Here is a 57,671-nt window from a genome sequence, read left to right on the forward strand (position 1 = left end):
AAAACCAATACCTCCATTAGTTAATAACGATAATTTCCCCCGCACAAAAACCTTGATATTTCCTTTTCATCCTTTCTGAATTGAAATTGGATTATATATTTAATTGATTTAAATATAGTTCTTAATACATATTTAAACAAGGATTATAAACGAATAATTGTATATTTAAGCAAATTATTATTTCAATATTTTTAATGTAAAAGGGAAGAGGTGAAGCCCTTGGCTTCACCTCTTCCCTATCTGGCATTTATTTTATCAGCTGCTGGCTTTCAAATGTTTTTTCTACAATAAGCTGGACAAGGTCCTGCTCTCGGTTATGAAAAAAGAAATGGCCGCCATCCATGTCCGTATAAGTACAGCTACCGCTCACATGGATAGTCCAATCTTGAATGCCGCCTTGTACGCTATGATCATCTACCCCATTAAATATATGGGTAGGGCATGCAATTAGACGTGACTTGTCCTTATGCTCATGTTCATCCACAATCTTGAAGTCATTGCGCAAAATAGGGATATAGATTTCTCTTATCGTCTCGCTCCGCAGCAATTCCTCAGAGATCGCACCGTAGGAGACGACCTTGTCAATGAATGCATCATCATTCAACGAATGAATCGGCAATCCCTGACGTCTAATCTGCGGCGCTGAACGTCCCGATAGGAATAAACTTATAGGAAGAGGCGCTCCCCTTTCTTGCAACAAATGATAGAGCTCATAAGCAAGCAGGCAGCCCATGCTGTGACCGAATATAGCATAAGGCCCCTCATCTAGCTGCTCCAAAAGCATCTGGCAGAGATCCTCTACTCCTTCGGTGATAGATGAATATTGCGGAACCGCCATCCGCTTGCCTCGACCGGCGAGCTCAAGCGGATGGCATTGAATCGTATCAGGCAGCAAGCTTTTCCATTTATAATAATAGTAGGCCGATGCTCCTGCATAAGGAATACAGAACAGCTTGAGCGGTGTTATAAGACAACCTCCTTTTTGAGTGCCAGCATTTCTGATACCGTCACCATCCTATACCCTTGTTCAATCAGCTTTGGCAGAAAGATCGACAAGGCATCCACCGTCTGCTGCCGACCCTCCTTCATGCCTTCAATGCTGTCATGCATTAATACAATGCGTCCGGGTGCTGCATGATCAAGGACACAGCGTACAATTTGATCTACGCCCGGCAGGCTCCAATCCTTCGTATCCAAGGTCCAACCCTTGCCCCATGACCATAGAATCGGTTGATATCCGCACTCCTCGATGATGTTAAGGGCGTTATTGCTCAAATAACCATAGGGTGGCCGGAAAGAGGTCGAGTGAATGCCTAATGTCTGATCAATTGCCCATCTTGCTTGCATAATTTCGGACCTGACCTCTTCATCACTAAGAATGGATAAGTCCGCATGAGAATACGTATGATTGCCAATCTCATGTCCTTCGGCAACCATTTGCTGCGCTAGCTCGCAACAAGAAACCTCCAGATTAGATACAAAAAAAGTAGCCTTTGCTTCATGCTCACGCAGAACGGTTAAAATTTTCGGCGTAAATACGGGATGAGGTCCATCATCAAAGGTTAGCGCAATGACCCTCTCTTCGGTATCTACATCGCAAATAACATCAAAATAATAGAAATGTCTTTTATCATCATTCAGCAAATCTATCACCTCTTCAGGCTTTTTTGCGAATGTATTCTGCTAATTCTTTTACGGTAGAATATTTGAATACATCCATCAATGAAATCTCAATATTGCTGCTTGTATGAATTCGTTTCACTAAGGTGATCGCATTAAGAGAATGTCCGCCTAAGTCTACAAAATCATCGTTGATCTTAATTTCAGTTAGTCCCAGCACTTCTCCCCAAATGATTGCCAAGCTCCGCTCCAGCTCATTCTCCGCATCGGTCTGAATACCGCAGACGCTCTCCTCATCTGCTTTCGTTGCAGCGGCTTGCTTGATGCCAGTCGCCTTCATCGTCATTAATTGCAGCTCCTCCAGCACGGCAGGAGCGAATTGAATAGGTAATTGGTCAATAGCGTCTACCCAACCATGCTCATAGTTCAGCTGACCAATGATCACTCGATGTAGAGGGGTTTGAATGAACAAATCCAGAGCCTGAAGGGCATCACGGGTAGCAATCGTTTTGAAGAAGCCATCCTCATTAACGCCATATTGCGCTGCCATCCCCGTTTCTTTCCATCCGGCCCAATTAATCGTTATAGATTCCTTCCCTCTTCTAGCTCTTACAGCAGTGAGCGCATCCAAATAACTGTTCGCCGCCGTATAGTCGCCTTGTCCGGCTGACCCAGCTAGCGTAATAATCGAAGAGAACAGGACAAAAAATTGCAGCGGGTCATTAGAAGTATATTGGTCCAAGTAATAGCTTCCAACAATCTTGGGACGAATAACGGAATGAAAGGTTGCCTTATCCTTCTTTGCAATAAAGCCATCGCCTGCTACGCCAGCAGCATGGATAACACCATAGATAGAACCATGCTGCTCTCTTAATTCCTCCAGAGCGGATGCTAGCTGACTCTTATTAGACACGTCAGCAGCTTTAGTCACAACCGTAGAGCCGGCAGCTTCAATCTCTTGGATCTGCTTAATCTTATCCGTCCATTTCGAATCATTGGCTTCTACGAGCCCTTGCCACTGCGAGCGGTCAGGGAATGCCGACCGATTCAATAAAGCTATTGTCACTGTTCCTTTACTGGACAACCACTTTGCCAGCTCCAGACCAAGTCCGCCCGTTCCCCCTGTTATCAGGTATAAGCCGTTTGATTGCAACGTGACCGTTTCCGCCTTAGATGGGAGGACCAGCTTATCCATCGTTTCTACATAGCGTCTTCCTTGACGATAGGCAGATAAGTACCCGTGGTTGCTTGGCGTAACAATATGATTGAGCAATTGCTCTGCACTTACCGAATCATCTATATCAATGCCGCTTGTTCTGAGATAGGGCCACTCCTCCGACAGCACCCTGCCGAGGCCTAATAAAGAGGCATTATGCGCATATAGCTCAAGCTCGCTGCCATCCACTTCGTAAGACCTGTTAGCAATTATGACGATATTCAAAGAGTTGTTCTGCAAATAATAATCCCACGCCTGCAAAAAGGCAAAGCATGAGTTGATACTATAAGTCAGTTCCTTCTCTGCATCACTTGCGTCATCAGGAGTAATCATGCTGGCGATATCCAATACGATATGCTCGATTTTAATGTTCTCCAATTGCTGGAGAAGCCATCTGGCAGCCTCTGCCTGATCATTAATGTAATAAACCCCGTTACTATTTTGCTCAGATTGCTCACCCATAACAGCTAGGACAACCTGCACGCCCCTCTGCTTCCAAGCGTTAATTCTTGCACTAGCAGTCGCCTCATGCCGGGTAATTACTAATATGGCTCCCGTGCTCACTTGCCCTTCTGCTTCCAAAGGCAGATCAGCCTGCTGCCACACGATATGTTGATAGAAGCTTTGATGACCGGATAAAGCCTGCATAGCCGAGTAGGCATCCCGAATACGACGCACCATCAAATCCTCAATCTTGGCAATCATTTGCCCGGCTTCATCTATTAACGTGATATCGTAAAATAAGAAACTATTATTTTCATCCGCATCAGCCTTCTGAACCATGTGACTGTAACATACAGCCGGTATCGTTTGGAATACTTGTACTCTCTTGTAATAGAACGGGAGATAGAGAAACCCATCCTTCACTACAGACAGAGTAGCGAGATCCAGCAGTGCCGGATGAAGAGTATGGACATCCAGATCGGCTTGATACCTCTCATCCAATTCGATCCGAATCAGTGCCTCCTGCTCCCCTAGACCATATTCTCTTACACCTTGCCAGCGTGGACCGAACCCCGCCGTCGCAGGATACGGCTCACCCGGATGAAGCTTCAGCACATCTTTGGAGCAAGCTTCCCGCAACGCTCCCAGACTCAAAGGCTCGCTTGAGCTCTCGCCCTTCAACCGATCGAGAATCGCTGTAGCATGTACATCCCGCTCCGCCTGCCTGCTTCCGGCATCATAGCTCTCTACTGTAAGATGCACCTCACCCTGAACTCTCTGAACGGTTGTACGCACTGTTTTTCTCGCATTTGCCTGAACGATCAATGGCTTGAGAAACTCTATGTTTCTGAGCTCTATACGATCAGCTTGCAGGAACAGCTTGCCCACGAATGCCGCCAAATCAACGTATGCCGCAGTTGGTATGACGGCCTGCCCGGCAATCGGATGCTCATACAGCAGCCAATCTGTATCAAGCGATATGTCCGATTCAACAACCCATTTTTCCTCTGTTTGCTCCATATATCTGCGAAGAAGCGGATGGGTATGCCCTCCTACGGAATGGATCGCCAGTTCAAGCAAGGCCTGCTCATCTATATGACCGCTTGGATTGCATGGAATATTCTCGACGAACAGCAGCTGAATGGGCATCAGGGCGTGAAGAAGCGTCTGATCAAGCTGAGCGATGAGCTGCTGCTTGTCCGAAGCCTTGCCTTCACAGCAAATAATGGGTGCTACGCCCCCTTGCCCGTCTGGGACAGCAATCAAAGCCGCCTTCTCTATAGAGGAGTAAGAATGCAGCAGTTCTTCTACCTTAACTCTTGGAATCCGCTGGCCTCTATGAATATAGTAAGCTTCCTCAGATATGCTGCTCGTTGCTCCCAATCGCTCGAATCGCGGATCATCAAGCCTCAGCTCAGGATTGGAGAGCACCTCGGACAGAAAAGACACCAGTCGATCCACAAAGCTGGCTATCGTTGCCTCTTCATAAAAAGAACCTTTGTAAGAGACGGTCAATGCGATATGCTCCGCATTCAGATCAAAGCCAAAAACCTTTTCATACGGAATGTCCTTCAAAACATCTGCTTGATGAATCTGCTGCAAATACACATACGTATGCATATATGGAATTCCGGCTTCGTTCGATAATAGCTGCAGCTCTTTGGCAATTAAATCAATCGGATAATTCTGATGCAGGCTCGCCTCCGACACGATCTGCCGCATCTTGCCAAGCCATTCCTTGAACGTGATTGCAGGCTGTTCAGCCGCCCTGAGGGAGACAACCTGATTCAGTTGGAGCGTCCCTTCCTTCTGCATACGAAAAATAGGCATGCCGACTGCAAAATCTGTACCCTTCATCTCACGCTGCAGCAAATACGCAATCCCGCTTAATAAAATAATGTAAACCGCATGCGGAGAGCCATTCCCGATTGCTCCTATTCGTGTGCTCAGTAGCTCGGGTAATTGTACGGCATACTCCTTTGCCACCGCACTATCCTCTGATGGCAACAAACGATCCGGCTGAAGCATCGCATAAGCGAACTCGCCCTTCAATTGCTCTTGCCAATATTCCTTATCCTTATCGAGCTTGCCGCTGTTGATAATCATATTGCGGGTCATCTGATTGGTCATGGTCCAAGTTATCCTCCCTTATTTACGTTAAAAAGAAAAGTCGATCATTGCCGCTACTTCATCTAACTGATCTACACGCAAAGAGGGAGGTTCCACATCTCGTATGCAGCTGTGCGGGTTTTCTATCCACTCCATCAATAAAGACAAATAATCGTCTATGAACCTTTGAATCGTCGATTCTACAAATAAATCCGTGCTGAACAGCAAACGGAAGCGAATCTGCCCCTCTTGCTTGGACGCCTCAATAATAAGGTCACATTGTGCGATTGGCAGGTGCAGATCAAGCGGTGTTACAACGATTCCGGGCAGACGCAAATGCTGATCCTCAAAGCTTAAGAAATTAAACATCGTCTGAAATAGCGTAGACGTTCCCGCATCCGCTTTTCTCGTACGCAGCAGCTCGTCCATTCGATCCTCAGGAAAATCATCATGTGCAACAGCTCGCATAATACGATAGCCCGTGTCCTTCACAAATGAGGAAAACGACTTATTCCCATCAATGGCATTCAGAATCGGTACGGTCGTAGCGAACATCCCGATCATAGCTTGAACCTCTGCTGTATGCCGCCCACTGGATAATGTCCCGACAACGATTCGTTTATTTCCCGTGTAGTTCCAGAGCAGCACATTCCAGTTAGCGAGAAGAATCATATAGAGTGTAGCGCCAAGCTGTGCCGCCATCGCTTCCAGCTTTTGCGTATCCGCCTCATTCAGCTCGAATAGAATCTCCTGTCCCTTCCCGCTAAGCTTATCCGGCCTCGAATAATCGGCAGGAATAGTCAGAACGGGTACGCCCTCAGCAAAACAATCATCCCAGAACTGCTCCAGCTGTCTTATTCTAGCCTCGGAAAGTCTCGCAGCCTGCCATTCTGAATAATCTTTATAGTGAGCAGTCGGCAATGCCAAAGACGCGCCTTCATAGTGCTGGCGAAGCTCTTCCATAAAAATCTGAATCGAAGCGCCATCAAATACAAGGTGATGAATATCCATCATCAGTGCGTGTTTGAAAGCATGAATACGCACAATTTCCCCACGAATTAAAGGAGCTTCGCTTAGATCGAACGGACGTATAAACCGCTTGATTGCTTGAGACAGCTCGTCCTCGGCAATCTCGCTGTAGGTCAGATGGAAGTCCGCCGTATCGTGAACGCGCTGGACCCCTTCTCCCTTGCTCCATTCAAAGCTTGTTCGCATAATTTCGTGGCGAGCAATAAGAGCCCTAATCGCCTGCTCCAGCCGAGGAATATCAAGCTCTCCTTCCAGCAGGAATACAGCCGGCATATTCCAGTCCAGTCCGCTCGGATTCATGCTGCTGTAGATATGCACCCATTTCTGTGCTCTCGACAAGGGATAGGTATCCTGCTTGGCTACAGGGAGGATACCGCTCCCCTCTTCGGCTCGCTCGAACGAATCGATAAGAGCTGCCAGCTGGCAAAGCTCATCATTCTCGAAGATGTCGACAAGGGACAGCTCCTTTTGGAACTCCTTCTCGATATACGCCAGCAGCATATTGGCGCTTAACGAGTGCCCTCCAAGTTCAAAGAACCGGCTGCTCCTCTGGACGCTGCGAATGCCGAGAATCTCTTTCCATACTCTAGACAGGCTGATCTCTGTCGATGTGGCATTGGGATCATTCACCAGATCCTCACCTTCCGCAAGCTTCGGCAAGGGCAGCAGCTTGCGGTCAACCTTGCCGTTAGAGGTTAATGGGAATCTCTCCAGCGCAATGAAATGGGAAGGAATCATATAGCTAGGGAGCAATTGAGCAAGTTTTTGAAGGAGCACATTCGCATCTATCAAAGACTCGCTAACATAATAAGCGCATATCGCTTTGTCATTATCGGATTCACCCATACAGACAATCTCAGCTTCGATGATGGACTCGCACTGCAACAGCTTCGATTTGATCTCTCCGAGCTCAATACGGTAGCCGCGAAGCTTTACCTGATCATCATTGCGTCCCATATAATACAGATCTCCCGTAGGCAATCGTTTTACGATGTCTCCTGTTCGGTACAAAACCTGCCCATTCTCTGCGGAGATGAACCGCGCTGCCGTCAAATCCGGACGATTCAAATAACCACGCCCGACACAGCCTCCGCCAATCAGCAGCTCGCCAACACCCTCATCAACAATCCAATTATCGTTCTCATCTGCAATAAGAGCTTCTTGCTTGTATAGGGGTTTGCCGATTGGGACGATTCCGTTCAAGCCTGTCTCTAATGGATCTATAGGAAAAATCGTACTGTCCACACAGCATTCCGTAGGACCATATACATTAAATATTTTCGTCGATAATGGCTGAAGGGACTCGTAGAAATCAGTGACCGCTTTATACGCAAGCTCCTCGCCGCCAATTAGAAATTGTCTAGGAATGATTCCTTTGGCCCGGGAGGCGTATGCTAACATCCGAATATGAGCCGGTGTTCCATCACTCACATCAATTCGATGCAGCTCGAAGTAAGCCCAAAGCGCTTTGCCATCCTTCCTCACTTCTTCTGGAACGATATAAAGCGTATGCCCAAATAACAGGGCCCCAAATATTTGTTGTACGGAAGCATCAAAATAATAAGGGGCGACGAGCGCTATTCGCAGCGGCTCAGTCTCTTCGCTAGAGGCGGTCTCTTGAAGAAGCTCTTTGTAAAAATGCCGCTCAAGCCCTTCCATCAAATTCAGTACGTTGCGATGCTCGATCATGACCCCTTTCGGATCGCCCGTCGTTCCCGAGGTATATAGCACATAAGCCAGATGATGGGACTCACTCCTGCTTCCTAATGAAAGCGGCTGCTCTGCGCGCTGTTGCTTGCCTTGGAGGTAGGGTGTCAGGTTGATCACCTGCCGCCCTGGGAAACGACTCAAGAATCGTTCCTCGCATAAAATAACGACTGAAGCACAATCGTTAATGATATAGTCGACCCTCTCCAGAGGCATATCCGGATCCAAAGGAAGGTAAGCGGCAGAAGACTTCAGAATCGCCATAATACCTGCAATCATTGAAACTCCGCGTCCTGTCATTAAGACAACGACTTGATCAGGACCAGCCCCATGTGCAACGAGCGAATCCGCGATGTGATCAGATAAATAATCAAGATCCTCATAGGTTAAGGTTTGCCCATCGGCAATAACTGCTCTTGTTTTCGGGCTTTTGCGCGCTTGATGCTCAAACATATCCCGAATGGAGCCGTATTTGTCTGCCAAGCTCCTTGTCGAACCGTTCATGATATTCCCCCTCTAGGAATGGCGCTGCTGGCTTCTACCTAAAAAGTAAAATCAAAAGCATCCTGATCAACTGGCTCAAGCTGAGCGATATCGTGCTCAGCGAGCTTAATATCGGCAAGCAGGAGCTGCGGATTATCCATGACTTTCTCTGCTATTGCGAGCATATCCGTAAGCATTCGTTCAGCAATGCTCGGATTAATCGCGGTCGCATCTGCTTCCACAATAAGTTCAAGCTCGTTATCTATTTCATCAATAAACGCCACAAGCGGAATAAGGCTGGTGTGTTCAGACTCCTTGCTTATATTGGCATAGCGATTGAAGTGGATTTCAGCCTCGACTAAATAAGAATGGGCTGCGGAAGAAGCCTGCAGAGCATACGACTCTTCTATCTCGCTTTGTCTAAGCTGCTTCACGTAATAATCAAATGATTTGTAGCCTTCCAGATTGCCTGACAATAACAATGGAAGTGCCAAGCCTTTGTACCTTACACCTGTCAGTACCGACTCTACACCCGCATATTTGGACAGCATGACATGATAGATGGCAATCCATACCGAAGGCATTGACAGCTCTTGCCCTCGTGTATATTGCTTCAGCTGCTCCGTAACGGAATGGTCCAGCCGCTTGCTAAACGATAATGCCTGACGCAAAGAAACGGGAGACGCAGGATCCTGCACAGCTAATCCAAGCGGAGGAATCGACTGGTGCTCTAATCGACTGCTCTCTTTCTGGACCTTTTTCCCTTCCGCATCATGTTTAGCGCCATTAGTGATATATGACGCTAATTGTTCTACAGAAGGAGATAGCAGCACTTCTGCTGCGGTAATAGGAGCAGACAACTCCTTCATCTGTACATTAATACAGGAAGCAATTTCCACCGCATGCTCCATATGCCCGCCGATTGCATAAAGCTTATCTTGCTTGCCCAGCTTGCTCTCTCCAAGCACATTGCACCAGATTGCAAGCAGCTCGGCTTCCACAGCGGCAAGCTGATCATTCCCTTTATTCAGGGAAGGCGCGGGAGGCACTTGAAGCCAGCATCTAGTCTTCTCGAATGGGTATACAGGCAGATGGATTCGAGCAAGGCTTTCATTCCGATACAGCCGCTCAAAGTTCAGGTCTGCTCCATGTACATAAGCTGCTGCTGCATGTTCAAGAATAGCCGCGGGTTGCGAAGCGCCGCTCTCAGCATCCAAGCTTGCGCGCAGCTGCTCATTAGCTTCTCGGCTTAGCACTCTTATCTCACTTTCCAAGAAGTCATTCGCGGCCTGATCAGGACGCTTCTTAGGGATAATCCGATGCGCTCCGTACAGCACAGTTGAAGAAGCCGCTAGTCCATTTGGCTGCTCCAGCCACAGCGTTAAAGCCTGCTTAAGTTCACTAGCACTGCTTGTTATAACAGCCAACCGATGCGAATAATGTCCTCGGCCAATCGCCGCGGTGTAGCACAAATCTGCTGCGCTTACGTCGGCTTGCCCCAAATAAGAGCAATAGCGTTCCGCATAGTTTCGCAGAGCCGCTTCGTTTTTTGCTGATAGCACGAACAGACGCGGCTTCTCATTCGGTTCCCTAGTAGCATTAGCAGCAGGCGCCTCCTCAAGAACGACATGACAGTTCGTTCCGCTGAAGCCAAAGGAGCTTACCCCGCTTCGTCGAGCCCCCTCGCCAGTCTCCCACTCTGAAAGACGATCATTTACGTATACAGGCGATTGATCGAATCGAATCTGCCTGTTCGGAAATTGAAAATGCAGGGTAGGCGGGATTTGTTTATTTTTAAGCGCTAATACGGCTTTAATAATTCCCGCCAAGCCTGCTGCGCTGTCGATATGGCCGATGTTGGACTTCACCGAGCCAATTGCGCAGAATTGGCGCTTGGACGTGAACTGGCGGAATGCTTTTTGAATACCGTCAATCTCAATCGGATCGCCAAGCTTCGTTCCTGTGCCATGAGCTTCTATATAGCTGATCGTGGAAGGATCGATTCTAGCATCCTTCCAAGCTTGGACCAGCACCTCCTCCTGTGCCAGCGCATTCGGCGCAGTAATATTAATGGAGGTGCCGTCCTGATTCGTTGCGCTTCCCTTAATAACAGCATAAATAGGATCATTATCTTGCAACGCTTTGCTAAGCGGTTTAATTAAAATAGCGGCTACCCCTTCGCTCAACGCAGTACCGTCTGCGTGATCGTCAAATGCCTTGGAGCGCTGATCGCCGGATTCAATGCCATATTCAATGAACCCTTCGAGCGGCAGCAGATTAATTCGAATGCCCCCAACGAGCGCCTGCTCGCATTCCCCATTTGCTATCGCTTTGCAAGCCAGATGCAGAGCGACGAGAGAGGAGGAGCAAGCGGTATCAACCAGCAGGCTAGGTCCTTTCAAATTAAGCGCATGCGGCAAACGGCTGGCGATGATCGCGGATATGTTGCCTGCAACTGACATTTGGAAGGATTCAGGCTCAACATAAGATACGAACTGTCCATACATAGGCCAGCCGCTATAACCAATATACAAGCCTGTCTTCGTACCATGCAGCGCATTGCCGCCATAGCCGGCATCCTCTAGGGCATGCCATGCAATCTCAAGAAAAAGCCGCTGATTCGGGTCCATCAGGCTGGCTTCCTTCGGTGAAATTCCGAAAAATTTGCAATCAAACTCATCAATTCGATCCAAATAGCCAGCCTGGCTATAGCGGGCTTCCATATCCTTCATATAGGTGAATTGCCGCAATCCATCGACATCACGTTGCCTTTCGAGTGGAAAATCCGTTATCGAATCCACCCCGGCTGCAAGGTTATGCCAGAATTGATTCAGGTCATTCGCATCTGGAAGCCTCGCACTCATGCCGATAATGGCCATATCCTTCTCGCCATGCGTTCTTCCTTCCTTCTTGAGCAGCCGCAGCATCTCACTGCCCGCTTGCTTGTCCAGCGTACCGTTCAAGATGTTCTCCAAGATTGAACGCGACAGCTTGCTCATGCCGAATACTCCTCCATTCGTTCGTAACGTTCAACAGCCTCATCCAAATCCAGCTCGCCTGCAAGCAGAGCCTCCAGCAGCTCATCCAGATTCAGCTCAGAATGGCTTGCAGGTGTAGTTCCACCCGATTTTTGTTCCGCAGTCGGAACCAACGCCCCCAAGTATTCTGACAGGCTGGAAATCGTCGTATAGGTGAACAAATCTGCAACCGTAACCCGCCCCGGATATTGCTGCTCAAGCAAAGCATGGACCCTCGTAATTAGAATGGAATCTCCGCCGATATCGAAGAAGCTGTCGTATACATTGAATTCCTCAAAGCCCAGCACATCGCTCCACAGGGCGGCAATTTGCTGCTCTGTTGCGGTTACGTCATCTGCGGCCTTGCCGCTTAGCGAAGATGCAGAGAAGGATTTCAGCTTTCCTTGCCCTGAACCAGCAGCTTCCTTGCTCTTGCTGGATAGGCTGGTGAATAGTTCCCTGCGCAGTTCCTCGCTCCAGCGCAGCGGTACATCCCGAATAGTCCTGCCATGAAGCATGCCGCCTTTGTTCCACTCGGCAACAATGATCCGCTTGCGGTCCGCATAATCGGTTAGGCAAGTGGCGAGCATCGTGATCCCTGTGGTGGTATCAAGTACCTTGAGCAGGTTGTCGCGATTCGTTCCATGCTCATACGCCATGCCGGTTTCTTTCCAAGCTGGCCAATTAATGGTGAGCGTCCGCTTCCCTTGACGGCTGCGGCTAGTCGCGAATTCATCAAGATAGCTGTTCGCTGCGGTATAATCACTCTGCCCGGGAACTCCCAGCATCGTCGTATTGGAGGAATACAAGACAAAAAAGTCCAATGGCTCATCTTGTGTCCAATAATCCAGCAGCCATGTGCCTGTTACCTTCGCTGACAGTACCGCCTTGAACGAAGCCATATCTTTCTGAATAATGAAGCCATCTCCAGCTACTCCTGCGGAATGAACAAGGCCGTTCAGCTCGCCATAATGCTGCTTGGCCTGCTGCAATGCGCTTCTAACCTCCGCTTCCTTGCCGACATCACAAGCGATGCACAGCACATTAGAGCCCGTCTGCTCCATCTCACGAATCGTACGCAAGACATTCGTTAGCTTCTTATTGTCATTGCCAAGCAATAGCGTATCCCACTGCTCTTTCTCAGGTAGACTCGAACGGCTCAATAGCACCAAATTAACTTTTGCCTGAGTGGACAGCCATCTTGCTGTCTCCAGTCCGATTCCGCTTAATCCTCCTGTGATCAAATAAGTGCCGCCATCCTTCACAACAGTTGGGGCGTTAGGCGCTGATGCTGCTTCACTCTTCGTGAATTGTTCGACGAAGCGGCAGCCATTGCGATAGGCTATTCGTTGCACCTCGCGCTCCAGCTGCATCTCCTCTACCGCCTGTTCCAATGAAGCAACGCCATCTATATCTATGAGGCGGACCGCCAGGTTGGCATATTCTTCGCCAATCACTTTACCTAAGCCGATCATCGGAGCCTGCTCCGGCCGTAAAATCGGCTCTTCCTTCGTCACCTCTGCTGCATATTGCGTCATAATAACGATATCCATCGAACGGTCTGGCTGCTTATCGAGCAGAGCCTTCGTCAACAGGAATAAGCTGTCCACACCATGAAGCTGCGAGTTCTCGAAGGCAAGACTATCGGTTATAAAGGCTTGCTCCGTACAAGCTAGCATATGGACGATCTGCGTAATCGGAATAGCATGGCATTGCTCGATCAATTCATTCAGGCCCGCTTGCTCGAGGGGGACGATATAATGCTGCTGACTGATAACCTCAGAGAATTCAACTCCGGGAAGAGCCTTCACATAACTTCTGCCCAGCTTCTCGAGCTTGCCTGCCATTTGCTCCAATAGCTCCCCTTGAAGGCCAAGGATAAGAACAGCTCCCTCTTTCGGCAAAGGGCGCGATTGCGTCCGCTCTTCCTGTATCCAGTCGATCTGATACAATTGCGGTCCGGCTGTCGCAGCGGCTAGACGGCTTTTTCTCGCTCGCTTCAAGGCATATCGATCAATCTCGGCTAATAAGCCGCCGTCCTCGTCAATCAGCTTAATATCATAGTGAATCATCTCGGATTGTTCCCCAAGGGCATCATCCTTCAATTGCACATAGCTGTAGAATCGCTCCGGCAGAGCGCTATACAGCTGGAACCGCCCATAGCCATAAGGCAGAAAAATACTGTCATCCTTCTTAGAATCAACAGCCAGAAGCTTCTGCAATAAAGGCATCGTCGTCAATGCATTGTCCATTAGCGAAGGATAGAGAGGATACGCGGGCAGCTCCTTTTGATAAGCCAAAGGCATAACGAGATGAGAGATCAGCTCCGTCTCCCCTACGAACATTTCCCGAATGTTATCCCAGCGGGGACCAAATTCAAAGGCAGAGGCTTTGTTGTAGGCTTTAAGGTCTGGAATGAGATGACCGTCACTATAATCCGCCTTGAGCTGCCCAACGTTGACCTCTGATTGCTGCAAAGCTGCCTTTGGACGAATGCTCACTTTGCCTTCCACGTGCCGAATCGCATCTTCTTCCTGCGAGTAGCCAACTGGCAGACTGGCGATATGGAATTGGTAGCCGCCCGCTATAGCATTCATGATTAACTGTGCTTCGATGCGTTCTCCAACTGCCACCTTCAGAGGAGCAAGAAAGACGACATCATGGAATTCCGCCATGCATTCCGGGTCCTGTAAGCGACACGCCTCCCACACCATCTCCAGATAGGTGGTTCCTACCAGAATGCTGTCGCCCATAATTTTATGCTCATCCAGCACCCAATGCCGTTTAGTTTCGAAATAGGTTGCGTATACTTTGCGATCCGGTGTATCCGTTAGGCATATATCCAACAGGGCGCTTGGCTGCTCCTTAACCTCTTGCTTTTCCTTCCCCTGCTCCTGCTGCTGCTCTAATTGCCCTTCGAACCAGCAGCGCTGCCGCTTAAAGCTGTAGGCGGGCAGACTGACTCTGCGCCTTGATTCATGGCTATACAAATGCATGAAGCTGATCTCTGCTCCGCGCTTGTATTGCTCACACACATAGGACCATAACTCCGCCTCTCGGCCCTCCTGCATATAGCGGCGAATTGTCTCATCAGTCTGTTGGGACAATGTTCGAAGCTCCGCTTCCGTCCATTCCCCATCCTTCTTATGCTTCTGCTGATCCGGCACAATCCGATGAGCCCCGTAATAAGCTCCGGCAACGGAGGTATGCAGCAGAGGACCTGCTGCAAGAGACTTCAGCTGCTGATGCAATTCATCCAAATTGCTGAACTTCAGGGCTAAGCGGCATTCATAATGTCCACGTCCCGTATTCGCGGTATAACAGATGTCTGCGATGTCCAGCTGTGCAATAGAATTCCAGCCTGCCAAATAATCATTGATTAGGGCGATAAGGCTATCCTCATCCTTGGCAGACAAAGCGAGCAGATAGCTCTCGCTGATCTCCCATAGGCTCTTTACTTGTGAGGGTGGCGCTTCTTCCAGAATAAGGTGGCAGTTGGTTCCGCTAAGCCCGAAGGAGCTTACGCCGCTTCGCCGCGGTGTGTCCCCTCGTTCCCAGGAAGACAGTTGGTCATTGATATAGACCGGAGAATTAATGAAGTCCACCTTGCGATTCGGCTCACGAAAATGTAGCGTTGGCGGAATTTGCTTATGGTGCAAGACGAGGGCTGCTTTTACTAATCCGGCAATGCCGGCTGCATTATCCAAATGTCCAATATTGGTCTTCAAGGACCCAATTGCACAAAAATTGCGTTTGTCCGTATATTTCTGAAAAGCGCGCTTGAGCCCATCTATCTCAATAGGATCACCGAGCTTCGTGCCTGTTCCGTGCGCTTCAATATAGCCGATTGATTCGGGGCTGACTCCAGCGTCCTGCCAAGCTCTGACGATGACATCCTCTTGGGCAAGCGCGTTAGGTGCTGTAATGCCAATCGAGCTGCCATCATGGTTAACAGAGCTTCCTTTAATCACCGCATAGATGTGATCGCCATCCTGCTTCGCTTTACGCAATGACTTGAGCACAACCGTCGCCGCGCCTTCCCCCGTACCTGTCCCATCCGCTTGCTCACTGAACGTCTTGGCCCGATCATCTCCAGCCTCGACCCCAATCGATGTCTGCCGATAAGGCAGCAGATGGAGCTGGACTCCACCCGCAAGAGCCATATCACATTCCCCGCTGCGAATGGCTTGTACGGCCAAATGAACCGCTACGAGCGAGGAGGAGCAGGTCGTATCGACCAGCATGCTTGGCCCATGCAGATCAAGCAAATAAGATAAGCGGCTCGCAATCACAGGCCGGCTGTTGCCCGCAACAGAGAAGGATAGCTGCGAGGCATCCAGCTCTTGAATCAATCGCTTGTATTCTGTATCTGACCCATACCCAACATATACGCCGGTCCGGCTGCCCCGCAAAGCACCCCCGCCATAGCCTGCATCCTCCATAGCCCGCCAAGAGGTTTCCAAGAACACCCGCTGATTCGGGTCCATTAGCGCCGCTTCTTTGGGTGAAATCTTAAAAAAACGGTAATCAAATTTATCAATCTGATCCAAATAAGCTGCTTTTCCTAATTTCCCCCCTTTAATGCGAAATTTATCTTTCATGATCTCCGCGTCCTTCAGGCGGCTGCCGGGTAGCTCTCTTATGCAATCCCGTCCCTCCGCAAGCACACGCCAGAAATCATTCAAATTATTAGCCTGAGGCAGCTCGACCGCTATTCCAATAATAGCGATCTCTGTCTCCTTAACCTCCTCTATGACAGATACAGGCGCACTAGCAGCCAGATTCAATTTCATTTGATTGAAATTAACCAATCGTCAATTCCTCCGCCACTTGGAATAGTCTGCCAGATGTAGAGTAAAGCTTGTCGAATCCCGTCTCCAGCCTTAATTGCTCAATCCGCTCTAAGCGCTCAGCTTCAGGCGTTCCTTTCGTCCGGAATATGGAATCAAGCATGTCCGCCGCTGCGGTAATATCATCAGGAGAAGCTAAGTGACTGGCCTGCTCCAATTGCAAATACAGCTCCATTACCTGCTTATAGGGCTTCACTACACCTTCATCGTATTGCTCGGCGTTATCATTGCGATTGCGCGTGCATACTGCGATAGCCAAGCATCTTTGAATGAAGGTCAGCGCAGCTTGACGATCCACCCCATCTACTGTTGCGGGAGCAGGTACGGCAACGGCAAGGCCATTCGTCCAATTCGTTTTGCAGGACAAGCGATCCTCTGCCTGATCGAGAGCGTACACAGCAACCGAGCTGTCGATTTTGCTGATGACATTTTTCAAGACAAACTTAGGACCAATCTCGATAAAGCAATCACTGCCTTGAGCGGTCAAATAACGGATAGACTCTACCCATCTCACGGCTGCTGTCATTTGCTCCGTTAACAGCGGTTGAATTTGTCCTTCGTTGGTATAAGGCGCTGCCGTTACATTGGATATAACGGGAACGTTCAGCGGCGAATAGCTATACGCATTAAGCTCTTCAGCTAACTGCAAAGCGGCTGGCTTCATAAAAGGGCTATGAAAAGGTGCGCTCACCTGAAGAGGAATACAGATCGCGCCTTGTTTCCCAAGCTTATCGCAGAGCTCCATTACTGCCGTACGGTCACCCGATATAACCGTTTGATCAGGGGCGTTGAAATTCGAGATGACGACTGATCCAAGCTGCTGCTCGCATGCCAGTTGAATAGTCTCGGCTGTCATTCCGCTGATAGCTGCCATTGCTCCTGATCCCTGTGACATGGCCTCTTGCATGAATTGGCCGCGTTTGCGAACAATGCGAACGGCATCCTCGAAGCGAATAGCTCCTGCACAAGCCAGCGCCGTAATTTCTCCCAAGCTGTGGCCTGCCATAAAGGCTGGCTCCATCTGTACTTCCTTTTTCCATACTCGATAAGCAGCTACGCTAGCCGTAAGTATAGCTGGCTGTGCATTCGCAGTAAGGGTAAGCTCACTTGGCTTCCCTTCGAAGCAAAGCTTCGCCAAATCGAAACCAATAGACTCCGAAGCTTCTTCAAAGGCGCTTCGCGCCTCCGCATGCTCCTCATACAGCTGCTTGCCCATCCCGACGTATTGAGACCCTTGTCCTGGAAATACAAAGCTTATTTTATTCACGCGAATTATCCCTCTTTTCTTTTGAAGTTTCACTATTGTTGCGTGGCTGCCGTTTGCAGCAGATTGGCGGTTAACTGAACCAGCCCATTCAGCAAAGCCTGAATGCTCCCTTGGTTCAAGCGTTTGTCATCAAATGTACAGACCCAAGCAAGAGCATTCATCTCCAAGCCCTCAAGGCTCAGAATAATATCGAATGCCGTTTGCTGCGCTTGAGGAATAGACAGCTTGTACCGATCAAATAGAATCGTTACCCCATTCGTATTCGTTCGATCAGCCGAGAATAGTTCAATAGCTGCCTTCTCAGCCTGATTCTGCTGAATGAATTGGAACAGCTGGGTAAAATCATTCAGCTGCGCAAAGTCGGCTTGCAGCAAGGCTACTTTCTGTTCCTTCGTCAATTGATAGACGGGAACTTCGGATTGCTGGGACCATTCGCTCAAGACGAATAGGAATAAGCCTAGAAGCAAATCAGAGACCATAATCTTCTCATGCTCAGCAAAGCGCGTTAATTGCAAGGTCGTTGATTCATCTACAGGAAGCCGATAGGTTCTGCGGCTGCTAGATTCAATTCCTGTTATATAAGAGGCTGGAAGCAATAGCGTCTCCAGCACGGTCGCCTCAATGCTAGTGCCCGATAGTCGTTCTAAATATAGAGCCAGCTTCGCGATGGTCGGATAATTGAATAGATCTGTCATTTGAATAAGATTTGGAAACTGCCGATCAATCTGTCCATGTAATTGAATCAGCAATAAGGAATTGCCGCCAATATCGAAGAAGCTGTCCTCAAGACCGATATGAGCTCTTCCAAGAACCTTCCGCCAAATATCCAAGAGCGCCTGCTCCGTCTCATTTGTGACGACAGTCTCGGCAATCGGTGCTGTATCCAGCATGGCTTCAGGCTGGAGCAGCTGTTTTTTATTGATTTTCCCATTCGGTGATAGCGGGAAACGATCCAGCCTAACAAAAAAATCAGGCAGCATATACGAGGGTAACTGCTGAGCAAGTGCTGCTCTAATCTCCTGCTCGCCGGGCTCTCCTACGATATAAGCGCATAAATATTTCCGATCCGAATTCGTCGCCTTCCAATCTAGAACAACCGCTTCGCGTATACCTGGAACCATCAACAAATGATGCTCGATCTCAGACAGCTCCATCCGCATGCCGCGAATTTTCACTTGCGTATCGGTTCTTCCAACAAACTCCAAGCACCCGTCCGGCAGCCATTTTACCAAATCACCTGTACGATACAGTGTCTCTCGCCCTACTGCCAAGCAATCAACGAATCGCTGCTGCGTCTGTTCAGGGGAGCGATAGTAGCCTTGGGCTAATCCTACTCCGCCGATATACAGCTCGCCTGTCCTGCCATCTGGCAGCAATTGGCCTTGTCTGTTCAGCACATATAGCTTGGCATTAGGAATCGGCTTGCCTATAGGGACAGAGCCTCTCTCCTGTATTAATGCTTGATCCACAATATGATAGGCCGCAATATCCGTACATTCTGTAGGGCCATACGTATTGACAATACGGGCTTCGCACCGCTTGGAATCCAACCAGGAATACAGTTTATTCATATTGATAGGCTCCCCGCCGAGGAACACCCACCTTAATGATTCAAGCCGTTTATACTGATCCTTCTCGTTGAAATCCACAAGTGGATAAAAAGCGCTTGGCGCACAATTAATTACGGTGCAGCGCTGGGCTGCAATAACGTCGGCCATGCGGTTATAGTCGTAGATACCGGGCTCGAAGAGACAAAGCGTCCCTCCTTGAATTAAAGGGCAGAATAAATTTTTCTGAGCGAGATCGAAGCTGGAAGGTGCAATTAAGAGCACACAATCTTCAGGCCCTATCTGAAATTCATTCGCATACCAATGAAGCAGGTTCATGAAGGCATGTGATTTGATCATGACACCCTTCGGATTGCCAGTGGAGCCCGAGGTATATAAGACATACAATAATTGCTCCGGGTCGTATAGCTCCTCAGGATTATTAGTAGGAAGATTGGTATCTGCTTGCAGCTGAGCTATAGAGATAAGCTGAACATTGGGAGAGAGAGTCTTAGATGCGGATGCTACTAGATGTGAGAGTAGAAAAGGAGTATTGGAGTGTTCGACTAAATATTGGATTCGATCTGCTGGATAATCCGGATCAATGGGCAAATAGGCTGCCCCTGCCTTCAGTATTCCTAAGATGCCAGCCATCATTTCCAAAGAGCGCTCTGCCATAATTCCAACTACCGTATTCTGTCCAATCCCCTGCTGCTTCAGGTGCCAAGCTACCTTATTCGCACGTTCATTAAGCTGTTCATAGGTAAGCTGTTGATTCTGGTACACAATCGCTGTTTGATTGGGATGCCGCTGTACTCGTTCTTCGAACAAGGAAACAATCGAACGTTCTCTCGGATATTGCTGCCGAGCCGTATTCCGATCCACAAGAAGCGCTGTTTTTTCTGCTTCACTTAGCAGATCCATATGGAGCTGTGGCTCCAATGGATGCTTCACCATCCAATGGAGCGCATTGCTCAAATGCTCTGCTAATTGCTCAATCCTAGCCGCTTCGAATAAATCCTCTTTGTAATGAAACTCCAATTGAATGCCTCTGTCCTCTGTCACTGTTACAGTAAGCGGGTAATTGGTCGATTCCTGCATCGTATATTTATTTAATTTCACAGAGCTGCTGCGATCCTTCAACACTTGATCCAGCGGATAATTCTCCAGAACGACGATCGAATCGAATAATTCATCCGAGCCTTCGTAGCCGCTGTATTGCTTGATTTGAACCAAGGAGGTCACTTCTGCCTCACTGCGTTGCATTAACAGTTGTCCTACCCTCTTCAAGAAATCCACGACCGATTCCTTCGCTGCAAAGCCTACCCTGAGAGGGGGCGTATGAATGAATAGCCCCACCATTTGCTCTATGCCTCGGAGCTGTGGCGTTCGACCCGACACGGTCGTTCCGAACACGACATCCTCACCATCCTGATAGGCCTGTAGCACAGAAGCCCATGCTCCATAAATAAATGCTGCCATCGTAATTTGATAGTTTTTGCAAAAGTCTCTTATCTGCTCCACATGTGCTGACGGAAGCACGAGCCTGTACTGTAAAGTAGCCGCTACCGCCTCCTGCTTCTTCTTGCACATAGGAAGCTGGGTTTTGTCGGAGAATCCGTTGAAATGCTCGGTCCAGAACTGCTTCTGTTCCTCCTGGCTCTGAGTGTCCAGCCAGGTGACATATTGCTTGAAAGCTGGCTTGGACAGCTTGACAGGCTCATCTCCATTCTGCAGCCGATCATAACCCTCGAACCATTCTTTCAGTAAAATCCCCGTACTCCAGCCATCGAATAAAATATGATGGTAGCTAATCGTCATTTCATACTGCTCCGCCTTGCACTTGATCAGCGTCACCCGAATAGGCTCACTCTGAATATCAAGCTTCCGCTGCCGATCGCTCGCTTTGAATCGTTCCAGCTCGCGCTGCCGCTCCTCGTCCCCATAGCCTGAGAGATCCTCGTAAGCGATTGGGACAGCTTTGTCCTTCAATACAATTTGAATGGGACGATCCAGCTTCTCCCACCGAAAAACGGTACGAAGTATTTCATTCGTACCGGCTACATGCTTCCAGGCTGCTGTGCAGCGTTCCAATTGAATATCGCCTTCAAGTGTCAGCGATAAGCTTTCATTATATTGCTCGCTCTCCGGACTCGTTAAGTAATGGTATAAAAGCCCTTCTTGTACGGGAGTCAGCTTCACAATATCTTCTACATTTGCTTTCTCGATCTTGCCCGTCCCCACCGCTTTCAGCCTCCATTCCAAGTCCGTTCTCTAGTGGATTACACCGCTGCTTCATAAGTGCGCTGATAGGCGATTTTGCCAAGGTCCAGCTTAATCATTTGGTCAGCCAGATCAAAGTACTTGTCATCATGCGTAATTGCAATAATGCACATGCCTCTTTCCTTCATCTCAGGCAATAACACTTGATAGAAGAATTGGCGGAACTCTGGATCTTGATCTGCTGCCCATTCGTCGAATAGACAGATCGGGCGACGATCCAAGTAGCTCATCAACAAGGCCAAGCGTTTGCGTTGTCCTGTAGATAGCCTGTCTCCGTCCATACGGCCATCCTCAAGATTCACTTTGTGATCCAATTGAAGAACCTTTAGATAAGTCTTGATCTCTTCTGCTTGACCTTTGTAATCGACCCCATACATTTTGTCGAATAGATAGAAGTCACTGAATACCGTCGTGAACTGCTCCCCTAGCTCCTCTGCGGAAATCGGCTTGCCATTGAGCAGAACCTCCCCGGCAGAAGGACTATACAAGCCAGTAATCAGCTTGGCCAGCGTCGACTTGCCGCTGCCGTTACCACCCGTAATGAAGGTAATCTCACCGGAACGGAATTCACATTTAATCGGCCCTACCGCAAATTCACTGCTATCATTGGACTTATAGTGATATTCAACTTCATTTAATTGCAAACGAACCTGCTTGCGAACCTCGTGTGCATTGTCTTTGGTATCCGGCTCTGCACGCATTGCGGTCTTGGACAATATGTCACGCATTTCGTTAATTCGTTTCCAGCTGATCTGTACACGAATACCCTCTGGAATCGCACCCAGAATACTATTGATTGGTCCTGTCATGTAAATAAAGACAAACACATAGTTCTGGATAAACGATGGTGCCGAGCTTTCAAAGATAAGCGGGAAAATAAAGGCGATACAACCGATAACGAATACGAACATTAATTCCCCGACAATGAACGAGTTCGAGAACATCGTATCTCCAACCGTTCTCTTCTCCCGATACTGGTCGCCGCTCTCGGCAACATCCGCGTAGAACTCGCTGCGTTTTTTCTTCGTGAGTGCAAGCTCCTTGAAGCCATACATGAGATCATGAATGTATCTGAAAAAGATATTCTGAATATCACGCGACTGTTCCAGCAGGGCTTGCGCTTTTCTGCCGCCGATATAATACAAGCCTGCAGCAACAATGGTTACCCCTATCGACAATAGCAGTCCGTAGATATTGAGCAGTCCCAAGTACGTGAAGCAGAAGATTAGAGTAATCAAACTTGTTATACCTGTCACAATAATATTGATAATCCGGCTTATATTCTCTGTATCATTGTTCAGAACCGCTTGAATCTGTCCATTATCAATGTTCTGAATGTCTGAGTACTTGGAACGGAGCATATTACGGATAAGCTCCATACGCTTCGCATAAACGATCTCATTCGTCAGACGAATCAGATTCGTACGAATAATCCGCTGGCCGAACAAGTACAAGGTGATCCCCAGCACAAAGTATAGGGCAAGACCATCGGTCAAAGTCGTCATCGCGTTATAGCCAGAAGTAACTTGACGGACCGCATCATTAACCGTAAATATGATTAATGCATTACCAAATCCGCTCAGTATGCTCAAAATAATAAGCGTGAAATATTCTTGCTTGCCTTTGCTCGGGAACAAGAAGGACAGCACGTAATGGATGAAGAACAAGGACCCTGCAACAGCAATCGTGTAGACTGCCCATTTGATCGTAAAGGGACCGAACATCGTCACAAAGCTCCATGGGAATCCATTAAAGAAGATGGTCGGAACGGCCCGCAAGCAGAAGAAAGCTACTGCAAGGAGCGGCACAAGCATCGCTAGGCCTCCCCAGCCGCGCGCATTAGGCTTGCGGAACTTTCTCTTGCCGGTTAGAACCTGCCATATAGCAGTACCAGTGAAAAATAGATTCACAGCAATCAACGGCACACCAACAAGAATAAGGAAGGTACTGACTTTATCCAATCGTTGGTAGTTATCACTAGCCAGGATTGGTCTATCATCGTCCATAAGAAGATTCATTATTTCTCGCGTCGATTGCATCGGCCGGTAAGAGTTCATATTAGAGAGAATACCTACCGCCAGCTGTTCATCCGGTCTGATTACAATGGAAGAGAAGTAGCTCGGGTTATTGCCCTCATGGAAATATTGTCCGCCGCCATTTTGCGCCATGTTCCAGCCCATTGCGTAGGACGTACCATCTGTAAAAGGAGCTACCCTGCGGTTAGGGGTCTGTGTTTCTTTAATCTGCTCCTCGAATTGATTCGGCGTAACGCCCATTTGGATCTTCAGCCACTTGGCAAGCTGATTGCCGCTAATGACAAAGTTAGCTGCTGGATCATTACCTGCACTTGGTGGAGCCTGATATTCTCTTGCTCCTCCAAAGCCAAATTTATAACCGGTAGCGACACGATCCTTCGGTGCATCAGCTAAACCGACATAGGTATCATCCATGCCCAGGGGAGCCAATACACTCTCATGCATGTATGACGGATAAGACATGCCTGTCAATACTTCAATCAGGTAACCAAGCACACCATAATTCGTTGTTGAATAATGGAAGCGGTCATCCGGCTCATATTGCAGCTCAGCAGCCGCTACTGCCCTTGCAGTCTCCTCCAGAGCATTAGGAGCATCAGATTCCGGAATCAATCCGATCGTATTCTGTGATATTCCGCTCGTATGGTGAAGCATTTGACGAATCGTGATCACTTGCGCTTCACCTTGAAATTTCGGAGTGAACCACGGGATGTATTTCGTAATAGGATCATCCAACTGAAGGAGTCCCTTATCCCTCAGATTCAAGATGCCTAATGCCGTGAACATTTTACTAGTAGAACCCATCTCATAGAGTGTATCTTGCGAAGCCGCTATCTTCTTATCTTTGTCGGAATAGCCGAAGGCTTTGGAATAGACGACCTTGTCTGCTTCCAATATGACGACCGAGAAAGAAGGCGCATGGCCCTTCTCCATATTTTTCTCTATAATTTTATCAACCTTAGCTTCAAGCGAATCTCTCCAGCCAATCTCTTCAACTGCCGCAGAGGCAGATGCAGGAACTAGCAGGATCATAAGCATGACGAGTATAACTAGCTGTCTTAAGTGTTTCAAGCGATTTCCACCCTTCTCCTAATTGAATAACATTTCGAAATCATCCTGAGATAGTCCAACCTGAGTGAAATCAGAAGGTGTGAAATCATGGATGTCCCCAGATACGCAAGCAGGTATGATTTCTGTTAAATAGCTGTTCGTGTAATCGAGCACCTCTTTGATTTGAAGCTCGGTACACTCCTCCGGCAAATAACGAATGGACAATTGCAGCTGCCCCTCATATACCCAAGCGAGTACCTCTATCCAAGCGTCAAATGGATTCGCCGGAGCAACCTCAGGCCCTGTATCCTCAGAAAGATAGGCAAAGCGATCGTTGCGGAAGCCTTGCTCCAGTTCCCCCAAATAGTTGAAGCGTATTAGAGGCTTGCGCTGTGGCTGTTCCACCTGATTACTCGCAGACTTCCAAAGACCATAGCCTAAGCCTTTGCTCGGAACAGCGCGAAGTGCTTCTTTGACCGATTTAATATGTTCAGCCCATTGCTCCGCCTCTACAGCCAGTACAAGAGGATACATAGCTGTAAACCAGCCGACTGTACGAGTGGTATCTATATCCTCGAACAGCTCTTCTCTTCCGTGGGATTCCATCTCGAGAGCGACACGACTCGAGCCGAAGGCGCGATGAATGGCATAGGTAACGGCCGATAACAGCAAATCAAGCGGCTCCGTACGGAAGGCTTGATTAGCCTCATACAACCATTGCCGGGTCAGATTCTTCTCGCAGCTCACGGTTTGAATAGCACTGCGTGCATTCGTTCGATCTGCTGCCAAAGACGCGGCCTGCAACTGCTCCAAGCTCTGAATATCCTGCTCTACAGCTGTCCAATAGCTGTCCTCGCCCTGCAATAAGCTGTGGCCTTGCTCAACCAGCCTATTGGACCAATCCCCGTAAGCATTGGTTTTTCTCGGCAGCTTGATGGGCTTGTCCTGCTCGATCTGCTCCAACAGCAGCCTTAGATCCTCAAGAATAATTCGCCATGAAACACCGTCTACGACCAAATGATGCGCTGTTAAGAGCAATTGCTGCTCTCCGGCATCCCGCTCAATGAGACAAGCACGAATCAACAGCCCATCTTCTAGGTTCAGGCTGCCTTTAAACGATGAACCATAAGTAGAGAGCGCTCTGCTCTGCACGATCGGACTCATCCCTGTAAGATCCAAGTGTTCAATCACTGGAGTTTTATCCAAATGGCTATTGTTGTAGAACAACGTCCGGTCTGCGCGAACATTAAGCCTCAATGCATCATGATGGGTAATAAGGGCAAGAAGCGCTGCTTCCAGATCCGCAGGGCGAATCTTCTTATTCATCTTCATCAGCACCGACTGATTCCAATATTCAGGGTTCGCTGCCTTCTGGCCAAAGAACCAGTCCACAATCGGTAAAGGCAAAACGTCCCCTTCAATAAGCTTGTTATTCTGCTCCCCATCTGCATCCGGATCGGTCCATTCTATCGAAGCAGCAAGCTGCTCCAATACAGGCTGGCCTAATATATCTCTTACTTTCACCTTAAAGCCCGCATCATTTAGCCTTGCCGATATTTGAATCGCCTTGATCGAATCGCCACCAAGATGATAAAAGTTCTCATATCCGTACAGCGTTCCTACCCGCAGCACTTGCTCCATTACTTCATAAATAGCTGCTTCCTTGCTGGAACGTACAAGCTCATTGTCCCCCTGTGCTAGAAGAGCCTCTTCCGGCTCAGGCAATTGCTTGCGGTCTACCTTTCCATTCGGACTAAGCGGCAAGCTGTCCATGCATACGAAGCTGGACGGAACCATATAAGCTGGCAATTTCTCCAACAGGCTTCTTCTGACATCCGCTTCGTTCCAGTCTCCACTTACAGTGAAATAAGCAGCTAGATACTTAGATTCATCCATTCGACTGCGATCAATAACGATAACCTCAGTAATTGTGGGATACTCCAACAAGCAGCTCTCGATTTCGCCTAATTCAATGCGATAGCCTCTAATTTTCACTTGATGGTCCGTGCGGCCCAAATACTCTAACAGGTGATCCTCACGATAGCGGGCTAAGTCCCCGGTTTTGTACAGGGTACCCGGTCCATAAGGATTGTGTATGAATCGCTCTGCACTTAACAGCTCATTGCCATAATACCCCCGGCCAACGCCAGTGCCGGCGATATACATTTCTCCTGAAGTACCATCAGGCAGCGGTCTTAGCCTCTCATCCAAAACATAGATTTGCGTATTGGCAATCGGCAATCCAATCGGTACCGAGCCTTCACGGTCAACCGCAGCATCGAATTTATAGATCATACAGCCCACAACCGTTTCTGTAGGACCGTATTCATTATAAATAGATAGCTTTTCCCCGAATTGCATCTGAATCTGGGCAGCCAGACTGCATTTCAAATCATCTCCGCCAACAATAAAGGTGTGCACCACAGAACCTGCAGCCTGATGCTCTTTGAGCAAAGACAGATGGGCAGGCGTCAACTTCACAAGGGTGGCCCGATTATCATTCATAATTCTGAAAAGAACAAATTCGGTTGAATCATCGGGATAAATACGAATTTGAGCCCCGCATACAAGTGGAGTAAAGATAGAGGTGACTGTCAGATCAAAGGCAATAGATGAATACAGGGCAAATACGTCATTCTCATCTTGAATATACGTTTGCCTTGCCCATGCAATATAGTTAATTAATCCGCGATGCTCAATCATAGCCCCTTTGGGAGCACCCGTAGAGCCGGATGTAAAAATTAAATAAGCTAGATTGGAAGAAGCGGCAGCAAGCAGAGGGTTCGTATCCACGGCACTATATATCGCAGCCTCTCGCAGGTTCAGACAGCGTAGCCCATCCCATTCCTGCAAGCTTTCCTGCACCTCCAGCAGATCCGTCAGCAATACACTTACCTTGGCTTGCTCGACGATATAGCGTATACGCTCCTTCGGATAGCCCGGATCAATTGGCACATAAGCCGCTCCTGCTTTGAGCACGCCCATGATGGCTACCATCAGCTCATAGGAATGCGAGGTCATAATTCCTACGATCAGCTCTGGTCCCATTCCTTTTGATTGCAGATAATGAGCCAATTGATTCGCCCTTCGATTCAATTGATCGTAGGTGTAGCTGCGTTCGCCTAGTGTAATGGCAATTCGATCAGGTGTCCGCTCAACCTGCTTCTCGAATAAGGCAACGATCGTCTCTTCTTGGGGCAGTGGCTGCTCAGTCTGATTACGCTCATACAAAATAGCGTGCTTGTCCACTTCCGACAAATAATCCATTTCGCATAGCATTGCTGTCGGCTTGTCCAGCATCTCTTCTGCTAACTGAATAATCTGTTGGAATAAATATTGGATATCCTGTGCTGTATAATCATGGGTCTTATAATCAATTTCCAGGACGAGCTCTCCTGACCGCAGCCAATCCTTCACGATGATCTGGAGAGAATAGAGCTGATAACCGTTGTATAATTCATTGGTTACGATTTCGGCACCCTCATATTGGGTATATAATTGCGTGTTGTAATAATTAATGCAGGTTTGGAATAATCCATCAATCCCTTGCTTATTGAGTTCCAGCTCTTGAACAAGCAGATCATAAGGGAAGCGTTGATGGAAGTACGTTTGTTTCAATTCCTTCTGAACATTCTGTATCCACTGCTCCACTGTCGCAGAGTCATTAACGGTCATCCGAAAAGGCACCGTGCTTGTGAACATCCCGAACATCTCTCGCTGTTCCTTGCCAGAACGGTTCAAGACGGGATTGCCGATCACAATCTCATTGGTCTGCTCCTTATTGCGAAGATACAGCAAGTAGATGGCTACAAAAAAAGTATTCATCGACGTATGATGCTGATCGACAAATTGCTTGATACGATCAGACAATTCACCATTAATTGTAAATATTTCACGTTTTCCTTCTAGACGGTCCGAGCTGCGCGATAAAAAATGCTCAGGCAAGGCTGCAAATTTATTCAGCCAGTAATCACGATTTTTCTGAAAACGGGCTGTTTCTAAATAGTCCTTCTCCTCAGCAATATATTGCATATAGCTGGCTCGCTCTTGAATCTGTCTATTCGCAGAGTCTCCCGCTTGGAGCCTGTTGAAATACGTTGTCCAAATCTCATTGACCATAGCAGCAAGACACCAGCCGTCAGATACAATGTGATGAAATTTGAAGTAAAAGCCATGCTCTTGCTCGCTAAGCTTATACGTCGCAAAGTAGAACAACACATTATTATTGAGCTCCAGAGACCACTGGCGCTGCTCTTCGATCCATTGGCTATAAGCTTGCTCAGGCTCAGCCTCCTGGCTCCAATCCTCATAGGCCACAGGGAATGGTTGAAATTCGCTGATGAATTGCGTAATGTGTTCTCCATCGTTGATGAATTTCAGCCGGGTCGCTTCATGGTTGTGGACAAAATCATATAAGGACTGACGCAATTGCTCATGGTCTATCTCGCGGTTGATTCTGGACACGCCTATAATATTGTATAGATGTGAATTTCCATATAATTGCTCGGTATACCAAATACGCTTTTGCGGATGAGTTAATGGATATAAGCTCTCAGTTTGATTCATGCTCATTTACAGCCCACCCCCTGCGACCAGAGTGCCTGACGGCTCGGCAGGCAAGGCGATAACGTCTGCCCACAAAGCGCGCTCCTGCAGCATGAGCTCTGCTACTAACTCGTAGTTATGGGACTGGATGAACTGGCCTGTTTTTCTTGATTTGTAGAACAAGGCGCGAAGCCGCTCCCAGCCAGCTTTTATAGCAATGACTTGTGCGCTGAGACTCTCTCTTGTGCTGTCAGAAATATAATTGAACTCTGCAAGCGCATGAACCAGCTTTTCATTGGCTATATGACGATTAATAATAATATGAATGCCTATCAGGCTATACGTCGTATAATATTCCAAATGTGCTTGATCAATCTCTACATTCCATACTGGGTCAATCGTGAAATTGGCTAGCTCTTCGTACAATCGCTGCGCATTCTGCTGTACTTCCTGGAAAGAGAGATGGTAGGGCTCAATCTTCGGAGCAATGATAAATTCGTAGCCGTGCGGCTGCTTCTGCTCTGCGGATTGCATCGAATCCGACGCAAAGAATGCCTTCTTCAAATTCTCCTCCGGCACCAGATGCTCATAATAGCCGATCAAGTCATCCTCAATAACCGAGAATTGATTCGTTGATTGATCATAGCCTGTAAATAGAGAATAGTGATTCCAATGATAATTCTCGTAAGCAATACTATCCGGAATCCAATGATAGAGATCCACATTCATAGTAAACAGGCGTTGTTCTCGGCATAATGCGATAATTTCTTCCTTGTACTGCTCTCGATCCTTAATGAATATTGGCTTCATCTCCGTAATGACTGCAGTTAACGGGAACTCATCCGTGGGCGCTTCCAATTCCAATTCATCATCATAGGTGGTTTGGATGGTGTGATAGACATGCTCCTTGTTCTCTCCTCCAAACCAATGACGATAAGAATAAACATTGAGATAGGCAGCGTATTTATAGCTCGGCTCCAATGTCGTCGCAACCGAAAAGGCTTGATTCAATGCACAGTTCATCCAAAACTCGTCAAATGGCTTGATTCCATTTGTATACAGCATCGATTCTATTTCCTTTCTCCAACTATAGTAAAAAGATGCGGGCTTGCTCGCATTGCTCGACCATATCCGATGGCCATACAGATGGCTGCACTTCTCCTACATGCGCTTTGCGAAGCATGAACATGCCCAGTCTGGATTGTCCAATTCCCCCGCCGATGGAATAAGGCAGCTCATGATTCAACAAGCTCTGATGGAAGGGCAGCTCGCTCCAATCTTCGTGATTGGATTCCGCTAATTGCTTAATTAAGGCATCCTCATCCACACGAATTCCCATGGATGACAATTCAAACGACAATTGAAGGACAGGGAACCAGACAACCAGGTCTCCATTCAGGCTCCAATCATCATAATCAGGGGATCGTCCATCATGTTTTTTGCCGGAGTTCAGCTTGCCGCCGATCTGCATAATAAATACAGCTCCATACTTCTCAGCAATACGGTCTTCTCTCGCTTTAGGGGTTAGGTCAGGGTATTGATCTTCTAATTCTTGTGTGGTCACATAGTGGAGTTTTTCTGGTAAAATCGGAGTAATCTGAGGATATAAACCGCTGATGTATTGTTCAGTTGCTCGAACGGCCGAATAGATGTTTTCTACAGTGGATTTCAAGGTTGCCATGTGGCGCTCTTCTTTCGTTATGGCTAACTCCCAATCCCATTGATCGACATAAATCGAATGTAGATTATCTAATTCTTCATCTCGACGAATCGCGCGCATTTCCGTCAGAATCCCTTCTCCGGGAACAAAGCCATATCTTTTCAGTGCATCTCGTTTCCATTTGGCCAAGGAGTGAACGACTTGCAGAGGATGCAGGGTGGCGTCGTTGGCATCGAATTCTACCGGCCTCTCAACCCCGTTAAGCATATCGTTAAAGCCTGTTTTGCTCTGAACGAACATCGGTGCATTTACTTTTTGCAAATTCAGGCTGCTGCATAAATTTTCTTTAAAAAATTGGTTAAGGCGGTCGAGTGCTGCTGTCGTTTCACGTCTGTTTAGTAGTTCTTCATAATCCCCCACAATCATAAATCGGTTTGATATGCTTTTAATTTTCAAACTATCCCCTCCTAGTAAATTTTAGATCATTAAATAATTTAATGAAGAAAAAGAAATTCTTACATTAAGAATATCAAATTATTACCAAGGTGACAATGAAGGAAATTTTCTTTATTTATTAAGAATTTTAATGAAAAGGCTTTAAATACATATAAAATTATGTAAACGCTTTCTGACATTATATAAATAAAGTGCCGACTCTCCAAGTGGAAAATCGGCACTTTGCATGAAAATTTGAGGCCTAGAATTACCCGCCTTTATTCGACATTGCCTCGAACCAATCCCAGCCAAAGCCGACTTGCTCTGGCTTATGAGAGTCTGATCCGTAGACACATTCTATGCCGCTCTTCTTGCAAGCGTGGAAGAACCATTCCGGCACATACGGCTTGCCGCAGGTGGCTACTCTTAAGCCCGCCGTATTCACGTCGATGCCAACGCCCGATTGGGCGAGCAAAGGAATAATGCCTTCTAATCGACGGTTAATCTGCGATTGATCAATAGGAGGCAATTCGGTTGTAAATTTCTCGATCAGATTAATGTGACCCAGACGCCTCCGCATCGGCAAGCGTGACGCCGATTCTATCGCGGCTTCGACATGATTGTAGTATTCCTCTACCACCTGCTCCATAGAGCCGTAATAGGCTAAAATATGCTTTTTGAAATCATCCGGCGTATAATCAATGCAACGCATGCCGCCAAGCCCCGGCAAATAGTGAACGGAATAGACCACATCCTCAAGCTCCTGCTGCCACTTGTCTGCTATTCGCTCTGTAAAGTCCCATTGACCTGATAGATGATCCAGCTCCAGACCTACAGTCACCTCTATTTTCCCCGCATACTGCTGCTTCATATGCTGTGCATATTTCATATAGACAGGCAGTTCTTCTGCCTTCATAGCAAGACTCTCCATTAAAGGAACATCGTCGATTAGATCCACGGGCACAGGAGGATGCTCGCTAATCGTATAGCGTTCAAAGCCTAGCTCGATTGCCCGATCAATATATTGTTCTTCCGGCGCATCACTGCCATGATAGCAAAATTTCGTATGCGTATGTCCATCCCATTTCAACACCATTATATGTCCTCCTAGTTGCGTACTCTCTTACTCCCTAGCTTATCATAAAATCATTCTGCCACCTATCGCTATTCATTCTTTCGCTCCACCCATTCTATGAATTCCCGTGAATTCATCCAGCTCTGCTTGGGAGCGCCCGCCACCTTATAATGCCTCATAACCCCAACTATCATCGAACAATTCTCCTATGATCTGGACAAGCCAACTGCTTATGGAGCAAACGATATTGCCCACAAGACTATGCAGCAAACCAAGCTCAAGTGTATCTAGACGAACTCACCCTCTTCCCTCTCTCCGCCTATTCCCAACATCTACTAATCTATAATTTGAATTGGAAATTATACCTTTTTTATGGTATTCTCGCAATGATGCCCACACTCTTAGTAGTATTTCGCAGCTTACTCATTTGCAGGGGGTTATTAGGTGACAACAGCCGACGATGAACAGACAAGACAGCGCGTCAATCGACAGCAGTTCTCTTTTCGTTTGAATCTATTCTTTTTGTGTGCCTTTCTCTTATTCAGTGTCTTAATAGTCAAGCTTGCCATCTTACAATTCGTACAGGGACCTGAATTAGCAGCGCTCGCGAAAAATTCGGGAAACGCTCCTGATCCCATTGCACCTATTCGAGGTAATATTTACGATGTTACGGGTCATAGGCTTGCTTATTCGACGGCTACACAATCTCTTTACTTCAAGCTTAATCCCGAAATGACCGAAGAAGCAGGCATGGAATTGGCGCTTAAGATAGAGTCTCTATTCGCTGAGCATGGCAATCCAGATCAAGCGATGACAGCCGAGGTTATCTATAAACGTATGGATGTACCGTCGACAGCCAACTACTCCTATACTCCTCGCCGGATTAAGCCTGATCTTACCCAACAAGAAATGGCCTACTTCATGGAGAACCGCCTGAACTATCCAGGCTTCGAAATCTTCGAGGACAGTATCCGCAATTATGATCCCGATACAATTGCCGTTCAATTAATCGGCTATTTGAAGAAATATGATTCAGCTCTGGGAACGCCAGCTACTAAAGCCTTTTATGAAGCTAAGAAAGATAATGAAGACCCTGCCATTAAATATTTGACCCGCGAGGATGTTGGATTAGATGGTCTGGAGTATATGTACCAAGATAGCCTCCGTGGCAAGAATGGCATGAAGGTCTATCCCGTCAACGCACAAGGATTAATTATTGGTCCTCCACAAATTACTTTGCCCGAGAGGGGCAATGACCTGCATTTGACCCTTCATTCCAAGGTTCAACTGCGCACAGAGGAAGCCATCATGCAGCAAATCCATAAAATCAATACTTCATCCAACAAATACGAGCGCGCCCCGAATGCAAGAGCAGGTTATGCTGTCGCTATGGAAGTGGATACGGGCAAGGTTATTGCGATGGCGAGTATGCCTGACTATGATCCAAACGTATACAAAGGCGGGACAATTGCGCCTAAAGATTACCGCGAAATAGACAATATTCAATACAATGGCACCATCCGAACGGTGTGGCAGGAATATGAGACTGACAAAGAGAGCAGCCGTCACCCCTCCTCTATCGTACCGCTTGGCTCTACGCAGAAGCCCCTTACGATACTAGTTGGCTTAATGGAGAATCTGATTACTCCGACTACCACTTATAATGATAAGGGCGTATACTTCTTTGGCCGTGATGGCGGTTATAGGATCGGGAATTCGGGCAAAACGCCTCACGGAAATATCGGGCCCTCCAAAGCCATCCAAGTGTCCTCTAATACATTCATGGCTGAGAAAATAGGCAATGAACTGTACAAAAAATATGACGGCAGCAAAGGCGTTGACATCTGGGACAGCTATATGAAGCAATTCGGACTCGGTGTGCTAACCGGCAGCGGATTGCTCGGAGAGACAGTAGGCACAGTCGATTATTACCATGAAGTGAAGACGGCAAGCTCACAATCAGCGCTAATTCGCGCTTCATTCGGGCAGCAGGCTCGTTATACGACGCTGCAGCTTGCCCAATATACCGCTATGCTTGCCAATCGCGGGAAACGGTTAAAGCCGCAGTTCGTCGAGCGAATCGTAGATGCAGAGGGCAATGAGGTTCAGGGGGTCAAGACCGAGGTATTGAACACGGTAGATGCCCCCGACAAGTATTGGAAGGTTATCGAGCAAGGTATGCAGAGCAGTGTGTCTGGATTCGATGATGTTGCCTATACCTTCAATCGCAAGACGGGCACCTCCGAGCAAACTACGAGTGCGGGTACAATTGAGAATGCTGTATTCATCGCCTATGCTCCAGCAGACAAGCCGAAGCTCGCTGTAGCTGTTATTGTTCCTGAGGGCGGATACGGCGGACGCGGAGCCGCACCAATTGCTAGACAAATTTTTGATGCTTATGATGAGGAGATTGGACTATACGGCACACCTCGCAAAACCCCATAACAGCTGCCCCCATGTGAAGGTTTTGAACCTTCACATGGGGTTTTTTTCTCATCTGCTGGAATGCCAGGTGCTGGCTACAATAAAGGAACCGTATTCCGTTATTCTGGCAATAGGAAGAAGATTTGCTTAATTAACGGAACACGGTTCCTCTATCAGAGAGAAAATGATCGAATACAGGGTGAACAGGAACATTTAACGGAACTGAAATCCGCTAATTATCATGATAATGATAGATTGTGAATATTAGCGGAACGTCGTTCCTCTAGCATCGCCAATGCTGAAATAAGAAAAAACAGCGCCAACCCTGCTGATCAGTCGGCACTGTTTTCTTAATTGATATTGGACTATTTTTTTATACGGAACAGCAGTCCTGTTATAAATGACAATTGCAGGCTCAGGATCATAAAATAGATGAACCTATAATCACTGTCATATTGCGCCCCAAAAGCGGCTGGAAGAATAAACAAAAGGATTATTGTAACGAGCACACTGACGACAAATCCACCAAAAACTCGTGTCATAGTTTCCTCCCTATCCAATTTTAAATGGCAGAGCATCAACAACTGGAGTCGACATCTCATTAAAGAGTGCCTCATGCTCGATTACGCCGTACATACCTGAGTCTGTGATTAGTTATTATCATCTTATCCGCATACAATCGCCTAATCGTATAAGCCCTAAATTAAGTTGTATTTAGGTATGTTTCCATTCGAGGTATTACATTATCTATCTCACATATTACTATACTAATATAATACTTTTATGTAAATTATAAATAGATGTCTCTACCTAAAGAGATAGCTCATCTTCCTTAGAAACTATTTCATTTCCAACTCCATGTACACTTAATCTACTCGAACAACCTCTCAGTAAAACAAAAAAATCCCGTTGAATCGTTCAACAGGATTTATCAATCAGGCATTACCTATATTCAGCTCAGGCAAACTTCAAGCGTTGCATAAAATGATCCATACGCTGCAAAGCCTCTGCTAATTGGCTCGGCGCTGCGGCGTAACAGCATCGCAGATGCCCCTCTCCCCCCGGTCCGAACACATCGCCGGGAATAGCCGCGACCTTCGCCTCCGAAAGCAGCCTCTTGGCAAATTGCTGCGAGCTCATTCCCGTATGAGCGATGGACGGGAACACATATAAGGCTCCTTCCGGTTCCTCGCAGGGCAAGCCGATATCTCTCAGACCTTGAACGAATCTGCGTCTGCGCTGATCGTAGGATTGTATCATCCGATCCTTCTCTTCCATACAGCCTCGCAAACATTCCAGAGCAGCAACCTGCCCAAGTACGGGTGCGCATATTGCGGTATATTGATGAATGGTCGTCATTGCCCCAATCAGATCCGAATGCCCGCATGCGTAGCCGATCCGCCAACCAGTCATTGCGAACGCTTTGGAGAACCCGCTAATAATAATGGTGCGATCCTTCATTCCCGGCAGAGAAGCGAGACTGACATGCTTCTGCTCATAGGTAAGCTCGGCATAAATCTCATCGGATAATACGATAAGATCATGCTCTTCTATCAGCTTGGCAATGGGCAGCCAATCCTCGTACGTCATAATAGCTCCAGTCGGGTTATTCGGGAAATTCACGACAAGCACCTTGGAACGCGAGGTAATAGCTTCACATAGCGCCTCTGCCGTCAGCTTGAAGCCTGTTGCTGCAGAGAGCGGTATTTCTACCACTGTTCCTCCGTTTAATTGAGCAATAGGCGAATAAGCAACATAACTAGGAACAGGAACGAGAACCTCATCGCCGGAGGTGATCAGCGCACGCAGCGCCAAATCAATCGCCTCACTGCCGCCAACGGTGATCAGCACTTCCTTGGAAGGCTCATAAGCCAATTGACAGCTAGCGTATAAATAGTCCGCAATAGCCTCCCGAAGTTCGAATAATCCCTCGTTAGGCGTGTATGTCATGCTGTCCGTCTCCAGCATACGCATGCATGCCTCCCTGGCATGCTTCGGTGTCCGAAAGTCCGGTTCTCCTACGCCAAGTGAGATTACACCTGGATTCGCATTAGCCGCGTTAAAAAATTTACGAATCCCAGAGGGCGGTATCGTACATGCCAACGGGGATAAATAAGCTCTCGTTCCATCCATATCCTCTTACTCCTTCCGCTCTCTTTGTACCAATGAATAATTCATAATAAGCTCTAGCAACTGAGGGAAAGAAATATTCGCTGCTGCTGCGCTTTTGGGCAGCAAGCTGTTTCTGGTCAGGCCAGGCAGCGTATTTACCTCAAGAATATACGGGATGCCATCCTTCACAATCATGTCGATGCGGGCATATACACTGCATCGAAGTGCTCGATAGCAGGACAGCGCCGCAGCCTCAACCCGTTCATGGATCTCCTGCGGTAGCTCAATAACCCGCTCGTCGGCGCCGCCGTCTTCGTACTTGGATGTATAATCGAAAAAAGTGCCAGCATTCGCTTTAATAGAGACCACTGGAAGCAGCTTGCCATCCAATATCGAGCATGTGATCTCGTCTCCGGCAAGGAACTCCTCGATCAGCACCGACTCATCCCATTTCAGTGCGGCCTGAACGGCTGCACCTAGTGCTGCCGGGTCCTTAACAATCTGAATTCCAATGCTGGAGCCCCCCGAATTCGGCTTCACGACTACCGGATACCCAAGCCTTTCTACATTTGCGGCTGCCAGCTCCTCCATATTCCTTACTTGAATCGATTCCCCTGTATGAAGTCCCTCGCAGCGCATCAGCTTTTTGGACATTTCCTTATCCATGCAGACACTGCTGGCGAGCACCCCGCTTCCCGTATACGGAATGCCGAGCGATTCCAATGTCGCTTGGACTGTTCCATCCTCTCCATATTTCCCGTGAAGAGCGAGGAGCCCGATATCCAAGCCAGCCGTTTTGTCGATAAGATCCCGCTTGCTGTTAATCTCAATCGGATATACTTCATGCCGAGACTTATCAAGATTGGCGATCATTTCTTGCCCTGTCAGTAATGAGATCTCCCGCTCCGAGGATAGACCTCCCATAATTACGCCGATTTTCACATGCCTTCATCCTCTCGCTTGCCTGATTGCTCTAGCTGTCTCGCCTATTATTTGAATCCCTTTTACAATGTCCTCATCCGTTACTCTAGAGAAGCCCAGACGCATAGTGTTGCTGCCTTGGCCTCCTCCTTCAACGAAGAAAATATCCCCCGGTGTAAATACGACACCCTTCCTCGTGCATGCTTCGAGCAGCTCCCTAGTCTGGAAATCGGGCTCAAATCCAATAAACAAATGCAGTCCGCCATCCCCCGAGAGCCTTGTATACGGAATGTTAGTTTTGCAGCAGTGTATAGCCAGCTCGTATTTTCTTTTGTACTCCGCTCTAGCCCGCTTCAAATACTTCTCGAAGTTGCCATTGTGTAAATACTGATACAGCAAGGACTGATCCAGTGTGGAGGTATGAATGCTGCGTGCCCGCTTCATGCTCTCCAAGTAGCTAACCAGCCCTTTATCGGCAAGCACCCAACCGACCCGAAGACCGGGAAATAATATTTTGGAAAAGCTTCCTATATAAATAATGTTATTGCTCTTGCCCACGCTCGCGATTAATGGGGCGACATGCGAGCCGGAATACCGAAGCTCCTCATTGAAGCCATCCTCTATAATAGGAACCTCGCTTCGTCCCAACAACCGAAGGGCTTCCGCTCGCTTTTCTGGAGACATGACAATCCCAGTAGGGTTGTGATACGAGGGAACCAAATAAGCCAGATCAAAGCTCTGTGCCGACAACTCCCTCTCCAGCTGCTCCAAGCAGAGGCCATCCGGTTCCATCTCGATGCCTGTTATGGCGAACTGATGCAGCTTCATATTTTTAATTGCTGTATGATGAGTGGGATTCTCGCAGATGGCGCGGCCGCTGGACTTTCCAAGGCTGGTCAGCACGAGGTCAAAGCCCTCAGTGAAGCCATCTGTAATTAGAATATCCTTGCCCATCAGGTCAACGCCTTTGTTCTCCATATATCGCAGCAAATACTCTATGAGCGGCTTATAGCCCTTGGCATACCCATAATTGAGGAGCACTTCCCCTTCAATCGACATTCGATCAAGGAACGCTCGCTTCACATTATTCAAATCGAACAGCTTCTCATCCGGGGCGATGCTCGTGAATAGAATGGAGCCCTTCTCTGCGCGGATGCCATGCTTCATCAGGTCATGCTGCTCAGCCATGCGTGCGAAGCCGCTAATACGCTGGCTCCAGTCGAGCTGAATCTCTGCTTTCTCGCCTGTAGGAGCGCTCGCCTCGCCTGTTGAGGGAGCAACATAGTTGCCTTTGCCCTTCAGCGCATAGATGAATCCCTCCTCCTCCAAATCGGAGTAAGCAGTCAGAACCGTATTGCGGCTCACGTTCATTAATGCGCTCAGTTCTCTTGTGGAAGGGAGCTTCTGGTTCGCCTGCAGCGCACCTTTGAGAATCAGCCGCTTCATATAATCCTTCACCTGCATATAAACAGGACGATTATCCGCGAACTTGAAATCAGAATACATCCTTCGCACCTCCTATCCTTATCATGTCATAACTGTCTATACAGCAAAAGAACCACAGCAAGCGACTTTCATGGCATGCGTGGCTCCCTGTTTCATACCTTCTACAATTGGGTACATAGAGATAACAAGCAATTCTAACCCAGGCAATTGTATATTAGGAGGATTAATCAATGAACTATATAGTAAATAAAAAATTCGAGAACGAAGTTGTACAATTTGACGGCTCCCATTATATTGGCTGCTCCTTCAAGGATTGTACCATCCAAATCTCTTCCCTGAACTTCAACTATGACCGGTGTACGTTCAAAGGCTCGAAGTTCAAGCTTAGCCCAAAAGTATTCTGGCTGCAAAATGTATACCCTTTGCTGCCCTCTGCATCAAAAGGTCATCACGTTATTCAAGCTTAAGCGTGCCAATCTTATAGAGACAGCCTGACGATATTCTCATCGTTGGGCTGTCTTTTTTGTGCTCATATAAATCTATTCCATCTTTTTCACAAGAGATGCAACAATTCTATGCGTAAGCCTGTTAATATTATAAATAATACACAACATTATTTCCTCATGAGGGGAGAATAAGAAGCAGATGAATACAAAGATATTAACAAGTATCGAGAATGTCCTCGATTATATCGAATCCAAGCTCACAACCAAAATAAATTTAGAAGAGTTGGCGCTAGCTACTCACATGTCTAAATATCATCTGCATAGACTGATTAGTCATGCCGTGGGACAGCCTCTGATCAGTTACATACGCGCAAGAAAATTAACGGCGAGCCTTGATCTGCTGATGAATCCTGGGACCAAAGTCGTCGATGTCAGCACCTACTTCTCCTTCGAGCATGAGCAATCATATATCCGTGCCTTCAAAAAACAATTTCAATGCACACCTTCGGTGTTCCGAACGAAGATGCCTGAGATTGTATTAGTTGAGAAGGCAGATATCTCCCATTTGAAGGAACTGAATGACGGCTTGTTATTTACTCCTAGTTTTATTTTTAGGCCCGCCTTCCAGTTGGTTGGAGTGAAGCATAAAATCTACAGGGATGAGAACAAAGCGTATTTCACAGCAACTCGTGTTGGAACCGAATTCTTTTTCGAGCAGCGTCAGCTTATTCCTCATGCCGTGCATGATTCTGTCTATATCGGCTTAACCAAATATTGCGAGCGGTCAAGAGACCAATATACTTATTATGTTCCTTCCGTACAGGTCTCTTGTCTAGAGGATATCCCGGAGGGAATGGAGCATAATTATTTGCCCGAAACCAAATATGCGGTCTACAAGTATGTGGGTGCGTTTCATCCTCGCCATTTGACCATTTCGCATCTTGAGCAAATATGGCAATGCATTAACAGTCTGGAGAGCAATGACAAGCTGAGCTATTGTCAGGCGGCTCCCTATTATTTTGAATACATTGATTATAGACTCTCCTCTGAACACTATTGCGAGGTCGATATTCACGTTCCCATTCAATCGTTGCCGCTAACGTCCTTATCAGACTGCTAGTTCGCTTTGATTCATTTCCTTTTGTTAGGGGTAAAACTACTTAACAAACAAAGGCGAAGGAGTGGTTCAAATGACTACCCAGCAACGCAATATCGAAGTCGAAGAACGCCATGTAGAGAAAAAATCAGATTCAAGCTTAGTCGCTTCCACCTTTATCAAATATGCAGCTTACGTCATTATTTTCTTCGGTGCCCTATACTTTCTCGTACGCTACGTATTCCCAATGTTCTAAGCTTAAGGCTATGAACGAAAAAGAGCTGTCCCGCTGGTCCTTACAGACCTTGGGGCAGCTCTTTTTTTCGCTTATTGGGGCTTCGTATTCAGTGGTCTTAATTGTGCTTCAATCTGTGTCCGCTTGCCTTCCAAGAATGGAGGGAGCGCTAATGACTCGCCCAGATGCTCAATATCTTCATCCGTAGCAAAGCCTGGACCGTCCGTGGCAAGCTCGAATAAAATTCCGTTCGGTTCCCGGAAATAGAGGGAGCGGAAGTAGAACCGATCCACGAAGCCCGAATTCGGGAAGCGTGAGCTGCGGATGCGATCAATCCACTGCCGCAGCTCATCTTCATTATCGACGCGAAAAGCTACATGGTGAACACCGCCGCGGCCAAGCTGTTCCCGAGGCAAATCTTTTCTCACCTCAATATGGATCTCAGCGCCGCTGCCGCCCTCGCCTGTCTCAAAAACCTCAATATCCGGCTGTCCGGTCAATGTGGACGGGTATTGTCCTTTCTTCCGGAAGCCCATTAGCTCCGTCAGTACTATTGCAGTAGGAGCAGCATCATGTACCGTCAATTGGACAGGTCCAAGTCCCAAAATGCCGAATTCTAGCGGTACGGGACTCTGGCTCCATGGCTTGCCCCCCGCTACCCCTACGTTATGCTCATCGGATACCAAGATGAATCGCTGCCCTTCGAAATCCCGGAACGCGAGTGTCGCTCGGCCCGCACGCTCTACAATCTCATCATGCGGCACGTTGAATTCTGCCAGCCGCTCTTTCCAATAATGCAGCGCTTGATCACTCGCCACACGAAGCGATAAGGAAGAGATGCTGCTTGTTCCTTCTTGATTCTGCCTTGCCATTGGAATATCGAAGAACGTCAATTCCGTTCCGGGATTTCCCTTCTCATCTCCATAGAACAAGTGATAAGACGACGTATCGTCTTGATTGACTGTTTTTTTCACTAACCGCAACCCTAACACTTTCGTATAAAATTCAAAGTTTTCCGCTGCTGCCGCTGTCATCGCCGATACGTGATGTATGCCCTTCAATTCCATGTGAACAACCTCCATTATTGTAATCATGCCTAATTTAGTCGGTATTTATTTGTGATTTTCTAAGGAGTCTCAATAGCTGCTGCTTCTCTTCCTTATCCAATCCATTGAATTGCGAGGCTTGAAAAGCCTCTTGAATGGGCATAATAGCTTGTATAAGCCTCTTGCCTTCTTCCGTAAGCGAAATATATTTGCTCTTCCATTGCTGTTCCCGCACAATAAGGCCGCGCTCTTCCAGCTTGCTTAACAGCTGGGTTACATTGCCTTTGGTGACGTACAGCTTGTCAGCCAATTGCTGCTGCGTTAAGCACACATGCCTGCTCACCTGAGCCAATACGTCGAACTGTGCAGCAGATAAGCCCCATTGCTTCAGATGAAGCTGCGTTTCTCGGACACTGTGATTATAGACTCTCGCCATTCTGAACCAGATCAGCAAGCCGAGCCTCTCATCTCTGTTGGACGGAGAAAGCTTTCCTTCATGCTCGTCCTTCATAATTAGTGGGGATCACCTCTCTTCTAAACGGTGATTTTACAATATATTTTAAAGTAACAATATATTTGTTAGTATCAGTTTATAACTAAACTAATAACATGTCAACCCATCCCTCCCCTACTCAGGTCGGGGGAATACTCGCTTTTCCTGTGTTATGATGAAAGGGCTATGCCAGTAATTAATAGAGTTAATAGATTACGAAGATCACTATTAATGCTATAAGAAATAGGAGAACGCCTATGATAGAACCCAACCGTAACTATACGCGCCCTCGCTTATCCGATACGAGAAACTTAACTATACCGACTCAAGCCAGCACTCGCCCCAAGCGCAATAAACTGCTTACCCTCCTCATTTGGATCGGAATTGCACTTATGGTGTGGAAAGGGCTGGAGACCTTCGATGGGATGCGTTCAGCCAATGAAGTCAAAGAAGAGCCGATTGCAGCGCTGCACCCTATTGTTGCAGCCAAGCAGGCTGAGCTGATTGAAAAAACTAGTAAACTAGGGATTACCATTCTTATTACGGATGGCCTGCGCACTAGCGAGGACCAGAACGTCCTATATGAGAAAGGACGCAGTACAGGCGGCTCCATTGTCACAAACGTCAAAGGAGGCCATTCCTATCATAATTATGGACTTGCGATAGATTTTGCCCTGCGTACAAAAGATGGAGATGTAATCTGGGATCTGGAATACGATGGGAATCGTAATGGAAAGGCCGATTGGATGGAGGTTGTTGCGGTTGCCAAGAAGCTTGGCTTCACTTGGGGTGGAGATTGGGCAAGCTTCCGTGATTATCCTCATCTGCAGATGGATTTTGGCTATTCCATCCGCGAGCTGCGAAGAGGAGAACGACCTCCGACGGAGCTTCCTTAAAAGATCGCGCGAGGCTTCTCCTTTCAGTGATACAGCCGAAATGAGTACAATAGTTCGAAGATAAAAAAGCGCAGACAAAGGGCTGAATTAGCCTTAAGCCTGCGTTTTTTATCGGTGTTGCTTCGGGGAATTGTGGATAAGTGAAAGCCACCAATCAGTTGGTAGAAATTCAACTTATACTTCTGCTGTTTACCACTGCGTGCTTGCACTCCGCTCCAAACTTTAAGTTTGACCGCTCACTACCTGGCCACTCCGTTTATTTTACTCAACTAACAGAAGAGTTGCCTCATAGAGTCCACTCACTTCTAGCTTAATTTACTCAACTAACGATTGTTCCACTGCGAGCGCACCGAAGCCTCACTCTTCTGTGAGGCTATGCTCATTCAAATGGCCTGCTTACCCTCCAAGGCAACCATTCTATGAGGCTAGCCTCATAGCTCAGGAGGGTAGCCTCCCGAAGCATGAGCTTTACCTCATACATTCCAGCTACCCTCCCCAGTCGGCACAATTATAGGTGCTTATCCTCACACTTATGTGATCTTGCCTCATAGCGGCCCATCCACTACTAATTCAAGCTTCTACTCGCGCAGCGGCTCCTTTTAAGATGCTGCTCTATTTCAGCCCCGTAGTCGCAATGCCGCGAATAATCTGCTTCTGGAACAATAGGAAGACCAGAATCAACGGGAGCACTGACAATGTAGCTCCAGTCATAATCTGTACCCAGTTGCTGCTGTCCTTCGCTTCACTGGAGAAGAACGCCATCCCCACTGGAATCGTGAAGCGTCCTTCTGTCTGAGTGATCACGAGCGGCCATATAAACGAATTCCAGCTTCCAAGAAAAGTTAGAATACATAATGTAGCAAGTGCAGAACGGACTAGCGGCACAGCTATTTTGAACAAAATCCCCCACTCGCTCATTCCATCAATGCGTGCAGCATCCAGAAGATCAGAGGGCAGCGATTCCATGAACTGCTTCATCAGAAATATTCCGAAGGCCGTTATTAAGCTTGGGAATAGAATCCCCCAATACGTATCGATCCAGCCCAGCTTGGAAGAGTACACGAACCAAGGGATAATCAGCATTTCCGTCGGCACCATTAATGTGCTTAGAATGAAGAGGTAGATCGTTTTTTTACCATGAAAACTGAATTTGGCTAAAATATAACCAATAACCGTATCAAAAAAACAGACGCTCGCCGTTGCAATAACTGCAACAATGAAGCTGTTCATAATCCATCTGCCAAATTCCGTGTCTGCGAATAATGCCTTATAGTTATCCCAAGCCAGATGGGGCGGAATCAGGTTCAATGAATACAGATCAGTTGGGCTTTTCAGGGATGTCGCGATCATCCAGAGAAAAGGAAACACCATAATTCCTGTGCCAGCAAACAGCAGCACATAGGCGAAGAGCGGAAGGACATGCCTGCCCGCAGCAAGGCTTGTCACCCTATTACCCGGCTTGTTCAATATCCGCAGCCCCTCTCATCAATAGTCCACTTTCCGATTCAGTACTTTCAGCTGCAGAACAGTTACTCCCATAATGATCACGAATAAGATAACGGTCGCAGCGGACGCTTGCCCCATCTGGAAGCTCTTAAACGCTGTATTATAAATATAAAACACGATAGAGCTGGTTGAATTAAGAGGGCCTCCCATTGTCATGTTCAGCACCTGCGTGAAGGATTGAAGGAAGCCTATGCTGGCAATGACGACAGAGAATAGCAGCACAGGATTCAGCAATGGCAGCGTAATATGAAAAAACCTGCGCCAGCGCCCGGCACCGTCGATGGATGCCGCATCATAATACATACGAGGTATATTCTCCAATCCTGCCAGAAAGATTAGCATCTGGAAGCCTATGCTCTGCCAGATCATAGAGAAGATAATCGTATAGATTGCCTGAGAGGGACCGTAAAGGAACGACTGTGCTTCAAAGCCCATATCGAGCAGCAAGCTGTTCACGATACCGTTCTTCATTAGCAGCCAGCGAAACACCCAGCTAACAGCCACAACACTGGTTATATAGGGTATAAAATAAATCATGCGGAAGAAAGCCCGCAGCCTAGTGATGCGCTGCAATAGCAGCGCAACCCCTAGGCCGGCAATCAATTGCCCAGGCACTCCGATAAGAACATAGATAAAGGTGTTGCGAATCGTTTGCAGGAATACTTCATCTTGCAGTAGAGCAGCATAGTTCGCCAATCCGACGAAGGGCTTCTCCGGCGAAAGAATCGCCCATTCCCTGAAGCTAATATTGAATGAGAACAAGATAGGGAGCAGCCGCACTGCGGCGAAAAACAGCAACGGAAGCAGCAAACAGCTATAAATAAACAGATACCGCTTTCCCCTCAAACCAAGGCGCCACTGAAACGGGATCGCTCTGCGTCCCGCCGGTACGGCTTCAATCCTCTCCATCCTTCGCCCTCCTTAATCTTTAACGGGAGCCTGTATTATTGCTTCTCCCAGTATTCGTCATACAGCTTTTGCGTCTTGGCAATAAGATCGGAGAATGCCTTCTCGACTGGCACATCCGTTAATACAACTTGCTCGACAGCTTCGACGAACAATGTCTTTTCTTTCGCTTCATCAATGAAGAAATGCGCTCGGCCGTCTGGCAGCTGCAGAATGAAAGGACCCAGCTTCTCATCATTCACATACTTGTCTTGCAGCGCCACTTCTTTCTGAGCCGGCAGCTCGCCGGTCTTCTCCACCCATTGCTCCTGCACGCCCTTGCTCGTTAGAAATTGCAAGAATAACGTCGCAGCGGTAAGCTTCTCGCCCTTCACATCGGCTGGTATCGCATTCGCCCAGAAGGAGGCTTGCGTGGACTTGTTCTTGTAGGAGGGCAATGGAGCAATCGCGTAATTCAAATCAGGCGTATCTTTGCGAAGCGTACCGAGGCGGAAGGAGCCATCTACTGTAATCGCCGCATGTCCTGTCTTGAACGCATTCGCATCATCGGTATAAAAGCCGTTAATGCCAACCTTATGCTCCTTGGCAAAATCAATTAAATACTTGAAGGCTTCGAGGCCAGCAGGCGTATCGTTCCATAATAGCTTTTTGCGATCCTCGCTTGTGTCCTGTCCGCCCGCCTGAGGCAGCAGTCCATCACGGTACCAATGATGCAGCTGGGCGCCAGGCTCCCATGCGAAGCCCTCTACTAGAAATTGGCCCTTATCATCCGTCTCCGTCAATTGCTTGGCATATTGCACAAGCTCCTCCCATGTCGCGGGCGGTTTGGCCGGATCAAGCTGCGCTTTGGCGAACAGGTCCTTGTTGTAGAAAAGCCCTAGTGTACGCACGCCTGTAGGCAAAGCGTAATAGCTGCCATTCAGCTTAGCCGTTTCCACGAATGGGAAGAACTTTTCTTCAATTTCTGCAATTGGAAAATCACTTTCTGGCAGCGGCTGCAAATAGCCCGCAGATACATACTTCGGCAGCCAGCCATAATACAAGTTAATGACATCCGGGCCTTTGCCTGCTGGCACGAGTGTCGCTACCTTCTGATTATATTGGTCATAAGGAAAATTCGTCTGCTTGACTGTTATGTTCGGATGCTCCTGCTGGAATTCCTTGATAAGCGAATCAATCAGCTCCACCTTGGCAGGAAACTCATATTGCCAATACTCAATCGTCACTTTTTTGTCCCCAGAATCGGCCGCCTTCGTTGCTCCTTCTGGAGCAGCATTAGAATCCTTCTTATCCCCGGCACAGCCAGCAATCGCCAAAGCCATCGTCAGTATGCCGATCAGTATCGCACTCCTATTTCTCCTCATCCTGCAATCCGCTCCTTTTTCTATTCGTTATTCTGTCAGGCTGCCGCGCTCCGGCACTGCATCGCTTGCAACAGGGAGCCCTAGCAAACGCCTTGCATTGTTGCCGAATATGGCTTCAATCGCAGATTCTTCGAACCTTAGCTCCCTGCATACTCGCACTTGATCCTGCAAGTAACGATAAGGGTAGCCTCGGGGAAAGCCATTGGCATCCGTTCCGAAGATCATCCGCTGCGGACCGATCAGCTCATAGGTCTTGCGGAATAAAGATTCCAATGTCAGCTCATAAGGCATCCAGCGCATCCACTGATTCGACCCCGAGGTGTCTATATATACATTCGGGCAGCTCCAGCACAGATGCAGCAGCTCTTGGAAATAACCCGCTCCAAAGTGCGGAATAATAAACGGAATATCCGGGAATTCTCTTGCCGTATTAAAGATAGATAAGGGACTAATATTAGGATGATGCACAATGCCGCCCGCATGGCCGAGCACGCCAAAGTGAATGAGCACAGGCAGCTTCCGCTCAGCTAGAAAAGTCCAGACCGGCGCAAGGGAGGGATCGTCGAAAGGAATCGTCGTCAATGGACCGAATAGCTTGTAGCCCTTCAAGCCAAGCTCATCTACGGCTCTTCGCAGCTCATCGGCTGCCCCTGCATCCTCAATGGGATGGAAGGCGAAGCCTGTGAACCGATCCGAATATCCATCGAGCTGCGCTGCCATATTGTCGTTATCCAAAGCCGTAAGAAAATTAAGCCCTCCTATTCTGTATCTATCAAGCTCCCGAACCCAGCGGTCAATAAGCGGAATCGATTCCTGCTCCTTATCCTCAGGCGAGGCTGCTTGAAAATCCCAGGTTAGCCGCATTCGCTCAGAGCGTTCAGCACCATATTTGATAATGGCTTCATGCCTATTCTTGCTGCCGAGCAGCAGCCGATAAGGCAGATGTCCATGAATGTCATACACCTTGAAGTCATTGCGGAACATATGCATTCTCCTCTCCTATTTGCCCCGTAGCCATATCGACAATATCGTGTTCAGTCTGGCCTTCGCATGCTGTATCTTGCTTAGCCGCTCCTCCAGCCACCGTTCCAGCTCAAGCACTCTTTGCTGCTGCACTTCTAATGCTGGCTTCATCGCTTCCGGACTCGGCCCTCCTCGCAGTGAGCGAACTAGAATGAAGTTGTCTGGATCCAAGGCTTGCTTGAATTGCTCCTCACTCAGCCTTGGTGAGGCAAGCCCAAGCTCCGTCGCGGCACGGTCCAAGCCCGAAAGCTTGAGCTCACCTACTTGATCCCCTTGATCAACTGCATTAGTGACCAGCCTGCTTACGAGAGCATGTGCCGTATGGAACGATAGCCCCTCCTCCCTTACGAGCGTATCGGCTAGCTCTGTCACCACTGCGAAGCTGCTCTCCGCCCGCTTGCGCAGTATATCCGTATTAATCTCCAGCGTAGCCATAACCTTGGCCAGCAATCTATACACGGATTCCAGTGTACGCAAGCTTTTCCAAGCATAGGGCTGCATGTCATCCTCAGTGTCCACAATATCCCCGAATGGCGTATTATGGATCATCGTCAGTACCGTCTGTGCATCCCCTGCAACGCTCGATAGAAGAGACCGGATATGCTCGACCGATACAGGATTACGCTTCTGGGGCATGATCGAGCTAATCTGGATATACGGAGGGGCAACCTTCGCAATGGCGAACTCCTGCATGCACCACAGCAGCAGCTCTTGGCTGAAGCGGCCAAGATTAATCGCAGCCAATTGTACAGCAGAGGCAATCTCTCCAACATAATCCGCTCCGCTGACCGCATCATAGGCATTATCAATCAGCCCATCGAACGCTAGAAGCTCCGCAACTCGTTCACGGCTAATCGCGTAGCCAGAGGTAGTAAGCGCCGCTGCCCCCATGCTGCTGAGATTACAGCCTGCAAAGGCTGCCTTCAGCCGGCGGATATCCCGTGCGATAACGTCAGATACCGCTGCAATATAGTGAGCAAGCGTTGTGGGCTGCGCCTGCTGCGTATGGGTATGGGCAATCATCAGAGTATCTGTATGACGCGATGCGAAGTCATGCAGAACCGTTTGCAGCTCATAGGCAGAGCCGATTGCCGTAAGCAGCTTCTCCCTCAGCACCATTCTATAAATCGCAATTCCCATATCGTTGCGGCTGCGGGCCAAATGCAGATTGCCGGATGCCGCCTCTGACAGCCTCAATAAATGATGCTCTACCTCAAAGAACAAATCTTCGAATTGCCCCGTATAAGGGCCGCTGGCCAGCTTCTTCCAGTCGAGCGTCAACAGAGCATGTGCAATTCGTTCTGCCTCGCCCTTCTGTAATAGTCCCTGCTCTCTGAGCATAATGAGATGCGCTTTGTGTATGGCAAGCATCGGATGCAGCAATTCCTGCTTCGCTTGCTCATAGGCTGGCGCAAGCACGACCTCTGTATAGGTTTTCCCTGGAAAACAGCCGCCCTCAGCATGTTCTGTACGGCTAGTCGACATCGCCTGATCTCCTCTCATTCGATAGCAGCAGAACGTACCAGCGCACAGCAAATAGCCGAAGATGCCGAATATACATTCGGGCCTCTCCGGCAGTCCGGTAAAGATCCCATCCAAGGTCTAACTTGCCATAAAAAAAGGAGACTTCTCACAAAAAACTGTGGAAGCCTCCGGTTTACCGGTAGTTAGCCAATTATTCCTAGTGGAATTATATGATTATGATATTATCACCGTCGACCTATTTATTCAACCTTTTTTTCCATTTTTAATTCTCGCTGAATACAAGCTTTCCAAACCTTTGCGGGATATGATAATTGATCGCGCCCGTTGGAGACCATGCCCAGTAATGGCGCTCCCCCCGCTTATCTTCATCAATGCGATACAAATTCCAGCCCCACTCGGTTCCAATAGCGGGAGGAGACTCGAAGCTAGCCCAAGGAATCGACAATTCACAGCTCCAGTCTCCATCCTCCATCGCTTCAACCTTCGTTGCTAATCCTTCTGTCCTGATGGTCGTATCAAGCGTAATGTCGCCCCGCAGATCATTATGTATCAGCGCCTCGTACACGACATTCCGCGGGCTGACGACGAACTCACGGTACACCTTGCCACCGCCAAGCGCATCGATGAATACCTCTACGACATCCTCTTCGAATAAGGGATCGCCCCTCTGCTTCATGGACGCAACAAGATGATCATCCTCGCACTCGAAGCGAATATGCAAATTGGCCGTACTCCAGCAGGCTCTTACTGTGGTATGCAGTCTGGGACGTTGCCCGCTTACCACCTCGCTAAGTGTCATCCCCTCCACACGGGACCAGACAATCGGCTCTGCTGTTTGATCTATTCTCACACATTTATAATTCATGCTTATAGCTCCTCGTACATATAACCCTATTTCACCAGCACCCATGAGCCTCGTTGATCTGCAGATTCCTGCTCCGCATCTATGATCGCCATGCTGCCCTGTGCACTCTCTGCTGTTGCTTCTGTAATAACTCTCCCTGCTGCCAAAGCTTCCACCCAATATTTCAGCTGAAAATAATAGCCCTGATCCCTCGACAGCTGTGGCGTAAACCGCGTACCCTCATTGGGATTAACCGTAACTTCATTCCCCCGAAAATGAACATTGCCGCCTTCAAAGTTAACTTTGAAGCCCATCTCGAAGCCATAATCGCCTTGAAGCATCCAGTCGACCTGCGCAAGAATGACCTTGCTGTCGTTGTAACGATAGGTCGTTGAGGCGATGTCATATCCGCTTCCTTCAATCACATTATTCCCGCTGCAGGATACGGCTTCGGGCTTGCCGAACAGCCAATGGATAATATCGGTATCATGGACATGCATATCGAGCAGTGCACCGCCGCTCTTATCCTTCTGGAGCAGCCACGCGGCCCAGCTCGGCGTACTTCCGCCGCGATAGAACTGCCCGCTTCGAACAGAGCCCAGCTTGCCGCTATCCACCAAATCCTTCAGATAGGTATAGGCTGGCCAGAAACGCAGGCAATGCCCGATCATCAGCTGTTTGTCATTCTTCTTCGCTGCCTGCACCATAACCGTGCACTCCTCAGCATTCATCGCCATTGGCTTCTCGCACAGTACATGGAGACCATGATTCAAGCATTGCACAGCTACTTCTTTATGCAGGAAGGTAGGCAGTGTAATATTAACGGCATCAAGCTTCTCTTGATCAAGCATATCCTGCACGGAGGCATAGATATTGAACCTGCCGTAATCAGCCTGATTGCCTGAATCGACAGCTATATTGCCGCCAGATGTCCCGCCTTGCAGCTGCGTTGCATTCCTCACGCAAATCGCAACAACCTGTACGGGAGCTCCCTCCTGCTCAAGCCGCATATAATTATCCAGATGCACTCTTCCCATATAGCCAAGCCCGATTAGTCCAATTCTCAGCATTAGTCCTGTCCTCTCCCTCTCAGCAGCATCATGCTTAGTGATCGAACAATACCTTATTTCTATAATAATTTCAAGAGAAAGTGACGCCTATAATCAGAAAGGACAGCCATAGCAGTGCTGTAATCGCAACGGGATAAATCCAGTTTAATAGGCTTATTAGAGCATAGATCAGATAGAATAGCAGCGCTATTATAGCGCCGATAATTCCTACCAAGACACCAAACCAGCCAAATAGAATAAGGCAAGGGAGATAGCCTCCAAAATAATACAGTATAAGGCTAACCGAGATTTTAAAAGGCAGTGACGTTAATCTTCTCGTTACGTAATCGACGAAGGCGGAGTAAAAGACCGCATAAACATAAAAACCTAGCCACCAAAGGGAACGAATAAATTCGGCCCATGCGTCTATATTCACCCTCGACAGCGTTAGCAAAAACAACAGTAAAACAAGTCCCCCCGCTGCCAGCTTGGCAAAAATATGGCCTACGATACTTGCTGCGCTAGTCTCTTTATTCATAAGCAACCTTCTCTCTAGAATGATGTCCAGCCTTACCCTCATCCTATCAAGCGGAATGCGTTCCCGGCAGTTCTAACTTTCGTAGTACCTGCAAGGGTCCTGTGTGAAGAATACAAAGCCTCTTTTCGAGATCGGAATGAAATGATTTGTAACATAGCCGAAATCTAATTTTCATCTCGTTTTAATAAAGAAGCCCTATAATAGAACTCAACCCCCTTTTGATAATATAACTTAGACCCGCAGCCCGTTGCTGCGGGTCTCTTTCTGTCTGCGGTTCTCTGCATGCCAAAAAGGAGACTGCCCACAAGCAGTTCAAGGCCAACCCCTCGCCATGACTCGGTAAAGGACTTGATGAAAAACAAATGGCGGTGCTAAGGAGTCGCTCCCTGCACCGCCATTTCTCGCTTTTAGCCATCCTCTTGAGCAATCCCTTCATATAAGTGAAGGGTGCCTCCAGTTTGCAAACACACAATTCTCGTGCCAGCCAGATACCAACTACCGCACTACGCACGCCTCCCAGTGAGATGCCATCGCGGCACGTAGACACACGTCGTCAGCCAAACCTCATGCGGCTAAAATTAATCTCTACTAACGATGCCCCCATTGCGAGCACCGCTTTCCTCACCATTGTGTGAGGCTAGCCTCACTCCAATCGCTGAGTTACCCTATATTCATGTGCTATATGAGGCTAGCCTCACAGCTCAGGAGGATAGCTTCCCGAGGTATGAGCTTTACCTCATACCTTCAAGTTGCTCTCCTCGACCGCCATATTTATAGGTAGTTTCCTTCCTATCTATGTGAGTTAACCTCATAGAAGTTTACTCGCCATCCCCCTAGTTCAAACCTTTGAGATAGCACTTTCAGCAGTTCATAGCTTTATTTGGCAAGCAATTGAACCTTGTCTGCAACTGCCCAGCTTCCTACAGGAGCTACCTCATAACTCACGCCGGCTGCAAGCTTGCCCTCATTCTGAAGCTCGAACACGCCAACCTCTCCTTTGCGAGTCTGTACTTTGTATTGGGCCGTCAGCGTAGTGCCGTCTGAGCCTTTCAATTGTACAGAACGATAAGCGAACAGCTCATCCCCCGGATCTGCTGACAAAGCTACATTGATCGTCGTCGCATCGACTTGCTCTGCTGATGCAATCATTACAGGAGCAATCGTCTGTGCAACGAAGGTATCTTGGCTCAGCTCGAACCAATTCGAGGACACTTTGTACGTTACGCCTGGCTGCAAAGACGTGCCTGCAGGAAGACGGAACTTAGGCTCTTGCTTGCCATCGGTCGATTGCGTGAAGCCGACATACGAGACTGTAATCGCTTCTCCGCCTTCCGGCGTTAAGGTTGCTTGTCTGGATGCCAAGGAAGAGATCACTTCCAGCTTCTGTCCCTTGTACTCATTGTTCTCATCAAGCACAATCGCATTGGCGCCGCGTCCTCCTGCATAAGCAGAAATGATGTACCCATAGTCAATGACGCCATCTGCACGGAATGAATCTACTTCGAAGGTATCGGAAGTAACCTGACGCACACCGCTCAACGCAATTTTCTCAGCGCTTGCTTCTATAGTAAAGGATTGCTGGCCTTTATAATTCAACGTATAGCTTCCTTGCGTCATCGTCTGGACTGGAACAATATAAGTCGAGAAGGAGCCTGTTTTCAAACGAGGCTGGTTAACGAGCTTCAGATCATGATCGAAAGCAAAATTAGCCTGCGCCGTTGCTGTCTCTTCATCTTTCAGCGTTAAAGGTGCATCGAAGGTCACTTCGAACGTAATGGTATTCAATGCTTTAATAGCTACGATCTTAGCAGCTTCGGAACGAATCGACTTCTCCGATTGCACGAGCAATTGAGCTGCTTCTCCCCGAGTTACCTTATTATTGCTAACCTTAATTCCCTCCATCCAGTAAAGGACAGACTTTGTATCTCGCTGCAATGCCTTGGCAATCATCGCTGCCATTTGGCTGCCGTCAGCTGGCTTGTTCGGCTGGAAGCTATCCGCACCGTCAAGCAAGCCATGATCGACAGCTGTATTTACGTATGGAGCATACCACTTGCCCTCTGCACCCGCTGCTTGCTCACTTGGCTCAAGCTCAAGCGCAAGCACGATCATTTTGACCAGCTCGGCATTCGTTACAGCCTTGTCCGCTCTCATCTGGCCATTCTCATAGCCTTGAAGAACCCCCTGCGCAACCAAATGCTGGATAGCTTGCTCCACTTGCTGGGTCGAAGCTGCTTGGACCTGAACGCTCTTTACTGGTGCGGCTGCTGCCGCCTGTGCCTGGAATGGAAGCAATGCGCCTCCGCCTATAAGTGCAGATAAAGCCACAATAGCTGCTTTTTGATTTACTTTTTTCATATTCAATCTCCCTCTCATCCGAGTAGTTTGTTATGTGATAAATCCATCATAATAGACCACTCTAAATGGACGGATAAGAAAGTATAAACAATTTATAAACAGTATGATAAATATGTTCATAGCTGATCACACGGTGAAGCGATAGCCAGCTCCCCACACGGTCTCAATAAATTGAGGATTCGAAGGGTCAGCCTCTATCTTCTCGCGAATACGCGATATATGCACCGTAACCGTCGCAATCTCTCCACTCGATTCGAAGCCCCAGATCCGCTCGAACAGCTCCTCTTTGTTGAATACTCGATTCGGATGTGCGGCCAGAAATACGAGCACCTCGAATTCCTTGGCTGTCAGCATGACCTCCTTGCCATGAAGAAAAATACGGTGAGCAGATTTATGGATCGACAGCTCACGGATCTCAATCGTATCCGAGACCTGCTTGCTCCCTGTGAACCGCTCATAGCGCGATAGATGCGCCTTTGCTCTTGCAACCAGCTCATTGGGACTGAACGGCTTCGTTACGAAGTCATCCGCACCCAGCCCGAATCCGCGGATTTTGTCAATCTCCTCATTCTTAGCCGAGACAATCAACACGGGAACATCCAGCCTCTCCCGTATCTGCTTGCAGATCTCGAAGCCATCTACTCCGGGCAATTGAAGATCTAGAATAATGAGATCATAGGCGCCATTCAGCGCTTTGCCCAGGCCCTCTCTCCCGTCATAGGACAGCTCCACCTCATAATTGTGAAGCAGAAAATAATCCTTCTGCAGCTCTGCGATATAGGGGTCATCCTCAATAATTAGAATTCGTGCCATCTGTTTATCACCGACGATCTACAAAGATTTTTAATGTGAAAAAGATACTCGTTCCGGCACCTGCTTCGCTTTCGGCCCATATGGTTCCGCCATGGCCCTCGATAATTTGCTGGGCGATAGCTAGGCCAAGCCCGCTGCCTCCTGCTGAGCGGCTGCGCGAAGGCTCTTCCCGGTAAAACCGCTCGAAAATATGCGGCAGCGAGTCTTGGTGAATGCCTGGTCCATTATCCATAATCTTAACGACAGCTATCTCTCCTTGCTTCTCTAGAGCAATAGCAATTCGCTTCGGAGCTTTATTCATATACTTGAGGCAATTGTTGAACAAATTGAGCAAGACTCGCTTAAGCTTCTCTCGATCAGCAAGCACGAAGGTCTGCCCGACATTGGGGCTCTCCCACGCGACGTCCACCGCATGATTATCAAATTCAATCGCAAGCTCAGCAACAACCTGCTGCAGGAACTTCCCTAGCTCAAGCTGCTCAAAAGAAAATGGCTCCTTATTAAGATCCAGCTTAGAATAGAAGAACAGCTCATCCACCAATCGCTCCATATCGGAAGCGCGCGTATGAATAGCCCCTACATAGCTGTCCAGCTTCTCCTTCGTATTGGTGACTCCATCTCTTATCCCTTCCGCATACCCTTTAATGGTCGTAATCGGCGTTCGAAGGTCATGCGAAATATTCGATAATAGCTGCTTCCGATTCTCTTCATAATGAAGCTGCAGTTGGATCGAATCATGCAATTGCTTCCGCATCTGCTCAAAGGTCATGACTAGCTGCCCTACCTCATCACTTGAAGTTGCTTGCAGCTCGAAGGTCAGCTCTCCGTTCTTAATATGCTCTGCCGATCGCCGCAGACTATCCAGCGGCTTGACGATCGTTCGGGTGACATATCGGTATAGAAGGACGCCTGTAAGCAAGAGGATAAGGACGAATACTCCAATCAATAGCGGCAATAGCGTACGGACCAGCTCAGCGAATGGACTTCTTTCCCGCAGAACAAAAACACTGCCCTTCTCCTGATCAGTGGAGGAGAAATAAAAATCAAATTTGGCATAGGAAAAAAAACGGTTGCCCAGATTCATCGTATTGCGAATCGAATAATTGCCCATTTCATATTCTGGCAGCGCGCTCGCGATTGCCTCTCCCTCAAGAGTAGGCGTAGCATAAATAATTTTGTTATTTTGGCGAACGACCAGGCCTGCCTGAACCATTTTCAACTGCCAATCATAATGCTCCAGCTTCTCTTTGTCGAGCAGCTGCTTGGGATCATGCTTAGCCAAATACTTCATGTCCAGAAAGAGGTTCTCCTCCTCCTCAGACAACGGATGAAGCGAATAATGGATATTATAAAAGCTGCTTATGCTGCGGAAATCCCCGGTTACGGCAACCGATAACAAATAAGCTGCGGAAATAAATAAAATAACCGAGACAACAACCACCGACGTAAAGGATAACAAAAGCCGAAAACGTATAGACATCGCTCTCCCCCTTCCTGCTCAACCTCATTGTACACCGAGGCCATAGAAATCTTGCAATTGTTTAGTTCATTCCTGTAACTGCGATTGTACCATGTTAGCGCATTTTGCGGCAGATTCCTATAGAAGTGTTTGTTCACCGTTGCTTTCTGAAATGTTATGTTCTACTGATATAATTATATGCTTATATAATACTTTACTTATTGCGGTGAATACGTATAATAAACCTATATTCGTGTGAAGGAGCAATAGCATGACTCAACCTGTCGAAGCACTAGCAGAAACGTTGAAATTATTGGCGGACAAAACAAGGCTGACGATACTTTCCTTGCTCAAAGAAGGGGAAATGTGTGTCTGCGATATTGTATCCGCTCTCCAAATGACGCAACCGAACGTCAGCCAGCATCTGCGGAAGCTGAAAATTGGCGGACTCGTTAACGAAGATAAACGGGCTCAGTGGAGCTATTATTCCTTGAATATAGCGGACAAGCCCTATCTTGCCGGCATTATTGCCGAGCTTCCTTCGATGAAGGACAAGTACAACCGTCAATGCTGCAATTAAGTCATTAACTAAACGATGCAGCAGATCTTGCACAATGTTGAGAAGGAGAAACTATGATAGTCCTTGCCTCTCTTATTTTCTTAATTACTTTGACTCTCATCATCTGGCAGCCCAGAGGATTGAATATCGGCTACTCTGCTGCTGGAGGAGCAATACTCGCTCTCTTGGCAGGCGTCGTAGACCTACAAGATGTACAGGATGTCGCAAGTATCGTGTGGAATGCCACCTTAGCGTTCGTAGCCGTCATCATCATTTCCC

General features: G+C 47.8%; 38 protein-coding genes (2 of these 38 running past the window's edge). 7 read left to right on the plus strand and 31 right to left on the minus strand.

The window, feature by feature from the left end:
* The 14 genes from AC50YO_RS08435 to hisJ all read right to left on the minus strand — a co-directional run.
* On the minus strand, positions 1 to 17 hold the beginning of the coding sequence (locus AC50YO_RS08435) for a S8 family serine peptidase (protein WP_494845924.1). It extends 5,026 nt beyond the left edge of the window; the window shows 17 of its 5,043 coding nt (coding positions 1-17); the start codon lies at positions 15 to 17; the stop codon falls past the left edge of the window.
* Between the two features lie 230 nt (positions 18 to 247).
* Positions 248 to 1,003, minus strand: coding sequence for a thioesterase II family protein (locus AC50YO_RS08440; protein ID WP_494846433.1), 756 nt, complete (start codon positions 1,001 to 1,003; stop codon positions 248 to 250).
* On the minus strand, positions 964 to 1,653 hold the full coding sequence (locus AC50YO_RS08445; RefSeq protein ID WP_494845929.1) for a polysaccharide deacetylase family protein: 690 nt from the start codon (positions 1,651 to 1,653) through the stop codon (positions 964 to 966). Before AC50YO_RS08445 ends, AC50YO_RS08440 begins: the two co-directional genes overlap by 40 nt.
* Before the next feature lie 4 nt (positions 1,654 to 1,657).
* On the minus strand, positions 1,658 to 5,410 hold the full coding sequence (locus AC50YO_RS08450; protein ID WP_494845931.1) for an SDR family NAD(P)-dependent oxidoreductase: 3,753 nt from the start codon (positions 5,408 to 5,410) through the stop codon (positions 1,658 to 1,660).
* A gap of 27 nt (positions 5,411 to 5,437) precedes the next feature.
* On the minus strand, positions 5,438 to 8,629 hold the full coding sequence (locus AC50YO_RS08455; RefSeq protein ID WP_494845934.1) for an amino acid adenylation domain-containing protein: 3,192 nt from the start codon (positions 8,627 to 8,629) through the stop codon (positions 5,438 to 5,440).
* A 38-nt stretch (positions 8,630 to 8,667) separates the two neighbouring features.
* The gene (locus AC50YO_RS08460; protein WP_494845938.1) at positions 8,668 to 11,607 is read right to left on the minus strand and encodes a type I polyketide synthase; all 2,940 of its coding nucleotides are present in this window, start codon (positions 11,605 to 11,607) and stop codon (positions 8,668 to 8,670) included.
* Positions 11,604 to 16,418: a type I polyketide synthase gene (locus AC50YO_RS08465; protein WP_494845942.1), complete on the minus strand. Its 4,815-nt coding sequence runs from the start codon at positions 16,416 to 16,418 to the stop codon at positions 11,604 to 11,606. The genes AC50YO_RS08460 and AC50YO_RS08465 overlap by 4 nt, the downstream gene beginning before the upstream one ends.
* Before the next feature lie 10 nt (positions 16,419 to 16,428).
* A complete protein-coding gene (gene fabD / locus AC50YO_RS08470; RefSeq protein WP_494845945.1) occupies positions 16,429 to 17,742 on the minus strand; it encodes an ACP S-malonyltransferase in 1,314 nt (437 codons plus the stop codon).
* A gap of 32 nt (positions 17,743 to 17,774) precedes the next feature.
* Complete coding sequence (locus AC50YO_RS08475; RefSeq protein WP_494845948.1) at positions 17,775 to 21,533, minus strand: non-ribosomal peptide synthetase; 3,759 nt, start codon at positions 21,531 to 21,533, stop codon at positions 17,775 to 17,777.
* Between the two features lie 38 nt (positions 21,534 to 21,571).
* Positions 21,572 to 24,679, minus strand: a complete 3,108-nt coding sequence (locus tag AC50YO_RS08480; protein ID WP_494845951.1) for a cyclic peptide export ABC transporter — start codon at positions 24,677 to 24,679, stop codon at positions 21,572 to 21,574.
* An 18-nt stretch (positions 24,680 to 24,697) separates the two neighbouring features.
* Entirely contained in the window at positions 24,698 to 29,230 is a 4,533-nt protein-coding gene (locus AC50YO_RS08485; protein WP_494845953.1) for an amino acid adenylation domain-containing protein, read from the minus strand.
* Complete coding sequence (locus AC50YO_RS08490) at positions 29,231 to 30,268, minus strand: hypothetical protein (protein ID WP_494845955.1); 1,038 nt, start codon at positions 30,266 to 30,268, stop codon at positions 29,231 to 29,233.
* Positions 30,269 to 30,290: 22 nt separating this feature from the next.
* The gene (gene asnA, locus AC50YO_RS08495) at positions 30,291 to 31,289 is read right to left on the minus strand and encodes an aspartate--ammonia ligase (protein WP_494846435.1); all 999 of its coding nucleotides are present in this window, start codon (positions 31,287 to 31,289) and stop codon (positions 30,291 to 30,293) included.
* Between the two features lie 277 nt (positions 31,290 to 31,566).
* Positions 31,567 to 32,394, minus strand: a complete 828-nt coding sequence (gene hisJ / locus AC50YO_RS08500; protein ID WP_494845957.1) for a histidinol-phosphatase HisJ — start codon at positions 32,392 to 32,394, stop codon at positions 31,567 to 31,569.
* Between the two features lie 423 nt (positions 32,395 to 32,817).
* On the opposite strand from hisJ, the gene AC50YO_RS08505 reads away from it, so the two are divergent.
* Positions 32,818 to 34,818, plus strand: a complete 2,001-nt coding sequence (locus AC50YO_RS08505) for a peptidoglycan D,D-transpeptidase FtsI family protein (RefSeq protein WP_494845959.1) — start codon at positions 32,818 to 32,820, stop codon at positions 34,816 to 34,818.
* A 344-nt stretch (positions 34,819 to 35,162) separates the two neighbouring features.
* On the opposite strand, the gene AC50YO_RS08510 is transcribed toward AC50YO_RS08505, so the two are convergent.
* The 4 genes from AC50YO_RS08510 to AC50YO_RS08525 form a co-directional block, all read right to left on the minus strand.
* Positions 35,163 to 35,339, minus strand: a complete 177-nt coding sequence (locus tag AC50YO_RS08510) for a hypothetical protein (RefSeq protein WP_494845961.1) — start codon at positions 35,337 to 35,339, stop codon at positions 35,163 to 35,165.
* 415 nt (positions 35,340 to 35,754) lie between these two features.
* Positions 35,755 to 36,930, minus strand: a complete 1,176-nt coding sequence (locus AC50YO_RS08515) for an aminotransferase class I/II-fold pyridoxal phosphate-dependent enzyme (RefSeq protein ID WP_494845964.1) — start codon at positions 36,928 to 36,930, stop codon at positions 35,755 to 35,757.
* Between the two features lie 6 nt (positions 36,931 to 36,936).
* Complete coding sequence (locus AC50YO_RS08520) at positions 36,937 to 37,851, minus strand: D-alanine--D-alanine ligase (RefSeq protein ID WP_494845969.1); 915 nt, start codon at positions 37,849 to 37,851, stop codon at positions 36,937 to 36,939.
* Between the two features lie 6 nt (positions 37,852 to 37,857).
* Entirely contained in the window at positions 37,858 to 39,336 is a 1,479-nt protein-coding gene (locus tag AC50YO_RS08525) for an aminotransferase-like domain-containing protein (RefSeq protein WP_494845972.1), read from the minus strand.
* Between the two features lie 170 nt (positions 39,337 to 39,506).
* On the opposite strand from AC50YO_RS08525, the gene AC50YO_RS08530 reads away from it, so the two are divergent.
* From AC50YO_RS08530 to AC50YO_RS08540, 3 genes are all read left to right on the plus strand, one after another.
* Positions 39,507 to 39,743: a hypothetical protein gene (locus tag AC50YO_RS08530; protein WP_494845976.1), complete on the plus strand. Its 237-nt coding sequence runs from the start codon at positions 39,507 to 39,509 to the stop codon at positions 39,741 to 39,743.
* A 178-nt stretch (positions 39,744 to 39,921) separates the two neighbouring features.
* Positions 39,922 to 40,842 (plus strand): AraC family transcriptional regulator, encoded by a 921-nt coding sequence (locus AC50YO_RS08535; RefSeq protein WP_494845981.1) that lies wholly within the window; start codon positions 39,922 to 39,924, stop codon positions 40,840 to 40,842.
* 70 nt (positions 40,843 to 40,912) lie between these two features.
* Entirely contained in the window at positions 40,913 to 41,074 is a 162-nt protein-coding gene (locus AC50YO_RS08540) for a hypothetical protein (protein WP_494845986.1), read from the plus strand.
* 71 nt (positions 41,075 to 41,145) lie between these two features.
* On the opposite strand, the gene AC50YO_RS08545 is transcribed toward AC50YO_RS08540, so the two are convergent.
* Both AC50YO_RS08545 and AC50YO_RS08550 read right to left on the minus strand, forming a co-directional pair.
* Complete coding sequence (locus AC50YO_RS08545) at positions 41,146 to 42,120, minus strand: ring-cleaving dioxygenase (RefSeq protein WP_494846437.1); 975 nt, start codon at positions 42,118 to 42,120, stop codon at positions 41,146 to 41,148.
* Positions 42,121 to 42,154: 34 nt separating this feature from the next.
* Positions 42,155 to 42,610: a MarR family winged helix-turn-helix transcriptional regulator gene (locus AC50YO_RS08550; protein WP_494845990.1), complete on the minus strand. Its 456-nt coding sequence runs from the start codon at positions 42,608 to 42,610 to the stop codon at positions 42,155 to 42,157.
* Between the two features lie 407 nt (positions 42,611 to 43,017).
* Between AC50YO_RS08550 and AC50YO_RS08555 the strand changes: the two genes are divergently transcribed.
* A complete protein-coding gene (locus AC50YO_RS08555) occupies positions 43,018 to 43,488 on the plus strand; it encodes a M15 family metallopeptidase (protein ID WP_494846439.1) in 471 nt (156 codons plus the stop codon).
* A 612-nt stretch (positions 43,489 to 44,100) separates the two neighbouring features.
* On the opposite strand, the gene AC50YO_RS08560 is transcribed toward AC50YO_RS08555, so the two are convergent.
* The 11 genes from AC50YO_RS08560 to AC50YO_RS08610 all read right to left on the minus strand — a co-directional run bounded on the left by AC50YO_RS08560 (position 44,101) and on the right by AC50YO_RS08610 (position 56,854).
* Positions 44,101 to 44,955 carry a carbohydrate ABC transporter permease gene (locus AC50YO_RS08560; protein WP_494845995.1) on the minus strand — a complete coding sequence of 285 codons (855 nt, stop codon included), beginning with the start codon at positions 44,953 to 44,955 and terminating at the stop codon, positions 44,101 to 44,103.
* 18 nt (positions 44,956 to 44,973) lie between these two features.
* Positions 44,974 to 45,903: a carbohydrate ABC transporter permease gene (locus tag AC50YO_RS08565; RefSeq protein WP_494846000.1), complete on the minus strand. Its 930-nt coding sequence runs from the start codon at positions 45,901 to 45,903 to the stop codon at positions 44,974 to 44,976.
* Positions 45,904 to 45,938: 35 nt separating this feature from the next.
* A complete protein-coding gene (locus AC50YO_RS08570; RefSeq protein WP_494846002.1) occupies positions 45,939 to 47,264 on the minus strand; it encodes a sugar ABC transporter substrate-binding protein in 1,326 nt (441 codons plus the stop codon).
* Between the two features lie 27 nt (positions 47,265 to 47,291).
* Positions 47,292 to 48,248 carry an amidohydrolase family protein gene (locus AC50YO_RS08575; RefSeq protein ID WP_494846441.1) on the minus strand — a complete coding sequence of 319 codons (957 nt, stop codon included), beginning with the start codon at positions 48,246 to 48,248 and terminating at the stop codon, positions 47,292 to 47,294.
* A 15-nt stretch (positions 48,249 to 48,263) separates the two neighbouring features.
* Positions 48,264 to 49,790, minus strand: a complete 1,527-nt coding sequence (argH, locus tag AC50YO_RS08580; protein WP_494846004.1) for an argininosuccinate lyase — start codon at positions 49,788 to 49,790, stop codon at positions 48,264 to 48,266.
* 244 nt (positions 49,791 to 50,034) lie between these two features.
* Entirely contained in the window at positions 50,035 to 50,637 is a 603-nt protein-coding gene (locus AC50YO_RS08585) for a carbohydrate-binding family 9-like protein (RefSeq protein ID WP_494846008.1), read from the minus strand.
* A 26-nt stretch (positions 50,638 to 50,663) separates the two neighbouring features.
* Positions 50,664 to 51,686 (minus strand): Gfo/Idh/MocA family protein, encoded by a 1,023-nt coding sequence (locus AC50YO_RS08590; protein ID WP_494846010.1) that lies wholly within the window; start codon positions 51,684 to 51,686, stop codon positions 50,664 to 50,666.
* A gap of 70 nt (positions 51,687 to 51,756) precedes the next feature.
* Positions 51,757 to 52,203: a hypothetical protein gene (locus AC50YO_RS08595; protein WP_494846014.1), complete on the minus strand. Its 447-nt coding sequence runs from the start codon at positions 52,201 to 52,203 to the stop codon at positions 51,757 to 51,759.
* 876 nt (positions 52,204 to 53,079) lie between these two features.
* On the minus strand, positions 53,080 to 54,561 hold the full coding sequence (locus AC50YO_RS08600; protein WP_494846018.1) for an S-layer homology domain-containing protein: 1,482 nt from the start codon (positions 54,559 to 54,561) through the stop codon (positions 53,080 to 53,082).
* A gap of 126 nt (positions 54,562 to 54,687) precedes the next feature.
* Positions 54,688 to 55,374, minus strand: coding sequence for a response regulator transcription factor (locus AC50YO_RS08605; protein WP_494846022.1), 687 nt, complete (start codon positions 55,372 to 55,374; stop codon positions 54,688 to 54,690).
* Between the two features lie 7 nt (positions 55,375 to 55,381).
* Positions 55,382 to 56,854, minus strand: a complete 1,473-nt coding sequence (locus tag AC50YO_RS08610; RefSeq protein WP_494846027.1) for a sensor histidine kinase — start codon at positions 56,852 to 56,854, stop codon at positions 55,382 to 55,384.
* Between the two features lie 250 nt (positions 56,855 to 57,104).
* Between AC50YO_RS08610 and AC50YO_RS08615 the strand changes: the two genes are divergently transcribed.
* Together AC50YO_RS08615 and AC50YO_RS08620 are read left to right on the plus strand one after the other, a co-directional pair.
* Positions 57,105 to 57,413, plus strand: a complete 309-nt coding sequence (locus AC50YO_RS08615) for an ArsR/SmtB family transcription factor (RefSeq protein WP_494846030.1) — start codon at positions 57,105 to 57,107, stop codon at positions 57,411 to 57,413.
* Between the two features lie 53 nt (positions 57,414 to 57,466).
* A protein-coding gene (locus AC50YO_RS08620; RefSeq protein ID WP_494846032.1) for an arsenic transporter crosses the window boundary here: on the plus strand, positions 57,467 to 57,671 show its beginning. It continues 1,088 nt past the right edge of the window; the window shows 205 of its 1,293 coding nt (coding positions 1-205); its start codon is at positions 57,467 to 57,469; its stop codon lies beyond the right edge, outside the window.

The sequence above is a fragment of the Paenibacillus sp. J22P59 genome, from assembly GCF_059383895.1.

Coding starts and splice junctions, on each gene's coding strand:
- AC50YO_RS08450 (WP_494845931.1), bottom strand. CDS start 5,410: ATGACCAATCAGATGACCCGCAATATGATTATCAACAGCGGCAAGCTC.
- AC50YO_RS08455 (WP_494845934.1), bottom strand. CDS start 8,629: ATGAACGGTTCGACAAGGAGCTTGGCAGACAAATACGGCTCCATTCGG.
- AC50YO_RS08460 (WP_494845938.1), bottom strand. CDS start 11,607: ATGAGCAAGCTGTCGCGTTCAATCTTGGAGAACATCTTGAACGGTACG.
- AC50YO_RS08465 (WP_494845942.1), bottom strand. CDS start 16,418: ATGAAATTGAATCTGGCTGCTAGTGCGCCTGTATCTGTCATAGAGGAG.
- AC50YO_RS08485 (WP_494845953.1), bottom strand. CDS start 29,230: ATGAGCATGAATCAAACTGAGAGCTTATATCCATTAACTCATCCGCAA.
- AC50YO_RS08490 (WP_494845955.1), bottom strand. CDS start 30,268: ATGCTGTATACAAATGGAATCAAGCCATTTGACGAGTTTTGGATGAAC.
- asnA (WP_494846435.1), bottom strand. CDS start 31,289: ATGATTGTGGGGGATTATGAAGAACTACTAAACAGACGTGAAACGACA.
- hisJ (WP_494845957.1), bottom strand. CDS start 32,394: ATGGTGTTGAAATGGGATGGACATACGCATACGAAATTTTGCTATCAT.
- AC50YO_RS08510 (WP_494845961.1), bottom strand. CDS start 35,339: ATGACACGAGTTTTTGGTGGATTTGTCGTCAGTGTGCTCGTTACAATA.
- AC50YO_RS08515 (WP_494845964.1), bottom strand. CDS start 36,930: ATGGATGGAACGAGAGCTTATTTATCCCCGTTGGCATGTACGATACCG.
- AC50YO_RS08525 (WP_494845972.1), bottom strand. CDS start 39,336: ATGTATTCTGATTTCAAGTTCGCGGATAATCGTCCTGTTTATATGCAG.
- AC50YO_RS08530 (WP_494845976.1), top strand. CDS start 39,507: ATGAACTATATAGTAAATAAAAAATTCGAGAACGAAGTTGTACAATTT.
- AC50YO_RS08535 (WP_494845981.1), top strand. CDS start 39,922: ATGAATACAAAGATATTAACAAGTATCGAGAATGTCCTCGATTATATC.
- AC50YO_RS08540 (WP_494845986.1), top strand. CDS start 40,913: ATGACTACCCAGCAACGCAATATCGAAGTCGAAGAACGCCATGTAGAG.
- AC50YO_RS08545 (WP_494846437.1), bottom strand. CDS start 42,120: ATGGAATTGAAGGGCATACATCACGTATCGGCGATGACAGCGGCAGCA.
- AC50YO_RS08550 (WP_494845990.1), bottom strand. CDS start 42,610: ATGAAGGACGAGCATGAAGGAAAGCTTTCTCCGTCCAACAGAGATGAG.
- AC50YO_RS08555 (WP_494846439.1), top strand. CDS start 43,018: ATGCGTTCAGCCAATGAAGTCAAAGAAGAGCCGATTGCAGCGCTGCAC.
- AC50YO_RS08565 (WP_494846000.1), bottom strand. CDS start 45,903: ATGGAGAGGATTGAAGCCGTACCGGCGGGACGCAGAGCGATCCCGTTT.
- AC50YO_RS08570 (WP_494846002.1), bottom strand. CDS start 47,264: ATGAGGAGAAATAGGAGTGCGATACTGATCGGCATACTGACGATGGCT.
- AC50YO_RS08575 (WP_494846441.1), bottom strand. CDS start 48,248: ATGTTCCGCAATGACTTCAAGGTGTATGACATTCATGGACATCTGCCT.
- argH (WP_494846004.1), bottom strand. CDS start 49,790: ATGAGAGGAGATCAGGCGATGTCGACTAGCCGTACAGAACATGCTGAG.
- AC50YO_RS08585 (WP_494846008.1), bottom strand. CDS start 50,637: ATGAATTATAAATGTGTGAGAATAGATCAAACAGCAGAGCCGATTGTC.
- AC50YO_RS08590 (WP_494846010.1), bottom strand. CDS start 51,686: ATGCTGAGAATTGGACTAATCGGGCTTGGCTATATGGGAAGAGTGCAT.
- AC50YO_RS08595 (WP_494846014.1), bottom strand. CDS start 52,203: ATGAATAAAGAGACTAGCGCAGCAAGTATCGTAGGCCATATTTTTGCC.
- AC50YO_RS08600 (WP_494846018.1), bottom strand. CDS start 54,561: ATGAAAAAAGTAAATCAAAAAGCAGCTATTGTGGCTTTATCTGCACTT.
- AC50YO_RS08605 (WP_494846022.1), bottom strand. CDS start 55,374: ATGGCACGAATTCTAATTATTGAGGATGACCCCTATATCGCAGAGCTG.
- AC50YO_RS08610 (WP_494846027.1), bottom strand. CDS start 56,854: ATGTCTATACGTTTTCGGCTTTTGTTATCCTTTACGTCGGTGGTTGTT.
- AC50YO_RS08615 (WP_494846030.1), top strand. CDS start 57,105: ATGACTCAACCTGTCGAAGCACTAGCAGAAACGTTGAAATTATTGGCG.